The organism is Candidatus Methylomirabilota bacterium (assembly GCA_036005065.1).
Lineage (GTDB): Bacteria > Methylomirabilota > Methylomirabilia > Rokubacteriales > DASRDR01 > DASYQW01.
Window position 1 is genome coordinate 1 of sequence record DASYQW010000130.1, and the last position, 47,242, is coordinate 47,242.

Annotated in this window: 42 protein-coding genes; 2 read left to right on the forward strand and 40 right to left on the reverse strand. The window is 72.0% G+C overall.

What is annotated here, in order from left to right; genetic code table 11:
- The 22 genes from VGW35_09230 to murJ form a co-directional block, all read right to left on the reverse strand.
- Positions 1-729, reverse strand: a 729-nt coding sequence (locus VGW35_09230; protein ID HEV8307836.1) for a polysaccharide biosynthesis/export family protein, incomplete at its 3' end; no start/stop codon positions are given.
- Positions 730-964: 235 nt separating this feature from the next.
- The gene (locus tag VGW35_09235) at positions 965-3,706 is read right to left on the reverse strand and encodes a UPF0182 family protein (GenBank protein HEV8307837.1); all 2,742 of its coding nucleotides are present in this window, start codon (positions 3,704-3,706) and stop codon (positions 965-967) included.
- On the reverse strand, positions 3,703-4,494 hold the full coding sequence (locus VGW35_09240; GenBank protein HEV8307838.1) for a glycosyltransferase family 2 protein: 792 nt from the start codon (positions 4,492-4,494) through the stop codon (positions 3,703-3,705). The genes VGW35_09235 and VGW35_09240 overlap by 4 nt, the downstream gene beginning before the upstream one ends.
- 101 nt (positions 4,495-4,595) lie before the next feature.
- Positions 4,596-6,104 (reverse strand): glycosyltransferase family 39 protein, encoded by a 1,509-nt coding sequence (locus VGW35_09245; GenBank protein HEV8307839.1) that lies wholly within the window; start codon positions 6,102-6,104, stop codon positions 4,596-4,598.
- 35 nt (positions 6,105-6,139) lie between these two features.
- Entirely contained in the window at positions 6,140-7,183 is a 1,044-nt protein-coding gene (locus VGW35_09250; GenBank protein HEV8307840.1) for a PHP domain-containing protein, read from the reverse strand.
- A 185-nt stretch (positions 7,184-7,368) separates the two neighbouring features.
- Positions 7,369-8,634, reverse strand: coding sequence for an adenosylhomocysteinase (gene ahcY / locus VGW35_09255; protein HEV8307841.1), 1,266 nt, complete (start codon positions 8,632-8,634; stop codon positions 7,369-7,371).
- A 64-nt stretch (positions 8,635-8,698) separates the two neighbouring features.
- A complete protein-coding gene (gene metK / locus VGW35_09260; GenBank protein HEV8307842.1) occupies positions 8,699-9,850 on the reverse strand; it encodes a methionine adenosyltransferase in 1,152 nt (383 codons plus the stop codon).
- Between the two features lie 167 nt (positions 9,851-10,017).
- Positions 10,018-11,073: a bifunctional phosphoglucose/phosphomannose isomerase gene (locus tag VGW35_09265; GenBank protein HEV8307843.1), complete on the reverse strand. Its 1,056-nt coding sequence runs from the start codon at positions 11,071-11,073 to the stop codon at positions 10,018-10,020.
- Positions 11,074-11,082: 9 nt separating this feature from the next.
- The gene (rapZ, locus tag VGW35_09270) at positions 11,083-11,985 is read right to left on the reverse strand and encodes an RNase adapter RapZ (GenBank protein HEV8307844.1); all 903 of its coding nucleotides are present in this window, start codon (positions 11,983-11,985) and stop codon (positions 11,083-11,085) included.
- Positions 11,986-11,998: 13 nt separating this feature from the next.
- Entirely contained in the window at positions 11,999-12,556 is a 558-nt protein-coding gene (gene raiA / locus VGW35_09275) for a ribosome-associated translation inhibitor RaiA (protein ID HEV8307845.1), read from the reverse strand.
- 14 nt (positions 12,557-12,570) lie between these two features.
- Positions 12,571-14,007 (reverse strand): RNA polymerase factor sigma-54, encoded by a 1,437-nt coding sequence (gene rpoN / locus VGW35_09280; protein ID HEV8307846.1) that lies wholly within the window; start codon positions 14,005-14,007, stop codon positions 12,571-12,573.
- Between the two features lie 51 nt (positions 14,008-14,058).
- On the reverse strand, positions 14,059-14,778 hold the full coding sequence (lptB, locus tag VGW35_09285) for an LPS export ABC transporter ATP-binding protein (GenBank protein ID HEV8307847.1): 720 nt from the start codon (positions 14,776-14,778) through the stop codon (positions 14,059-14,061).
- Positions 14,779-14,784: 6 nt separating this feature from the next.
- On the reverse strand, positions 14,785-15,450 hold the full coding sequence (gene lptA / locus VGW35_09290) for a lipopolysaccharide transport periplasmic protein LptA (protein HEV8307848.1): 666 nt from the start codon (positions 15,448-15,450) through the stop codon (positions 14,785-14,787).
- Positions 15,447-16,031: an LPS export ABC transporter periplasmic protein LptC gene (gene lptC, locus VGW35_09295; GenBank protein ID HEV8307849.1), complete on the reverse strand. Its 585-nt coding sequence runs from the start codon at positions 16,029-16,031 to the stop codon at positions 15,447-15,449. Before lptC ends, lptA begins: the two co-directional genes overlap by 4 nt.
- 85 nt (positions 16,032-16,116) lie before the next feature.
- Positions 16,117-16,644 carry an HAD hydrolase family protein gene (locus VGW35_09300; GenBank protein HEV8307850.1) on the reverse strand — a complete coding sequence of 176 codons (528 nt, stop codon included), beginning with the start codon at positions 16,642-16,644 and terminating at the stop codon, positions 16,117-16,119.
- Complete coding sequence (locus VGW35_09305) at positions 16,644-17,552, reverse strand: KpsF/GutQ family sugar-phosphate isomerase (protein ID HEV8307851.1); 909 nt, start codon at positions 17,550-17,552, stop codon at positions 16,644-16,646. Before VGW35_09305 ends, VGW35_09300 begins: the two co-directional genes overlap by 1 nt.
- A gap of 56 nt (positions 17,553-17,608) precedes the next feature.
- A complete protein-coding gene (kdsA, locus tag VGW35_09310; protein HEV8307852.1) occupies positions 17,609-18,469 on the reverse strand; it encodes a 3-deoxy-8-phosphooctulonate synthase in 861 nt (286 codons plus the stop codon).
- Between the two features lie 2 nt (positions 18,470-18,471).
- On the reverse strand, positions 18,472-20,079 hold the full coding sequence (locus VGW35_09315) for a CTP synthase (GenBank protein HEV8307853.1): 1,608 nt from the start codon (positions 20,077-20,079) through the stop codon (positions 18,472-18,474).
- Positions 20,080-20,081: 2 nt separating this feature from the next.
- Complete coding sequence (locus tag VGW35_09320; GenBank protein ID HEV8307854.1) at positions 20,082-21,803, reverse strand: hypothetical protein; 1,722 nt, start codon at positions 21,801-21,803, stop codon at positions 20,082-20,084.
- A 76-nt stretch (positions 21,804-21,879) separates the two neighbouring features.
- Complete coding sequence (locus VGW35_09325; GenBank protein ID HEV8307855.1) at positions 21,880-22,752, reverse strand: tyrosine recombinase; 873 nt, start codon at positions 22,750-22,752, stop codon at positions 21,880-21,882.
- Between the two features lie 13 nt (positions 22,753-22,765).
- Positions 22,766-23,215: a D-aminoacyl-tRNA deacylase gene (gene dtd, locus VGW35_09330; protein ID HEV8307856.1), complete on the reverse strand. Its 450-nt coding sequence runs from the start codon at positions 23,213-23,215 to the stop codon at positions 22,766-22,768.
- 38 nt (positions 23,216-23,253) lie between these two features.
- Positions 23,254-24,876, reverse strand: coding sequence for a murein biosynthesis integral membrane protein MurJ (murJ, locus tag VGW35_09335; protein HEV8307857.1), 1,623 nt, complete (start codon positions 24,874-24,876; stop codon positions 23,254-23,256).
- A gap of 63 nt (positions 24,877-24,939) precedes the next feature.
- Here murJ and rpsT point away from each other — a divergent pair, with 63 nt between their 5' ends.
- Positions 24,940-25,209 (forward strand): 30S ribosomal protein S20, encoded by a 270-nt coding sequence (rpsT, locus tag VGW35_09340; GenBank protein ID HEV8307858.1) that lies wholly within the window; start codon positions 24,940-24,942, stop codon positions 25,207-25,209.
- Between the two features lie 51 nt (positions 25,210-25,260).
- Here rpsT and holA read toward each other — a convergent pair whose 3' ends face one another.
- The 16 genes from holA to VGW35_09420 all read right to left on the reverse strand — a co-directional run bounded on the left by holA (position 25,261) and on the right by VGW35_09420 (position 44,682).
- Positions 25,261-26,280, reverse strand: a complete 1,020-nt coding sequence (gene holA, locus VGW35_09345; GenBank protein ID HEV8307859.1) for a DNA polymerase III subunit delta — start codon at positions 26,278-26,280, stop codon at positions 25,261-25,263.
- Between the two features lies 1 nt (position 26,281).
- Entirely contained in the window at positions 26,282-26,809 is a 528-nt protein-coding gene (gene lptE / locus VGW35_09350) for an LPS assembly lipoprotein LptE (protein ID HEV8307860.1), read from the reverse strand.
- On the reverse strand, positions 26,809-29,307 hold the full coding sequence (gene leuS, locus VGW35_09355; GenBank protein HEV8307861.1) for a leucine--tRNA ligase: 2,499 nt from the start codon (positions 29,305-29,307) through the stop codon (positions 26,809-26,811). The genes lptE and leuS overlap by 1 nt, the downstream gene beginning before the upstream one ends.
- Positions 29,308-29,507: 200 nt before the next feature.
- Positions 29,508-29,966, reverse strand: coding sequence for a hypothetical protein (locus VGW35_09360; GenBank protein HEV8307862.1), 459 nt, complete (start codon positions 29,964-29,966; stop codon positions 29,508-29,510).
- Positions 29,967-30,068: 102 nt separating this feature from the next.
- Positions 30,069-32,000, reverse strand: a complete 1,932-nt coding sequence (gene uvrC, locus VGW35_09365; GenBank protein HEV8307863.1) for an excinuclease ABC subunit UvrC — start codon at positions 31,998-32,000, stop codon at positions 30,069-30,071.
- Between the two features lie 75 nt (positions 32,001-32,075).
- Entirely contained in the window at positions 32,076-34,070 is a 1,995-nt protein-coding gene (gene uvrB, locus VGW35_09370; protein HEV8307864.1) for an excinuclease ABC subunit UvrB, read from the reverse strand.
- 33 nt (positions 34,071-34,103) lie between these two features.
- The gene (locus tag VGW35_09375) at positions 34,104-34,646 is read right to left on the reverse strand and encodes an HNH endonuclease (protein ID HEV8307865.1); all 543 of its coding nucleotides are present in this window, start codon (positions 34,644-34,646) and stop codon (positions 34,104-34,106) included.
- A 156-nt stretch (positions 34,647-34,802) separates the two neighbouring features.
- Complete coding sequence (locus VGW35_09380; GenBank protein HEV8307866.1) at positions 34,803-35,237, reverse strand: DUF126 domain-containing protein; 435 nt, start codon at positions 35,235-35,237, stop codon at positions 34,803-34,805.
- Positions 35,225-36,484: an aconitase X catalytic domain-containing protein gene (locus VGW35_09385; GenBank protein ID HEV8307867.1), complete on the reverse strand. Its 1,260-nt coding sequence runs from the start codon at positions 36,482-36,484 to the stop codon at positions 35,225-35,227. Before VGW35_09385 ends, VGW35_09380 begins: the two co-directional genes overlap by 13 nt.
- Positions 36,485-36,497: 13 nt before the next feature.
- The gene (locus tag VGW35_09390) at positions 36,498-37,424 is read right to left on the reverse strand and encodes a proline dehydrogenase family protein (GenBank protein HEV8307868.1); all 927 of its coding nucleotides are present in this window, start codon (positions 37,422-37,424) and stop codon (positions 36,498-36,500) included.
- Positions 37,425-37,958: 534 nt separating this feature from the next.
- Positions 37,959-38,252, reverse strand: a complete 294-nt coding sequence (locus VGW35_09395) for a hypothetical protein (protein ID HEV8307869.1) — start codon at positions 38,250-38,252, stop codon at positions 37,959-37,961.
- Between the two features lie 73 nt (positions 38,253-38,325).
- Complete coding sequence (locus tag VGW35_09400; GenBank protein HEV8307870.1) at positions 38,326-39,276, reverse strand: Ppx/GppA phosphatase family protein; 951 nt, start codon at positions 39,274-39,276, stop codon at positions 38,326-38,328.
- Complete coding sequence (locus VGW35_09405; GenBank protein HEV8307871.1) at positions 39,277-41,427, reverse strand: ATP-binding protein; 2,151 nt, start codon at positions 41,425-41,427, stop codon at positions 39,277-39,279.
- Positions 41,424-42,452 (reverse strand): pyridoxal-phosphate dependent enzyme, encoded by a 1,029-nt coding sequence (locus tag VGW35_09410; GenBank protein HEV8307872.1) that lies wholly within the window; start codon positions 42,450-42,452, stop codon positions 41,424-41,426. Before VGW35_09410 ends, VGW35_09405 begins: the two co-directional genes overlap by 4 nt.
- Before the next feature lie 121 nt (positions 42,453-42,573).
- On the reverse strand, positions 42,574-43,005 hold the full coding sequence (locus VGW35_09415) for a cytochrome c (protein HEV8307873.1): 432 nt from the start codon (positions 43,003-43,005) through the stop codon (positions 42,574-42,576).
- Positions 43,006-43,128: 123 nt separating this feature from the next.
- Positions 43,129-44,682 carry an MFS transporter gene (locus VGW35_09420; GenBank protein ID HEV8307874.1) on the reverse strand — a complete coding sequence of 518 codons (1,554 nt, stop codon included), beginning with the start codon at positions 44,680-44,682 and terminating at the stop codon, positions 43,129-43,131.
- 147 nt (positions 44,683-44,829) lie between these two features.
- On the opposite strand from VGW35_09420, the gene VGW35_09425 reads away from it, so the two are divergent.
- A complete protein-coding gene (locus VGW35_09425) occupies positions 44,830-45,105 on the forward strand; it encodes a hypothetical protein (GenBank protein ID HEV8307875.1) in 276 nt (91 codons plus the stop codon).
- A 156-nt stretch (positions 45,106-45,261) separates the two neighbouring features.
- Here the strand turns inward: VGW35_09425 and VGW35_09430 are convergent, their stop codons facing one another.
- Together VGW35_09430 and VGW35_09435 are read right to left on the reverse strand one after the other, a co-directional pair.
- A complete protein-coding gene (locus VGW35_09430) occupies positions 45,262-45,582 on the reverse strand; it encodes a hypothetical protein (protein HEV8307876.1) in 321 nt (106 codons plus the stop codon).
- Positions 45,583-45,859: 277 nt separating this feature from the next.
- Positions 45,860-47,242: hypothetical protein (locus VGW35_09435; protein ID HEV8307877.1), on the reverse strand; the 1,383-nt coding region annotated here is incomplete at its 5' end.

The following is a 47,242-nucleotide window of genomic DNA, read 5'->3' on the forward strand; positions in this document are numbered from 1 at the left end:
GGCGTTGGCCTCCGGCACGTACACCGCGTCCCCCGCCTCCACCACCACGTTCTGCCGCGGGTCTCCCGTCCGCATCAGCGTGTCCAGGTCCACCGCCACCGGCTGCGGCTCCCCCGCCCGCGGCCGGGCCCGCACCACGTACGCCACCCGGTCCGCGTTCTCCCGAACGCCCTTGGCCTCCGACAGGGCCCCCAGCAGCGTCGTGTAGTTCGTCTTCAGCGCGAAGGATCCCGGTTGCTGCACCGCCCCCATCACCGCGAACTGCCGGCCCCGGTATTCTGTCACCGCCACGTTCACCTTGGGCTGCAGCAGGTATCCCCCCCGCAGCCCGGTCTCCAGCGCCTGCTCCACCTCCTTCACCGACCGCCCCCCGACCGCCACCTCTCCCAGGAAGGGAAAGGTGATCGTCCCCCCCTCGCTCACCCGCAGCGTGCGCGTCAGGTCCTCCTGGGCGTGCACCTGAATCGTGATCTGGTCGCCGGGTGCCAGCTTGTAGTCGTCGGCCGCTTCCGCCGCTGGCGCGGAGAGCGAGACCGCCGGCGGCGCCGGCGCGCCGGGGCCCCGGCCAGATCCCGCCCGCGACGGGCCCGGGCCCGGCCCGGGACTCCCCGCCGCCGGTGTCGCCGGCCCCGCGGGGCTCACGGCCGGGCTCGGCGTCGTGGCGCAGGCGACCGCCGCCATCAGCAGGCCGAGGAGCAGGACGGGACGCGTCCATCGGATGGATCGCATGGGACACCCCCTTGCCTGGGTCGAGCAAGACGGGTGCCATGCCAGGACGCCGGTGACGCCGCTCCCACCGGGCGGCCGCCCCGACGGAATGCACATTTTGCCGCTCGGAGCGCAGAAGGCGGCGGGCCGGCGATGCGGGCGGGTGGACCCGAGCCGCGAGCCGAGCAGCCCTAGGCCGGGATTATTCGCGAGGCATGCCTCTCGAAGCGGCGCGGGTGACGACGGGCTGCGGCGGTCATCGGCCCGGCTGGCCCGGCTGGCTCCGGTCGCGCAGCGTCCGGAGTGCCTCTTCGAGCCGCTTCTGGGCCTCCCCATAGGCGGTCCAGTCGCCGCGCCGGAGCGACTCCTGGGCGCGCGTCCACGCCTCCCAGGCCCGCCCGACGACGGCGTCGAGCCCGGCGGCGCCGGGCGGTGTCGGCGGCGCGTCGGGGGCTCGCGCGATCACCGCCGCGGGCCGGCGCCCGAAGATCGCCTGGAGCGAGGCGTCCAGCGAGTCCTCCATGGCGATCTGGTTCCCGTAGGCGACGAACACCCGCTTGAGCTCGGGGATGGAGCCTTTCTCGGCCCCCAGGTACATGGGCTCGACGTAGATGAGCGACTCCTCGATGGGAATGGCCAGGAGACTGCCGCGGATCACGGCCGAGCCCCGCTGGTTCCACAACGTGAGCTGCTGCGAGATCACGGGGTCCTGGTCGATCCGGGCGGCGATCTGCCGCGGCCCGTAGACGAGCCGCTGCTTGGGAAAGAGGAAGGCCGTCAGGCGCCCGTAGTGCTCGCCGTCCGCCCGCGCGCCCAGCCAGGCGATCATGTTGTCCCGGCGGAGCGGGGTGAAGAGCGTCAGGAGGACGAACTCCTCGCGGGCCTCGCCCGGCAGCCGCATGATCGTGTAGTAGGGCTCCATGTCGCGCTCGCGCCCGCTCTCCTGGCGGCGCGGGATCGACCACAGGTCTTCCTTGTTGTAAAAGACCCGCGGGTCCTGCATGTGGTAGGTCGCGTACATGCGGGCCTGAATGGTGAACAGGCCGGCCGGGTAGCGGACGTGGGCGCGGAGGTCGGCCGGCATCTCGCCGAGCGGTCGGAACAGACCGGGAAACGCCCGGGCATAGGCGCGGACCAGCGGGTCGCGCTCGTCCGCGAGGTAGAAGGTCACCGTTCCGTGGTAGGCGTCCACCACGGCCTTCACCGAGTTCCGCACGTAGTTGCCGAAGCCGGTCACCCGCTCCGAATAGGGGAAGCGGTCGGTGGCCGTGTAGGCGTCGACGATCCAGACGAGGGTCCCGTCGTCACGGATCACCAGGTAGGGGTCGGCGTCGAAGCGCAGGAACGGCGCGATGCGCCGGACGCGCTCGCCGACCTGCCGGTAGTACATCGCCCGGCTCTCGGGGGTGATCTCGTCGCTCAGCAGGATCCGGTACGACGCGAACCGCAGCGACAGCAGGAGCCGCCGCCAGAAGCTTCCCACCGGCACGCCCCCCCGGCCCTGGTAGGTGGTGTACACGTTCTCGTCGCCCGCCGGGTAGTCGATCTCCTGCGACCGCGTGCGCACGAAGACGTAGTCGTTGGCGATCTCGCCGTAATAGATCTCCGGGCGGGTGACGCGCAGCGAGACGGAGGACGCGGGCGGGATGTCCCGGATGAACAGCTCGGGGAGTCCTTCCGAAGTCACGCGGTTGACCGGCCCCACCACGGCCCCGTAGCCGTGCGTGTACTGGAGGTGCTCGTTGATCCACTGGCGATCCGTGTCGCGCCCCTGGGGGTCCCGGGGCAGGTTCTGGTAGGAGAGCTCCCGCGCGGAGAGCATGACTTGCCGGTACTCGCGGTCGATCAGGTAGCGGTCGTTGTCCACGTCGACGAAGCGGTAGTAGGTCCGGATCTCCTGGAGCTGGGCGAAGGTCGCCAGGGCCGGCCCGTGGTCCCACAGGCGGATGTTCCGCAAGGTCGGCGCGTTCCGGGCCAGGTCGGCCGGCTCGAGCGATTCCCGGACCGGGAACTCGCGCTCCTCGATCCGGTCCAGCCCGAAGGCCTGTCGGGTGAGCCGGATGTGGTGGGCGATGAACGGGCTCTCGGCCACCAGCGCGTTCGGCGCGACCCGCAGGCGCTGCACCAGCGCCGGATAGGCCCAGACCCCGACCAGCCAGCCGAGCGCCAGCACCACCAGCCCCGCGAATACGGGACGCGCCCCTCGGCGCAGGATCTGGACCAGCGCCGCGATCCCGCACAGCGCGGCCAGCGCCGCCAGGACCGACAGCGCGGGCAGGGTCGCGTGGACGTCGGTGTACGTCGCTCCGAAGACCGCCCCGCGGTGGGAATAGAGGAGCTCGAACCGGTCGAGGTAGAAGTCGACGGCCTTGGCGAAGAGCAGGAGCGCGGCCAGCGCCAGGAGGTGCACGCGCGCGCGAGCCGTGATCACCGGGCCGCGGGCGGTCAGAACGAGGACGCGGCCCAGGAAGTAGAGCAATGCGGTGGTCAAGAGCGTGACGCCGCCGAGCAGGAACACCCAGTCGAGCCCGTAGCGCCACAGAGGCAGGCGAAAGACGTAAAAGCCGATGTCCCGGTTGAAGATGGGGTCCGCGATGCCGAAGGGCTGGGCGTTGCGGAAGGCCAGGAGCGTCTGCCACTCGCTGCTCGCCGACAGGCCGAAGATCACGGCGAGCGCGACGGTGACGGGCACCAGCGCTCGCCGGAGCAGCGGCTCCAGGATGACGCGGCTCGGCAGCCCGAGCGGCTCCTCGAGCTCCCAGAAGACGTCGGGGGGACGCGCGTAGGCGGCCGCGCGCAGATTCGCTCCCAGGAAGGCGAAGCTCACGAGGCCCACCACCAGGAAGAGCGCCCCCCGGAGGCCCACCACCCCGAGGAACACGCCCTCGTAGCCCACCTCCTGGAACCAGAGCCAGTCCGTGTAGAACGGTACGGCCTCGAGGAGCAGGAAGAGGGCGACCAGCGCGATCACGAGGAGCGTGCCGCGCGAGGTCCTCACGGTCGCTCTCCAGGCGCCGGGATCGCTCGAGCCCGGGACGCGAGCGGGACCTCGGCGCCGGCCGGACGGCTCCCCGGCCCGGCTGGTGATCCCCCCCGCTCCTCGGCGATCTCGTAGGAGAGGCGCCGCCGCACCATCCACCGCACGGCCCACAGGTCGGCGAGCCCGGCCCACAGACGGGTCCAGTTCCCGTACTTGGACCGGCCGGCGCGCCGCGGCCGGTGGCGCACCGGTACCTCGGCCACCCGGAACCCCTCCGCCTGGAGAAGTGCCGGCAGGAAACGATGCATGCCGCGGTAGAGCGGAAGCCGGGTGACCGCCGTCCGTCGGAAGACCTTCAGCATGCAGCCGGTATCGTGGATGCCGTCGTGGGTCACGCGTCGGCGCACGGCGTTCGCCACCCGGGATGCCAGGCGCTTCGTCCACGGGTCTCGCCGCTCCACGCGCCAGCCACAGACGGCGTCGTACGGACCCAGGGCGGCCAGGAGTGTCGGGATGTCGCGGGGGTCGTTCTGGAGGTCGGCGTCCAGGGTCGCCACGAGGTCGCCGCGCGCCGCCCGGAAGCCGGCGGCGAGCGCAGCCGTCTGGCCCGCGTTTCGGCGGAAGCGGAGGACCCGCACCCGGGGATCGGCCGTGGCCAGGGCGGCCAGGGCCGCGAAGGTCCCGTCGGTGGAGCCGTCGTCGACGAAGATGATCTCGAAGGACCGGCCCAACGGCTCCAGGACCTCCACGACCTCGCGGTAGCAGGCCTCGACGTTCGGCTCCTCGTCGTACGCCGGGATGATCACCGACAGCCCGGGCTCGCCCTCGGCCGCACGCGCCGGCAGTCGCCCGACCGCCCCGGGGGCGAGAGGTGCCGGCCGCGCGCGTCCGTCAGGTGGCTCGCCCACTAATAGGAGAGGGCGCCGGGCGGCGGAGCCAGGCCACGGAACCCGTAGCCCCGGTAGATGGCCACGGTGCGGACCAGGAGACCCCGCCGGCGCACGTCCACCCTGAACGGGCCCTCGATCCGGTCGAACGCACCGACGATACGCGTGTCGAGGCTACCCACATTCTCCTGCACGTAGATCGCGTCCCATTGCCGATGCCGCTCGGGCCCCTCCCAGAAGTCGTACTGGTTCAGCCGCCGGCCCAGGTTCACATTATACGCGGGCGGATGCCCCTCCACGTAGAACGCGAGTTCGCTGGTGACCTGATAGCGCTCGGCCAGGAGGAACGTCCGCTCGGGAGCCGGCATCGCGCGACGGTGGGCCCCGACGAGGGCGCCCAGCTCACGCCAGCCCCGGAGCCGCAGCGTCGGATCCAGACGCCCTGGCACGCCCAGGAGCTCGGTGACGTGTCCGAGCGCGCTCACCCCGAGGGCGAGCCCGGCCGCGGCCAGGAGGAACGCGGTCTGAGCGCGGCGTCCCGCCGGCCCGAGCCGCCGCCGGCGCTCGAGCAGCGCCCCGGCCGCCACCAGGGCGAGCGACGGGTAAGCCGGCGCCGGCCAGTTGGCCTGGATCTTCCCCTGGAGCGAGAGCAGGAGGTAGAAGGCGATGACGGGGACGCCGAAGGCGGTGAGGAAACGGTAGGGCTCGCGCCGCCGGACCAGGCCCTCCCGGATTCCGTACCAGGCCGCCCAGGCGAGGAGGCCGGCGATCAGCGGCGTCAGGATCCCGAGCTGGACCCCCACGAACTCGACCAGCTCCACCACGGTCAAGCCGGCGCCCCGGCCCTGACTCGCCACGTGGCGCGCGGAGACCCAGCCATGCTGCGCGTTCCACACCACGGGGGGCAGGCTGAGGACGAGCGCGACAGCGGCCCCGAGATAGGGCCCGGGCCGGCCCAGCCAGGCCCGCGCCTCGGGAGCCCGCCAGAGGTAGAGGACGAGCCCGGGCAGGATGAAGAGCATCGAGTACTTGGCGAGGATGCCCAGGCCCACCGCGGCCCCGGCCAGGATCCAGTCGGCGCCGCCTCGGGCCAGTGCCCGGTAGAGGAAGAGGAGGGCCAGCGTCCAGCAGACGAGGAACGGCGGGTCGATGGTCATCAGCAGGCTGCCCGCCCAGAACAGGGGCGTGAGCTGGAGGCCCACGACCGCCAGCAGGCCGGCTCGCGGGTCCGGGAACGTCTCTCGGCCGAGACGGTAGACCACCAGGCCGCCGGCGACGCTCAGCAGGACGGCTCCCAGCCGGATGCTCAGCTCGGAGGTGCCGAAGGTCGCCGTGAGCGCGTAGATCACGTAGGCGACCAGCGGTCCCTTCGAGTAGTAGGACAGGTCAGGCCGGCGCGACCACTCCCAGTAGTGCGCCTCGTCGGGCGAGAGATCCAGCCCGGCCACCACCAGGTAAATGACTCGCAGCGCGGTGAGCAGCGCCAGGACGACCAGGAGCCAGCGCGCCACGGTCCGGTCGTCCGGCACGATGCTCGCCGGCGGGCCGGCGGGCGCGCCTCCCGTCACTGGCGAACGGAGATCGCGTTGGAGAAGATCCACGGCATCCGCCGGGCCATCCCGATCGGGAACAGGTTCACGTGGAGATCGACCTCCACGCGATAGACGCCCGGGCCCGTCACGGGGATCCGGACCGACGCCCCGCCGGGGCCCTCGTGAGTCACCTCGCCGTCCCGCACGAGCCGCACCACGCTCTCGCCGACGGGCGGCACCCGGACCTCGAAGACCAGACCCTCCGCGAAGCGCATGGTCTCGCCCATGAGGGCCACCCCGCCGGAATGGCGCGCCACGAACCGGAATCCCTCGGCCGGGGCGAAGCCGTCGAACGCGTTGTAGAAGTGACCCGCCCGCATGGCACGGTACACCCGCAAGCGATCCGCCTCATCTCGCTCGAGCGGGTCCCGGGTGACGAAGTGGAGCCGGCCGAGCCGGAAAGCCGTCTCGTGCGACGGGAAGCGGACCCCCGTCTCCTCGGTCAGCGCGATTCCGCCGTGGGCGTCGAGCCCGAGGACGCCGATCGTCGGGCGCTCGCGCGCCATGCGGTCCCACAGCCCGATCCCCGGCCGAGGCCAGTGGATCACGGATAGCGTCGCCATGACCGGGTTGGCCGGATACGCCAGGAGTCCCACGGCCTGTCGGTAAAGGGGCGCGGCCACGACCTGGTCGAAGACGTCCATCACCTCGATCCCGTCCACCGACGGGATCGCATCCCGCCATCCGAGCCGGGGATGATCGGGGTGCGCCAGGAGGACGATCGCCTCGACGCTCCGGTAGTGCGCGAGGAGGGCGTTGACGGACACCTCCCGGGCCTTGACCGCCAGGTCGGCGGGTGGATCGAGGACCAACAGATACCCCGAGCCCGTCGTGACCTCGGCCCCGACCAGAACCAGCGTCGGCCCGTACCAGCGCTCCTTGCCCTCGGCGAGCGGCGCCAGCGTGTTGTGGTCGGTGAGGAGCACGACCCGCACACCCACCCGCGCCGCCGCCGCCGCGATCTCCTCGACGCTGCCCTGCCCATCGTGGGAATACGCCGAGTGAACGTGCAGCACGGCGGAGTATTCGGCCAGGTCCGACGGGGGAGGCCACCCGGGCGGGCTCGGCAGCGGCCCGAGCCGGGCCGCGCCCGCGTACCCGGCCAGGAGCAGCCCGACCAGGACCCCGCCGATGAGGAGCCGGCGGCGCCCCCGCCCCGCTTTCCCAGGCGCATCAGGGCGGGACGCCTGAGGGACGCGGCTCAGGTCCCGTGCGTCCAGGACGACAGATACGACTGTTGCGCCGCGGTCAGCCGGTCGATCTCGACGCCCATTGACGCGAGCTTCAGGCGGGCGATGGCACGATCGATGTCCTGCGGCACGCGGTAGACCCGGCGTTCCAGGCGCCCCCGCTCGCGCACCAGGTGCTCGACCGACAGGGCCTGGTTCGCGAAGGACATGTCCATGACGGCCGCGGGGTGCCCTTCGGCGGCGGCCAGGTTGATGAGCCGGCCCTCGGCGAGCACGTACAGCCGGCGGCCGTCCTTCTGCGTGAACTCCTCGACGAGCGGGCGCACGGTCCGGCGCGACTGGCTGTGCTGCTCCAGCGCCTCCAGGTCGATCTCCACGTTGAAGTGCCCGGAGTTCGCCAGGATCGCCCCGTCCTTCATCCGCTCGAAGTGCTCGGCGCGGATGACGCCGGTGTTCCCGCTCACGGTGACGAAGACGTCGGCCTGGGCAGCCGCCTCCGTCATCGGCAGGACCTCGAACCCTTCCATGACGGCTTCGAGCGCCCGCAGCGGATCGACCTCGGTGACGAGGACTCGCGCCCCCATGCCGTGGGCGCGCGCGGCCAGCCCGCGGCCGCACATCCCGTACCCCGCCACCGCCACCACCCGACCGGCCAGCAGGATGTTGGTCGCCCGCAGGATGCCGTCCAGCGTCGACTGCCCCGTCCCGTAGCGGTTGTCGAAGAGGTGCTTGGTGTCGGCGTCGTTCACCGCGATGATGGGGAAGGCCAGCACGCCTTCGCGCTCCATGGCCCGCAGTCGGATGACGCCGGTGGTCGTCTCCTCGGTGCCGCCCACGATTTCGGCGATCAGATCCTTGCGATCCCCGTGGAGCGTGGAGATGAGGTCGGCGCCGTCGTCCATGGTCACCTGCGGTCGGGTGGCCAGCACCGCCTGGATGTGGCGGTAGTACCGCTCGCTGTCCTCCCCCTTCTGGGCGAAGACCGGTACCCCGTGCTCCTTCACCAGGGCGGCCGCCACGTCATCCTGGGTCGACAGGGGGTTGGACGCGCACAGGGCCACCGAGGCCCCACCCGCCTCGAGCGTCAGGGCCAGGACCGCCGTCTCCGTCGTCACGTGGAGGCAGGCACCGATCCGGATGCCCCGGAGGGGCTGCTCGCGCCCGAACCGCTCCCGGACCTGGCGGAGCACGGGCATCGCCATCTCGGCCCACTCGATCCGATGCTGGCCGGCCGCGGCCAGGCCCAGGTCCTTCGCGTCATGCTGGGTCGTCGTCACGGTCTTGTCCCTTCTCGGTACGGGCTACGCGTGGTGGACGGGGAAGGACGGATGCCGACCCGTGCTAGAGCCCGGCATCCTCGCGCAGGTCTTTGACGCGGTCCGTCCGCTCCCAGGTGAACTCGGGCTCGCTCCGGCCGAAGTGTCCGAAGGCCGCGGTCTGGCGGAAGATCGGGCGGCGCAGATCCAGGTACTTGATGATGCCGGCCGGCGTGAAGTCGAAGTGACGGCGGATCATCTGCTCGAGCTTGGTGGTCGGGACCTTCCCGGTGCCGAAGGTGTCGACCATGATCGACACCGGGTCGGCGACGCCGATGGCGTAGGCCACCTGCACCATGCAGCGCTCGGCCAGCCCCGCGGCCACGATGTTCTTCGCGACGTGGCGGGCCATGTAGGACGCCGACCGGTCCACCTTGGTCGGATCCTTCCCCGAGAAGGCGCCGCCGCCATGCGGGCACGACCCGCCGTAGGTGTCCACGATGATCTTGCGTCCGGTGAGACCGGTGTCACCCTGGGGACCGCCGACGACGAACCGACCGGTCGGGTTGATGTGGTAGGTGATCCGCTTCTCGTCGAACATCGCGGGGGGGAGGGCGGGCTTGACCACGTGCTCGACGACGTCGGCCCGCAGCTGCTCCAGGGTCACCTCCGGGCTGTGCTGGGCGGAGATGACGACGGTCTCGACCCGGAGGGGCTTGCCGTCGACGTACCGGACGCTGACCTGCGACTTGCCGTCCGGCCGGAGGTACGGGAGCACCCCCTCGCGGCGGACCTGGGACAGCCGCCGGACGAGGGCGTGGGCGAGGGAGATCGGGGCCGGCATCAGCTCGGGCGTCTCCGTGCAGGCGTACCCGAACATGAGGCCCTGGTCTCCCGCGCCGAGCCGGTCCACGCCCAGGGCGATGTCGGGGGATTGCTCGTCGATGGACACGATGACCCCGCAGGTCTCGTAGTCGAATCCGAACTTGGCCCGGGTATACCCGACGCCCTTGATCGTCTCCCGCGCGATGCGGGCGATGTCCACGTAGCACGAGGTGGTGATCTCGCCCGCGACGACGACGAAGCCGGTGGTCAGGAGACACTCGCAGGCCACCCGTCCGGTCGGGTCCTGCTCCATGATCGCGTCCAGGACGGCGTCCGAGATCTGATCCGCGATCTTGTCGGGGTGTCCCTCGGTCACCGACTCCGAGGTGAACAGGTACTCGTCGTGCGCCATGGGGAGCCTCCTCGCTCACCTGATTCCCGGGCCCGCGCGCCGGAACAACCCGCGTAGTGTAGCACGAGCGGACGCGGACGCTCAAGAGAAGCGGGCGAGGCTGCCGAGGCAACCGCCGACGCGGAGCCACGGCCGCCGGCGCTACATCACTGGTTCAGGCCGCGCGTTCAGACGGCGGGCTCGGCCATCCGGCGCTTGAAGGTCTCGATCGCCTCCATCGCCCACGGGTCCACGCCCCGCAGGACGGCGAGGTAGTAGCTCACCCAGTCGCCCCACAGCACGAGCGAGAGCAAGCGCGCGAGCGGCCCTTCGCCCCGCGCCCAGACCTCGTGGGTCGGCGCCCGGGATTCGAGCAGCGCCCGGGTCAGCGCGGCGCGGCGCGCGACTCGTGGATGCTCCGCGCGGTCGCGCAGGAACACGACGGCCCACTCGCCCCCTGTCCCCCCGGCCCAGGCCTCGATCGCATTGTGGTTCATCTCCGGCAGCACCCCGGACCCGGCGAGCACCTTGGCATTCTCCTCGAGCTGCGTCCGCCACCGGTAGGCCACGGCTCCCGCCGGATCGGCGCCGTAGATCACGGGGATCCGCCCGGCCAGGCTGGCGGCCAGCGCCTTGGCGGGGTTCTCCGCGGCGGGCACCTCGGGCGCCAGCTCCCCTCCGAGGGCCTTCAGGACACGGATCGCCTCCTCGCGCTCGCCCTCGCCCCCGAGCGAGGCCCCGAGCGTCTCGAGCAGCGCCAGGACCGGCATCAGGAGATAGGCGAGCGCCGCCCGCGGGGGAAAGCCCTCGGGAAGCCGCACCCAGGGGAGCTGCTCCCGCCGGGCCCGCTCGCCCAGCTCGCCGCCGGAGCTCACCACGAGTGCCCGCGCGCCCCGCTGTCGGGCCGCGTCGAACGCGGCGAGCGTCTCCTCGGTCTGGCCGGAATAGCTCGACGCCACCGCGAGCGTGTCGGACCCGACCCATGCGGGAACGCCGTATCCCCGCACCACCTGCACGGGGAACGGCGCCCGCTCGTGGCAGAGGCCCTGGAGGAAATCCCCGGCCACCGCCGAGCCCCCCATGCCGAGCATGAGGACGGCCCGCGGCCGGCCGCCGTCGAGGCGGATCCCGTCGGCCAGCCGGATCGCCTCGGCGACCTGGCCCGGGAAGCCGCGCAGCAGCTCGCGGAAGCCGCGGCCATCGACGGCGGCGTGCCGCTCCGGGTCGTCCAGCCGCGCCTTCACCGCGCTCCCCTACGCGTCGCGGTCCACATCGCGATGGGTCACCGTGAGCGGCAGCCCCTGGGCCTCGACGAATTCCCGCAGCTCTTCGATTAGCGCGACCGAGCGGTGGCGGCCTCCGGTACAGCCCACGGCGACGGTCAGGTGCGCCTTGCCCTCGCGCTGGTAGCGCGGCAGCAGATAGGCGAGGAGGTCGCGCACGCGCCCGACGAACTCGCGACCTTCGGGGTGATCGAAGATGAATCTCCGGACCTCGGGGGACCGGCCGTCCTGAGCCTTGAGCCCCTCGACGAAGAAGGGGTTCGGGAGGAAGCGGCAGTCGAAGACGAGGTCGGCGTCGTAGGGAATGCCGAACTTGTAGCCGAAGGAGACCAGGTTGACGTTGAGGCCGGTCCGGGGCGTCTGCTCGCCGTACAGCTCGACGAGCATCTGCTTGAGCTGGTGGACGGTGATGTGCGAGCTGTCGATCACGCGGTCGGCCAGCTCTCGGAGCTCGGCCAGGAGCTGGCGCTCGGCTCGGATTCCCTCGAGGAGGGTGCTCCCGAGCGGGTGCCGCCGCCGCGTCTCGTGGTAGCGCCGTACCAGGGTCTCCTCGGAGGCCTCGAGAAAGACGATCTCGGTCGCGTAGCCGCGGGCCCGGAGCTCGGCCAGGACCTCGGGGATCGGCGTGAGATACTCTCCCGCGCGCACGTCGACGCCGAGCGCGATGCGCCGGATGCGCCGGGTCGAATGGGCGCACAGCTCGGCGAAGGTGGGGATGAGCGTCGCCGGGAGGTTGTCGACGCAGTAGTACCCCATGTCCTCGAAGCAGCGGATGGCGTAGCTCTTCCCCGCTCCCGACAGGCCGGTGATGATGATGAACCGGAGCTGTTCGGCGTCCTCCCCCGGCGGCTGGCGGCCGTCGTGTACGGTCACTGCCGCCCGGGGCTCACGCGCCGGTGGGTTGGACGAGCTCCAGCTGTCCATCCGACCGCCGGTGCAGCACGTTGACGACACGGCTCCGCGCGTTCAGGAACACGAGCAGGCCGTCGCGCCGGAGGCGCATCTGCTCGATGGCCTCGTCCACGGACATCGGCTTGGCGTCGAGTCGCCGAATCACGACCTCGGCGTCTCCGGTCGCGTCGCCCGAGGCCGGCGGGGGCTCGGCGGCCAGCTCGCCGGCCACGCCGGCGGCCGGCGGCCGGCGCGAGAGACGCGGCTTGCGCGCCCGGATGCGATCCTTGCGCCGCCGCACCTGCTGGGCCAGGTTGTCCACGGCCAGGTCCAGCGCCGCCTGAAAGTCGCCCGCCGACCCCTCCGCGTGCAGGGTCGCCCCCTTGGTCTGCAGCGTCACCTCGGCCAGGTGCCGATAGCGCTCGAGCCCGAGCACCACCCGCGCCTCGGTGATCTTCGGGAGCAGGCGATCCATCTTGGCGACCTTCAGCTCGACGCGGCGCCGGAGCGGGGCACCGACGCCGACACCACGGCCGCTGATGTGGATCTTCATGCCCGGAGCCCCGGTCAGGCCCGTTTGCGGGTCGCGAGTCGGCGCTGGTGGGACGGAAGGATCCCGAGCTCTTCCCGGTACTTGGCGACGGTACGCCGGGCGATCGAGAGCCCGCTCTGCTTGAGGGCGCGGGTGATCTCCTGGTCCGACAGCGGCTTCTGGGCGTTTTCCTGGGCGACCAGGTCCCGGATCATCTTCTTCACGCTGATCGAGGAGACCATGTCGCCCCGGCCGGTCGCGATGCCGCTGTGGAAGAAGAACTTGAGCTCGAAGAGTCCTTGAGGAGTCTGGACGTACTTGTTGGTGGTGACCCGGCTGACGGTCGACTCGTGCATGCCGATGTCCTCGGCCACGTCGCGCAGGGACAGCGGCCGCAGCACCGGCAGGCCGTGGGCCAGGAACTCCTTCTGGAACTTGACGATCGACTCGGTCACCCGGTAGAGGGTCCGCTGCCGCTGGTGCACGCTCTTGATCAGCCAGATCGCCGAGCGGAGACGATCCTCGACGTAGCGCCGCGCCTCGTCTCCCTGTCCCCGGCCCAGCATGCTCCGGTAGTAGGGATTGATGCGGAGGCGCGGGATGCCGTCGTCGTTCAGGACGATGGCGTAGCCGTCCTCGGTCTTGTGGACGTGGACGTCCGGCACCACGTACCGGGTGTCAGCCGGCGCGAAGCGCCGCCCGGGCTTGGGCTCGAGGCCGGCGATCTCCTCGACGGCCTCCTGGACTCGATCCGGGTCCCGCCGGAGCGCCCGCGCGATCTCGGCGTACTTGCACCGCTGGAAGGCCTCGAAGTGCTCTTCCAGGATCTCGATGGCGAGCGGATCCGGCTCGGCCTGCTGGCGCAGCTGGATCAAGAGACACTCGCGGAGGTCGCGGGCGGCCACCCCGGGGGGGTCGAAGCTCTGGACCAGGATGAGGGCCTTCTCGAAGACGGCCCCCGGCAGGCTCGTCTTCTCGGCCATCTCCTCGAGTGTCGCCCGCAGGTAGCCGTCCTCGTCGAGGTTCCCGATGATCTCCTCGGCAGCCGCCTGCACGTCCAGCTCGACCACCGACAGCCGGAGCTGCTCGTAGAGGTGATCCGCCAGGGACGTGGTCGTCCCGACGAAATTCTCGAACCGGGTCTCTTCGTGCTGCTCTTGCTGGACGAGGCTTCGCTCGTCCGGCGGACCGAACATGATCTCCGTGAGGTCGAAGGGCAGGTCCGGCGCCTCGGCGGCCTCGGTGACCGCGGGAGCGTCGGGCGGGGTCGCCTCGGCCGCCGGGCCCTCGGCCGGCGGCTCGGGCGGCGGCGCCTCCTCCGGTGACTCCTCGAGCATGGGATTCTCCGTCAGCTCTTTCTGGAGCAGCTCCTGGAGCTCCAGGGTCGAGAGCTGGAGGAGCTGAATGGCCTGCTGGAGCATCGGCGTCATGACGAGCCGCTGGGTCTGACGAAGCGTGAGACGAGCTTCCATCGCCACGGTTGCTTCTCCTACCAGGACCCCGCGGGGCCCAACGGGCGCCGGTCAGAGTGAAAACTTCTCACCCAGGTAGATCTCGCGCGCGCGCTCGTTGGTCGCGAGCTCCTTCGACGTTCCCGACACCAGGATCTGTCCGTCGTAGAGGATGTACGACCGGTCGGTGATCTCCAGCGTCTCCCGGACGTTGTGGTCCGTCATCAGCACCCCGATGCCCTTCTGCTTGAGCCGAGACACGATGTCCTGAATGTCCGCGATGGCGATCGGGTCGATGCCCGTGAACGGTTCGTCGAGCAGGAGGTAACTCGGCGAGCTGATCAGCGCCCGGGTGATCTCCAGCCGCCGGCGCTCGCCGCCCGACAGGGTGTAGGCGCGCTGCTTGGCCAGTGTTTCCAGGCCCAGCTCCCGCAGGAGGGCCAACAGCCGCTCCTCGCGCTCGCGCGGCGTCAGGTCGAGCGTCTCCAGGATCGCCAAGAGGTTCTCCTCGACCGTCAGCTTCCGAAATACCGACGCCTCCTGCGGCAGGTAGCCGATCCCCCGCCGGGCTCGGCGGTACATCGGAAGATCGGTGATGTCCGTCCCATCGAGCACGATCCGGCCCTTGTCCGGCGGCAGAATCCCCACCACCATGTAGAAGGTGGTCGTCTTCCCCGCGCCGTTCGGACCGAGCAGGCCGACGACCTCGCCCCGGTTGATCACCAGGCTCACGTTGTCGACGACCTTCCGCTCCCAAAAGCTCTTCTGCAGCCCCCGCGCCTGAAGCCCCATTCCCACCTATCCGCACGACGCGGTCCGCTTCTCCTCCTTCTTGGCCGTCGGCTTCGCCGCGTCCGGCCGGCCCTCCTCCCGCTTCGGGTAGAAGACCGACTTGACGCGCTCGCGGGAACCGCCCTTCACCGTGCTGCGGTCCTCGGCGAGCAGGATCTCGATTTCCTCGCCGGTCACCACGTTCTCGTCCTGCCACACCTTGGCGTCTCCGAGGAGCAGGAGTCGCTGCTCGTCGTCGTAGTATTCGGCCCGCCGGGCCGTCCCGGTCCGGCAATCCTCGGTGACGATCTTCACGTTTCCGGTCGAGATGATGCGCAGCACGCGCTCGCCCTTGTCGTCGAGATAGACTTCCATGCGGTCGGCCGTCTGGACCGAGTTGTCCTGCTTGGCCACCACGTTGCCCGTGAAGATCACCAGCCCGTCCTTCCGGGACGCCTCCATCCGATCGGCGTCGATGACGATCGGAGCGGTCGAGCGCTGCCCCGGCTTCCGTTCGGCCGCCTTCGCCCGTTCTTCCGGCTTGGCCTTCTCCTCCGGCTTGGTCGCCGGGGCCTTCGGCGTCGTCGCCCCCGGCCTGGGAGCCGGCGCCCGGGGCTGGGCGCCCGCCGGCTCCGAGCCGGCCAGGCAGAGGATCGCCGCGACCGCCGCCAGCAGGAGCCTGGTTGGGCTCATAGACCGCTCCTTGGAAACAGGGCGAGGTTCGCATTGGCGCGGTTCTGGATCACGACGCGGACGTTCTTCTCGAGCACGGCTTCTTGCTCCCGCATCCGGAGGTCGAGCCCGCGGCCCGTGATGGTGGTCCCGGCCCGCTTGATCTCCACCGCCTCATCCGTATAGAGGTGCCGCTCGTCGTTCCGCCAGGAGATCCCCTGGGTCGTCATCCGCAGCCCGTCGTTGGACGCCACCACCACGTTCCCCGACAGCGACACGTCCCGCTTGGCGTTGTCGAGGACCCCTTCGTCGGCCGTCAGCGTCCACTCCCCGTCCTTGGAGAAGAGCCGCACCACCACCTTGTGCATCACGGTCCGCTGGTCCTTGTCGAACACCTCGGCGCGGTCGGCGTCGAGGGTGAAGCGCAGATTCCCTTCGAGAGTTTCGTTGACGTGCACTTCCTGGATGCGATAGTCCGCCTGCTGCGCGGGTGGCGCGGGGGCCGGCGCGCGGCGGGCGCGGGCCTTCCACGCGACCATTCCCCCCAGCCCGGCCAGGAGGGCCACGAAGCACACGAGGAAGACGGTCGAGAGTCGCCGCATGAGTGCCGATGAGACCCGTAACTACCGGGCCTGATTCGACCCTAGCATAAACCGTGCCTGGTGTAAACGGGCGCCGGCGGGCGCCTCACGACGCCCACATGCCGCGGGCCCGGAGCAATGACTCCAGGACCTCCCGGACGGCACCGCGGCCCCCGCCGGCCCGGCTCACCCAGTCGGCGACGCGGCGAACGTCCGCCACCGCGTCGGCCGGCGCCAGGGCGAGCCCCGCGCGGCGCAGGAGGGGAAGATCGGCGAGGTCGTCGCCCATGCACGCGACCTCGGCGTCCGTGCAGCCGTGGCGGCGTCGGACTCCCTCGTAGACGGCGAGCTTGTCGCCCACGCCCTGGTGGACCTCGCGGATCCCGAGCTCGGCGCAGCGCCGCGCGACCGCCTCGGAGTTTCGGGAGGAGATGACGGCAACCGGGAACTCGGCGGCCGCCGCCCGGGCGAGGGCGAGCCCGTCGTGCACGTCGAAGGATTTCCACTCGGCCCCGTCCGGGCCGTAGTAGACGCGCCCGTCGGTCAGGACGCCGTCCACGTCCAGGATCAGAAGCCGAATCCGTCGGAGCCGGGCCCGCGGCGGTGGCGCGCCCGGGCGCCGGGCGGGCGCCATCACGCGATGCTGGCGCGGAGCAGGTCGTGCAGGTGGAGGATGCCGTCGGGCCGTCCCGCGTCGTCCACGACGAGAAGCTGGGTGATGGCATGGCGCTCCATGAGCGCGAGCGCCGCTGCCGCCAGCTCGGTCCGTCCCACCGTCTTCGGCGCGCGCGTCATGAGCCCGGCCGCCCGCCCCGGCAGGGCTCCCGCCTCGCGCTGGACCGCGCGCCGCAGGTCGCCGTCGGTGATGATCCCGACCAGGACGCCCTCGCCGTCCACGACGGCCGTGCAGCCGAACCGCCCGGCGGTCATCTCGCCGACGACCTCGGCCAGCGAGGCGTCCGTCCGCACTCGCGGCACCGCCGCCCCGCGGTGCATCAGCTCCTCGACGCGGACGAGCCGACGGCCCAGCGCGCCCCCCGGATGGAGCCGCGCGAAGTCCTCCGGGCGGACATCGCGCACCGTGAGGAGCGCCACCGCCAGGGCGTCGCCGAGGGCGAGGGCCGCCGTCGTCGACGCCGTGGGCGTGAGATTCAGCGGGCAGGCCTCCTCGCGCACCGAGACGTCCAGGACGACGTCGCCGTGCTGCGCCAGTCGCGAGCGGGGGCTCCCGGTCAGGACCACCAGCGGGACCCCCAGGCGCTTGATCGATGGCAGCAGCGCCACCAGCTCGTCGGTCTCGCCGCTGTTGGAGAGGGCGACGACCACGTCCCCTCGCACCAGCATCCCCAGATCCCCGTGAACCGCCTCGACGGGGTGGAGGAAGAGCGCCGGGGTCCCGGTCGCCGCCAGCGTCGCGGCCAGCTTCTTCGCCACGAGGCCGGACTTCCCGATCCCGGTCACCACGACCCGGCCCCGACAGGCCTGCAGGAGCTCGACGGCACGGCCGAATCGCTCGTCCAGACGCTCGGCCAGCGCCCGCACGGCGTCCGCCTCGATCTCCAGGACCCGGCGCCCAGCCTTCAGGATGTCGTCGGGGGTCAGGGCCGGACCTCCCGCGCGCCCGACGCCGCCAGGACGCTGGTGATCGCCCGGACGTCCTCGAGGAGCCCGGGGAGCCAGTCGAGCGGCAACATCGTCGGCCCGTCCGACGGGGCCCGGTCCGGCTCTTCGTGGACCTCCATGAAGAGGGCATCCACGCCGAAGGCGACCGCCGCCCGGGCGAGCCCCGCCACGTACCGGCGCTCGCCGCCCGAGCGGGAGCCCTCGCCCCCGGGAAGCTGAACCGAGTGCGTCGCGTCGAAGATCACCGGGACGCCGAGCTCCCGCATGATGGCCAGGCTGCGGAAGTCCACCACCAGGTTGTTGTAACCGAAGGTCACGCCGCGCTCGGTCAGGGTCACCCCATGCGCGCCGGCCGTCTGGAGCTTCTCCACCACGTTCCGCATGTCCCACGGGGCCATGAACTGCCCCTTCTTCACGTTCACGGGCCGGCCGCTCCGGCCGCAGGCCACGAGGAGATCCGTCTGGCGGCAGAGGAACGCGGGGACCTGGAGGCAGTCGAGAACCTCGGCGGCCGGCGAGACCTCGCTCGGGAGGTGGACGTCGGAGAGGACGGGACACCCGAAGCGCTCCCGCACCCGCCCGAGGATCCGCAAGCCTTCCACCAGGCCGGGCCCGCGGTAGGAGCGGAGCGAGGACCGGTTGGCCTTGTCGTACGACGACTTGTAGACGAACGGAACCTTGGCCTCGCGCGTGAGCCCGCAGAGCGCCTCGGCCATCCGGAGGGCGTGAGCCTCGTCCTCGATCGCGCAGGGGCCGGCGATCAGCGCCAGCGGGGCGCCCCCGCCGATCCGGACCGGCCCGATGTGGACTGCCGGGGGTCGATGCTCGGGGCCCACGCCTATCTCTTCACGGCCCCGCGCGCGCAGGCGGCGCCGATGAACCCGGCGAAGAGCGGATGGGGCGCCCAGGGGCGCGAGCGGAACTCGGGATGGAACTGGCTCGCGATGAACCAGGGGTGGTCCGGCAGCTCCACGATCTCCACCAGCTGCTTCTCCGGCCAGATGCCCGACACCCGGAAGCCGTTCTTCTCGAGGATCCGCCGGTATTCGTTGGACACCTCATACCGGTGGCGGTGGCGCTCCTCGATGTGGAGCGTCCCGTACATCCGCGCGGCCAGCGAGTCCTCGGCGATCGTGATGGGATAGAGCCCGAGCCGCATCGTGCCGCCCTTGGCCTCGACGCCGCGCTGCTCCGGGAGGAGATCGATCACCGGGTGAGAGGTGGCCCGGTCGAACTCCGAGGAGTTGGCGTCCGCGAGCCCCGCCACGCGCCGGGCGAACTCGACCACCGCGCATTGCAGGCCGAGGCAGATCCCGAGGAACGGCACCCCGCCTTCCCGGGCGTACCGGATGGCCTCGATCTTCCCCTCGATCCCGCGGTCGCCGAAGCCGCCCGGCACCAGCACGCCGTCCACGCTGGCCAGATGGGCCGGCGCCCCATCCTGGGTGAGCTGCTCGGCGTCGACCCAGCGCACGTCGACCCGCGCCTCGTTCGCGATGCCGCCGTGGGTCAGGGCCTCGGCCAGGCTCTTGTAGGAGTCCTTCAGGTCGATGTACTTCCCCACCACCGCGACCCGCGCCGTCCGTGACGGATTCTTGATCTTGCAGACGATCGTCTCCCACGCCGCCAGGTCGCTGGGGCGTGGAGGCAGCCCCAGCGCCTTCACCACGATCTCGTCGAGGCCCTCCTGGTGGAAGACCAGCGGCACCTCGTAGATCGTCTCGACGTCCTTGGCGGTGATGACCGCCTCCTCCTCGACGTCGCAGAAGAGCGCGATCTTGGACTTGATCCCGGCAGGGAGGAAGCGGTCGGTCCGGCACAGCACGATGTCCGGCTGGATCCCGATCGCGCGCAGCTCCTTCACGGAGTGCTGGGTCGCCTTCGTCTTCAGCTCGGAGGCCGCCTGGATGAACGGGACCAGCGTCAGGTGGATGTAGATCACGTTCTCCTTGCCGACGTCCTTCTTGAACTGGCGGACCGCCTCCAGGAACGGCAGCCCTTCGATGTCACCAACCGTCCCGCCGACCTCCACGATGACCACGTCGACGCCGTGGCTCACGCGCCGGATCGACGCCTTGATCTCGTCGGTGATGTGGGGGATCACCTGCACCGTCCGGCCGAGGTAGTCCCCCTGGCGCTCGCGGCTGATCACCGTGTGGTAGATCTTCCCGGTGGTCACGTTGTGGTCGCGCGTCATGCGGGCGCGCGTGAACCGCTCGTAATGCCCCAGATCGAGGTCCGTCTCGCCGCCGTCGTCGGTGACGAAGACCTCCCCGTGCTGGTACGGGCTCATCGTGCCCGCGTCCACGTTGATGTACGGGTCCATCTTCAGGAGCGTCACCCGGAACCCACGCGCCTCCAGGAGACACCCGATCGAGGCGGCCGCCAGTCCCTTGCCCAGAGACGACACCACGCCTCCCGTGACAAAGACATACTTCATCGCCACGCTCAGCCTCCTCTCCGATTGGGATTCGTTCCGTTCCCGGACCCCACCTCGGGACCGGCGGGATCCAGCGCCGCGGCCTGCCGGACCCAGGCCCGGGCCTCGGCCCGGCTGCGGAGGCGCCCGGCCACCTGCGCGGCCACCAGCCCCTCGAGCAGGTGTCCGAACTGCGGCCCGGGGCGGAGCCCCATCGCCTGGAGGTCTCCGCCCGTGAGCAGCGGCCGGACCGCGCGCCAGCGGGTGAGGTGCTCGACCACGTAGCGGCGGACGCGTGTCCCGCGCGCTTCCACGTGGACCCAGGCCGCCACCGCCTCGGGAACGCCCCGCAGCCGGGTGAACGCCTCGGCGGCGCTCCGCGCGTCCTCCAGGCGCTCGATCAGCGCGCCCGCGCCCGCCCCCGCCTGCTCGACGGCCGCCCGGAGGGGTACCGGCAGCGCGAGCCGATCGAGCCAGGCCCGCCGCGCCTCGGGCCCGAGGTGGCCGCCGAGCGCGAGGAGATAGAGGGCTCGCACCGTATCCGGCGCGAGGGGCAGGCGCGCGGCGCTCGCCGCCACCCGCGCGAGGCGCCGGGCGGCGACCGCGGAGAACCGGTACCCGGGCTCGAGGAGCCGGAAGGCTCCCAGCCGGCCCAGGCGGGCCAGGATCTCGGCGGGCGCCCGCTCGCCGAGGATCAGGTCGAGCTCGGCCCGGAGGCGGTCCCCCGACAGCGCGGCGTACACCGGCAGCGCCGCCGCGGCCGCGGCGAGCCGGCGCGTCGGGCGATCCAGCCGGAACCCGAGCCGGACCGCGAACCGCACGGCCCGGAAAATCCGCGTGGGGTCCTCGATGAACGACAGCGGGTGCAGCACGCGGATCCGGCCGGCCCGCAAGTCGACGAGGCCGCCGACCGGATCGAGCACCCGGCCGGCGCTGGCGCTCGAGACGACGATCGCCAGCGCGTTCACCGAAAAATCGCGGCGCGCCAGGTCATCGGCGAGGGTCGCCGGCTCGACCTCGGGCAGGATGCCCGGGCGCGGGTAGCGCTCGCGCCGGGTCGTCGCGAGGTCGACCCGCGACCCGTCGGACAGCACCACGGTCGCCGTGAGGAAGGCGGCGTGCTGCACGACGCGCCCACCGAGCGCCTCGGCCAGCCGCCGGGCCAGGAGGCGCGCGTCCCCCTCCACGGCCAGATCGATGTCGCGCGGGCCCGCGCGTGCGGGCCCATCACCCCCGAGGAGGTCGCGGGCAAAGCCGCCGACCGCCGCCACCGGCCAGCCGAGCTCGTCGCCGAGCGCTCCCGCCGTCCGCAGGGTGCGACCGGTGCGCGCATCGAGCCGGGCGAGCGCCGCCGGGACGGCCTGCGGCAAGCCCGCCCGCGACCCCGGCTCGCGGAGCACGGCGCCGAGGGGGCGACCCGCGTCGATGACCACGACGAAGGGGGTGGCCGCATCGAGGCGTCGGCGCACTGGGATCTCGGCAGCGCCGCGGCTCACGGCCGGGGCCTCCCAGAGGACGGCGTCGAGCCCGGTCCGGTCGAGCCCCAGGGCGACCGCGCGCTCCAGCGTCGCGGGCGTCGCCCCTCCGAAGCCGCGGCCGACGCGCGCGACCACGAGCCGGGCGCGACGCCGCCGGGCCAGTCGGCTCGCCTCCCCGATCGGGAGCGCCCGCGGGACGACGACCATCGCCCGCGTCATGAGCCCCTCGGCGCGCGGGTCGACCTGGGGGTAGGTGGTGCGCCGGATCACCATGGCGCTCAGTTCAGCACCCCGCTGCGTCCCGTCGTCCCCACGCGGCCACCTCCCGCAGCGATTCCGCCACGGGATCTCACTCCGCGCGCGGGTGGAAGCGGCGGTACATCTGGCGCACCGCGTCCGTGGGCAGATGGGTGTAGATCTCGGTCGTCCCGATGTCGGCGTGGCCGAGCAGCGCCTGCACCGACCGGAGGTCGGCGCCGCCCAGGAGCAGATGGCTCGCGAAGGAGTGCCGCAGCGCATGGGGGAACGCCTGCGGCAGCCCGACCCGGCTGGCGTGGCGCCGCACGATGACCCACAGCCCCTGGCGCGAGAGCGGGCGCCCCCGGTGGTTCAGGAAGAGCGCGCCCGGGTTCCCCCCGCGGACGAGACGGGGCCGCCCGCGCTCGAGGTAGCCCTGAATGGCCCGGCGGGCCGCGCCCCCCACCGGCACGAGCCGCTGGCGGGATCCCTTCCCGTGGCAGACCACGAACTGCCCGTGGAGGTCGAGGTCGCTCGGCTTCAGGCCGACGACCTCGGAGGCCCGCAGCCCGCAGCCGTAGAGCAGCTCGAGGAGGGCTCGATCGCGCAGTCCCGCGGGAGTCTCGTCCCCGGCCGCCTCGACGAGCACTCGGGCGTCGTCCCGCGAGAGCGCGCGCGGGAGCCGCCGTGGAGGCCGCGGAGCCTCGAGGAGCCCCGCCGGATCCTCGGCGATGTGTCCCGCCACGCGGGCGAAGCGGTAGAAACCGCGGATCGCCGCCACCTGGCGGGCGACGCTCCGCGGACCGAGTCCGGCGGCGTGAAGGGCGCCGAGATGGGCTTCGACGTCGGCGGAACGGGCGGTCTGGAGGGAGCGGCGGCGAGAGGCGAGGAAGGCGGCGAGCCGGCGCAGGTCTCGCCGGTACGCGCTCACGGTGAGGGGCGACGCCCCCTCCTCCACGCGGAGGCCTTGGAGGTACTCGTCCACCAGGTCCATCCAGTCATGCCCGCTCGCGAGAGTCCAGCAGGATGCTGACCGGGCCGGCGTTGGCGAGACGGACGAGCATGCGCGCGCCGAACCGGCCCTCCACGACCGGCACGCCGCCGGCCCGCACCCGCTCCGCGACGTCGCGCACGAGCGGCGCCGCCAGGTCGGGAGGCGCCGCACCCAGAAAGTCGGGCCGCCGCCCTCGCCGCGTATCGGCGAGCAGGGTGAACTCGGAGACCAGCAGACAGGCGCCGCCGCTCGTCAGGAGCGAGTCGCCCATTTTGCCCCGGCCGTCGTCGAAGATACGCAGGTGGAGAATCTTGTCGGCGAGGTACCGGCTGTCCTGGGGACCGTCTCCGGCCGCGACCCCCAGCAGGGTGACCAGGCCCCGGTCGATTCTGCCGATCACCTGATCATCGGCCTCGACCGAGGCTTCGATCACGCGCTGGAGCAGGGCCCGCATTCGTTGCCTTACGGCGCAGTATAGCAATCGCCCCGCACTCAAGGCAAGCGACTCCTCCCCAGGCGCCGCGCCACTGCGCGCCGGGCGAAATCCACCTCCTCCGAGCCGAGGCCGACGTGGGCGGCGCCGTAGACCACGATGCCCCCGGCGATCATGCCGGCCAGCCATACCGCCTCCTGGACCCGGTTCGGCGGCGGAGGCCAGACCGCCGACGCCAGCACCAGGGCCGAGGCCAGCGCGCCCGACGCCGCGGCGATCCGCAGCCAGCCCGCGCGGGCTCCCGGAACCGGCCCGGCGCCGAGGCGCCGGCGCAAGAGCCAGGCCAGGGCCAGCGCGTTGGCCATCGCCGAGCAGGAGGTGGCCAGGGCCAGGCCGCCGTGGCGCAGCGGGAACGCGAGCCCGATGGCCAGGAGGCTGTTCATCACCATGGCCCCGATGGCGACCTTGACCGGCGTCCGCGTGTCGCCGAGGGCGTAGAAGGCCTGGGCGCCGATCTTGGCGCTGGCGAAGCCGACGAGGCCCACGGTGTAGAAGCCGAGCGCCCAGGCGGTCCCCGCCGTTTCCTCGGGGCCGAAGTAGCCGCGCTGGTAGAGGACCCGCACCAGCGGCACCCGGAGGACGAACAGCCCGACGGCGGCCGGCAGCGTGATGAACGCCGCCAGGCGCAAGGCAAACGACAGCGTGCTCCGCAGCGCCTCCCGATTCCCGGTGGCGGCTTGCTCCGACAGGGTGGGCAGCACGGCCGTGGCGATGGCGATCCCGAAGACCCCCAGCGGAAACTCGACGAGGCGGTCGGCGTAGTAGAGATACGAGACGCTCCCGCCGACCAGGAACGAGGCGATGATCGTATCGACCAGGATGTTGAGCTGGGACGCCGACTGCCCCACCGCGACCGGCGCCATCAGCCGCACGATCCGGGCGACGGCGGGGTGGCGGACGTCCGCGGTCGGCGTCACCAGGAGTCCGCGCCGCGCGAGGGCCGGGAGCTGGATGAGGAGCTGCCCGGCGCCGCCCACCAGCACCCCGATGGCCAGCCCGAACACGGGCTCCCGGAGGTGGGGCGCCACGCCGAACACGGCGCCGATGATCGAGAGGTTCAGCATGACCGGCGCCAGGGCGGGCAGCAGGAAGTGCCGGTGAACCTGGAGCATGCCCATGGCCAGGGCGCCGAGGCCCACGAAGAAGAGATACGGGAACATGACGCGCGTGAGCCGCACGGTGAGCGCTCCCACCGCCGGGTCGGCGAAGAACCCCGGGGCCATGACCCGGACGAGGAGCGGGGCCCCGAGCACGCCCAGCAGGGTGAGCGTGGCCAGCACGACCACCATGCCCCCGGCGACCGCGCGATACATCCGCTCGAGCTCGCCGCGGGGCCGCGTCGTCAGGTACTCCGTGAAGACCGGGATGAACGCGGAGGACAGGGCCCCCTCGCCCACGAGCCGCCGGAGGAGGTTCGGGAGCCGGAAGGCCACGAAGAAGGCGTCGGTGGCCGGGCCGGCGCCGAAGGCCTGGGCGACGACCAGGTCGCGCAGGAAGCCGAGCACCCGGCTCACCAGCGTCGCGCCGCCGACCACGGCGGCCGCGCGGACGACTCCGCGCTCCGCCCCTCGCTGCCCGTCGGCGGGAATCGCCTCGGTCAGGCCGTCCTCGTGCCTTGACATGCGCGGCGCGGCCCTGTACAGTCCGAATTCGCGTGACGTCCAGCGTCACGACGAGGTGAGGCGATGGCCAATACCCGATCAGCCGAGAAGCGCATGCGACAGGGCGAGAAGCGGCGCGTTCGCAACGCCGCGGTCCGCTCCGGCGTGCGCAGCGCCGTCAAGAGCGTCCGCACCTCGCTGGCCGGCGCCTCCGTCGACGAGGCCCGGGCCGGCCTCGCCCGGACGATCCGGCTCCTCGACAAGGCGGTGACGAAAGGCATCCTCCACCCGAACGCGGCCGCCCGCAAGAAGTCGCGCCTCGCCCGCCAGCTGAACGCGCTCGCCGGCCGCTGACGCGCCGGGCCGATCCTCGTCGTCCCGGGTCGGCCTCGGCGCCAGGCCGTCTCACGCGGCGAGGTCGGCCACCAAGGTCGTCAGCAGCGCCCGCGCCTCCCCCCCGCCCGACTTGAGCCGCCGCTCGGCGTCGAAGCAACGCTCCACCGCCCCCACCAGCACGTCGCCGCGGACGCCGGCCGCCCGCGCCATGAGCCGCTCCACCGCCCACTCGGGCCGGCGCCGCGGCAGGAGACGCGCGACCTGGCGGGCATCTTTCCGTTCGGCGAGCCCGGCTTTCACGCGCCAGAGGTCGCGCACGTAGCCGACGATCTGCCCGAGGAGCGCCGTGGGCTCCTCGCCCGCCAGGAGAAGCTGGTCCAGGACCCGCAGCGCAGCCGCGCGCTCGCCCCCCTCGAGCGCCTGGGTCAGCTCCCAGTACTGCCGCACGCGGCTCTCGCCGGCCAGCGCCCGCACGACCTCCTCCGTCACTCGGGCGTCCCGCCCCGTGAAGACCGCGGCCTTCTCGATCTCCCCGGCGAGCCGGCTCAGGTCCTCGCCCACCAGGGCGATGAGCGCCTCGCCCGCCGGCGGCGTGAGCTCGAGCCCGGCGGCCCGCGCCCGCTCGCGGAGCCAGCCGACGACCGCCCGCCCGGCCGGCGGGCGGACCTCGATCTGCTCGCTCTCGGGAAGGAGCCGCAGGACGGGACTCCGGCGGTCGACACCGGGAGCCAGGCACGCGACCGCCGTACCCTCGGTCGGCCAGCCGCCCGCGGCGGCCCGCGCCCCGCCGATCGCCACCCGCAGCCGCTCGACGGCCTTGGCCCCGAGATCGGCGAGCCCGCGGATCAGGACGAGCCGGCGCGCGCCGAACAGCGGCAGGGCCAGCCCCGCCGCGACGACGGCATCCGGCGTGGCCGTGTCGGCGTAGAGGACCTCGCGGTTCCAGGAGGCGGAGGCGGGATCGGTCAGCACGGCCGCCGCCAGGCGGTCCACGATCTCGTCGATCAGGAGCGGCTCGGGCCCGTGGAGGAGCAGGAGGCGGGGGATCCGGCCGGCGGCGAGGTCGCGGAGGAGGGGGCCCGCCTCCAGCTTAAAACCCTTCGAAGGCCAGGCTCACGATGGCCCGCGACACGTCGACCGCCGCGCGCTTGACGGCATCCTGCTCCCGCACGAGGTTCACGGTGACCTGGCCCGAGACCGGAAAGTCCGCGCGCTCCTCGATCCGGTCCTGCCTCCAGATCACCTCGTTCTTCTGGCGGTCGCGGAGAGTCAGGGCGAGCGCGATCTGCAGCCGGTACCGGGTCACGTTGGCCGAGCTGTCGAAGGAGAGCGAGGTGAGCGAATACCCGATGATGCTCCCCTCCAGCACCGCGTCGGCACTCGCCGCGTTGGCGGCGATCTTGAGCCGGCCGGCGGTCACCACCGCCTGGGTGAGGGCCTGAGTGATGAAGTCCTCGATGCCCGGCTCCCGCGTCTTGTTCTCCAGGACCGGGATGTGCACCGTCTGGATGCTGGAGGGCAGGTTGCCGCCCGAGCGGAGCGAGTACCCGCACCCCCCGGCCCCGAGCAGGGCCAGCACGACGGCGACCGCGCCCGAGAGCCGGCAGGCGCGACGCATCAGGCGGCGCTCCGCGTCACGATGTTCACCAGCCGCCCGGGCACCACCACGACGCGCTCCACCGCCCGCGTCTCGAGCCAGGCCCGGATCTTCGCGTCGGCGAGGACCTGGGCCTTCAACGTCTCCTCCGCCATCCCCGGCGGCACCGCCAGTCGCGTCCGGACTCGGCCATCGACCTGGACGACGATCAGGACCGCGTCCTTATCGAGCGCGGCGCGATCGGCCGTGGGCCAGGCCTCCCGGAAGACGCTCCCCCGATGGCCGAGCTGGGCCCACAGCTCCTCGATGACGTGGGGCGCGAAGGGGGCCAGGAGCCGCAGCATCGTCTCCGCGCCCTCGCGCAGGAGGGCCCGGCGCTCGGCCTGGCTCATCCCGTCGAGCGACTCGGCGGCGAACGCGTGGATCGCGTTGACCAGCTCGTGGACGGCGCTGATCGCGGTGTTGAAGTGGAACCGGTCCTCGATGTCGTCGGTCACCCGCTGGATGGTCTCGTGGATCGTCCGCCGGAAGGCCCGGCCGGCCGGCGAGAGTTCCGCGGGCCGCTCGGCCGGCGAGGCGAGGGCCTCGCGGTGAGTCTCCACGAACCGCCACAGCCGGTTGAGAAACCGGAACGCCCCCTCCACGCCCTGCTCACTCCAGTCGAGATCCTTCTCGGGCGGGGCCGCGAAGAGCGAGAAGAGCCGCGCGGTGTCCGCCCCGTAGGTGGCGATGAGCTCGTCGGGGTCGACGACGTTGCCCTTCGACTTCGACATCTTGGCCCCGTCCTTGATCACCATGCCCTGGGTGAGGAGGTTCTCGAACGGCTCGTCGACCTTGAAGAGGCCGAGATCGCGCAGGACCTTCGTGTAGAAACGGGCGTAGAGGAGGTGCAGGATCGCGTGCTCGATCCCGCCGATGTACTGATCGACCGGCATCCAGTAATGGGCCGCCGCCGGGTCGACCATCCCGCTCGCGTACTGCGGCGAGCAGTAGCGGAGGAAATACCACGACGACTCGACGAACGTGTCCATCGTGTCCGTCTCGCGCCGGCCCGGACCGCCGCACCGGGGGCAGGGCGCGTTGACGAACGACGGCACGTCGGCCAGGGGCGAGCCGCCCTTCCCGGTGATCTGGACGTTCCGGGGCAGCACCACCGGGAGGCGCTCGGGCTTCTCGGGCACGGCGCCACAGGCGGGGCAGTACACGATGGGGATCGGCGCCCCCCAGTAGCGCTGGCGGCTGATGCCCCAGTCGCGGAGCCGGTAGTTGACCCGGGCCTCCCCGATCCCCTTGGCCGTGAGCCAGTCGATCGCCTTGCGCTTCGCCTCGGCTACGGTCAGGCCGTCGAGGAATCCCGAGTTGATCTTGACGCCGTCCCCCGTGTAGGCCTCGCCGGTCCAGTCGGCCGGGCGCGCCGTGGTCTCGATGATCGGGAGCCCGTACGCCTCGGCGAAGTCCCAGTCGCGCTGATCTTCGCCCGGCACCGCCATGATGGCCCCGGTTCCGTAGCCCATGAGGACATAGTCGGCCAGGAAGAGCGGAATCTCCTGCCCGCTGAACGGGTTCACCGCCCGCGCCCGGAGCTGGAGGCCTCGCTTCGGGCGGTCGGTGGCGAGCCGCTCGATCTCGCTCTCCCGCAGGACCTCGCCCCGGAACGCCGCGACCGCGGTCCGCTCGTCGGGCTCGGTCACCAGCGCATCCACCAGCGGGTGCTCCGGCGCCAGCACCGCGTAGGTCATCCCGAACGAGGTGTCGGGCCGAGTCGTGAAGACGCGGATCGCGAGGTCGGGGCGGCCCACGACGGCGAGGTCGAACTCGGCGCCCTCGCTCTTCCCGATCCAGTTCCGCTGCATGGTGAGGACCCGCTCGGGCCAGCCCGGCAGCCGGTCGCACCACTCGAGGAGCTCCTCGGCATAGGCCGTGATGCGGAAGTACCAGCCCTCGACCTGCTGGGGGATCACCTCGGACTCGCAGCGCCAGCACCGCCCCGCCTCCACCTGCTCGTTGGCCAGGACCGTCTGGCAGGAGGGGCACCAGTTCACCAAGCCGCGCTTCTGGTAGGCGAGGCCGCGCTCGAACATCCGGATGAAGATGAGCTGCTCCCAGCGGTAGTACTCGGGATCGCAGGTGGCGACCTCGCGGTCCCAGTCGTAGCCGATCCCGAGCTTTTTCATCTGGGCCTTCATCGTGGCGATGTTCTCGTAGGTCCAGACGGCCGGGTGCACGCCGTGCTCGATGGCGGCGTTTTCGGCCGGGAGCCCGAAGGCGTCCCACCCCATGGGATGGAGCACGTTGTAGCCGCGCATCCGCTTGTAGCGGTTGACGACGTCGCCGATGGCGTAGTTACGGACGTGGCCCATGTGGATGCGGCCGGAAGGGTACGGGAACATCTCCAGGCAGTAGTACTTGGGCCGTCCCGGCTCCGCCCGGACCCGGAAGAGGCCGGTGTCTTCCCAGTGTCGCTGCCACTTGGCCTCGATGGCCTGGAAGGGGTAGTGGTCTTTTCGCTCCGCGGCCAAGACTTCGCCTCGCCTCCTCCGTCGGGATTACCGACGATTTTTAGCAGAGATCGGCCGCGAACGCAAGGTTGGCGACGGGAAAAGTCGGCTGCGGGAATGTCGTCCACGCGCTCCGGGCGGGAGCGCTCCGAGCGGGCTTCGCCCCCGCCACGTCCGGGAGGGGAGGATCGGGAGGGGGGCGAAGCCCCCCCTCCGAGGATCTACAACCGCTGGATGGCGAGGATGTAGTGAGCAGTCGGTAAGACCGGGGCGCCCGTCCTCGTCGAGACCGTGCACTGGTGGAGGTGACTCGGCGTCGACGCCCCCGGCGCCACATCACAGCTCCCGCCGGCCGGGGCCACGCAGCTCGAGAAGATGGTCCCGTCGACCCCGATCATCCGGAGGTTGAGCCGCTGACCGGTCAGGTTGCTGAGGATCCGGCACCGATACGGCACCGGCGCCGGTGCCGCCGCTGCCAGCCACTCGTAGACGTCAATCTCCATGGCCGTCGCCTGGTTCCGCGGGCTGGCATGCACGATGATCATCCCGCCCGGGGCCAACGCCTCCGATCCCGTCAGCCGCTTGAACTGCCCCGCCCGGCTGTCGCCGACCAGCCCCAGCCCGGCGGTCAGGGCCACCAACGCGACAAGCGCGCCCAGCATCACACTGCGTCGGCTCATCTCGGCCTCCCTGGTTCGAGACCTCCCGACCGGCTGTCGACCACTTCGGACCCTCCCGCCCTCCTTTCGGGGCCGTACCCGACCTCGCCCGGGGCCTGGGTACTATGCCGGCGCCGCGCTGTCAAGGCCTTTCGCGGGATCTTCCGCCGGAGGCCGCGAACCCATCGGCGTCGACGCCGGTTCCGGGCCGACCGGCGCCTCCTCGACCTGGACGGGCGTGGTCGCGAGCTTCGGGTGGAAGAACTCGTGGATGCGCTGGGCGAGCTTCGGCGTGACCTTCGGGACCGAGGCGAGCTCGGCGACGGAGGCCTCCCGCACCTTCCGGGCCGAGCCGAGGTGGCGGAGCAGGTTCGTGCGGAGCGTCGGGCCCACGCCGGGGATCTGGTCGAGGACGGACGTGAGCGTCCGCTTCTGACGGAGCTTCTGGTGATAGGTGATCGCGAAGCGGTGCGCCTCGTCCCGGACCTTCTGCAGGGTGTGGAGCGCCGGGGAGGCCGGATCCAGGACGAGGGGGTGGAGGCTCTCGGGATGGTAGACCTCCTCCTCGCGCTTGGCCAGCGCCACCAGCGGCAGGAAGTCCAGACCGAGCTCCTCCAGGACCCGGATGCCCACGTTGAGCTGGCCACGCCCCCCGTCCAGCAGGACGAGGTCCGGCAGCACGGTGGTCTCCTCCAGCGCCCGAGCGTACCGGCGGCGAAGGACCTCGGCCATCATCGCGTAGTCGTCGGCGCCGGGGACCGTCTTGATCCGAAAGCGCTTGTAGTCGTCCTTCTTCATGGCGCCGGCTTCCCATACGACCATCGACCCCACCGCCTCGGTGCCCTGGATGTTCGAGATGTCGAACCCCTCGATCCGGTGGGGCAGGCCCGGCAGGCTCAGGGCGCGCTGCAGATCCTCCATCACGACCTGCCGGCGGCTGTCGCGCGAGAGGAGATGGGTCTGGAGGGCAAGCGCCGCGTTCTCCTCGGCCATCGCCACCAGTTCGCGCTTCCGCCCCCGCTGCGGCACCAGGAGCTCCACCCGACCACCCCGGCGCTGCGTGAGCCACGCCTCGACCAGCTCCGCCTCCGGAACCGCGGTCGAGAGCAGGAGCTCGCGCGGCGGGGCCACGTTCTTCGCGTAGAACTGCCGCACGAAGGCCGACAGCACCTCGCCGTCGTCCGCCCCCAGCAGACGGTCGAAGAAGAAGGACTCCCGCCCCAGCAGGCGGCCCTTCCGGATGAAGAAGACCTGGACACACGCCTCCGAGCCCTGGCGGGCCAGGCCCAGGAGGTCCTGATCCTCCTGCTCCGTGGAGATGATCTTCTGCGACTCTCGCACCTTGTGCAGGGCCTGGATCTGATCCCGCAGGATGGCCGCCCGCTCGTACTTCTCCTCGGCGGCGGCCGCCTCCATCTCACGCGTGAGCCGGAGCGCCAGGTCGTCCTCGCGCCCTTCCAGGAAGGCCTGCACGTCCTCGACGGTGCGGGTATAGCCGTCCCGGGTCTCCCACCCGGTGCAGGGCGCGTTGCAGCGGTGGATGTAGTACTGGAGGCACGGCCGCTCGGCCGTCCCGTCGATCTTGATCGAGCACGTGCGCAGCGGAAAGAGCTGGCGCACCAGCCGCAGCGTCTCGCGGAGCGCCGTGGCCGGGTAGAACGGGCCGTAATAGGTGGCCCCGTCCTTGGCGATGCGCCGGGCCACCATGAGGCGCGGGAAGTCCTCGCTGCTCGTCAGCTTGAGGAACGGGTAGTGCTTGTCGTCCCGGAGGATGATGTTGTACCGGGGCCGGTGCCGCTTGACCAGGTTCGACTCGAGGATGAGCGCCTCGAGCTCGTTGGCCGTGACGATGTACTCGAGGTCGGCGATCTGCTCGACGAGGGCGTCGGTCTTGGCGTCCCGGGTCCGGGAGGCCTGGAAGTACGAGCGCACCCGCGCCCGCAAGGACGCGGCCTTCCCGATGTAGACCACCTGGGCCTTGCCATCCTTGTAGAGGTAGACCCCCGGCCGGTCGGGCAGGCGCTCGAGCTTCTCGTCGAGGTGTTCGGGGAGCACAGGGTATTCTAGACTCGGCCGCGGGCCAGCGCGAGGCGGGAGTCGATCAGGGCTGTGCCGCTCGAGGCTTACGGCCTACTGCCGAAGAGAGAGGTCGAGCTTCCGGAGCCCCTTGATGCGGTCCCGCAGCTCGGCCGCCCGCTCGAAGTCGAGCCGCTTGGCGGCCTCCTTCATCTCCGTCTCCAGGGCCTTGATCCGCCGCTCCAGGGCCTCGGCCGACTCGAAGCGCTCCTCGGCCTCGCCGACCTCGACCGTGTAGTAGTCGCGCTCTTCCACCGAGCGGAGGACCTCCCGGATCGAGCGCCGGATCGACTCGGGAGTGATGCCGTGCTCCCGGTTGTAGGTCTCCTGGAGGGCGCGCCGCCGCTCGGTCTCCGAGAGCGCGAAGCGCATGGAGTCGGTGAGCTTGCCGGCGTACATGATCACCTCGCCGCGGACGTTCCGGGCGGCCCGCCCGGCGGTCTGGATCAGCGAGGTTCCCGAGCGGAGGTAGCCCTCCTTGTCGGCGTCGAGGATGGCCACCAGCGACACTTCGGGGAGATCGAGCCCCTCCCGCAGGAGGTTGATCCCGACGAGGGCGTCGAACTTCCCGAGCCGGAGGTCCCGGATCACCTCGACCCGCTCGAGCGTGTCGATATCCGAGTGGAGGTAGCGGACCCGGAGTCCCATCTGGAGGTAGTACTCGCTGAGGTCCTCGGCCATGCGCTTGGTGAGCGTGGTGACCAGGACCCGCTCGTCGCGCTCGGCGCGGGCGCGGATCTCGTGGAGGAGGTCGTCCACCTGCTCGCCGGCCGGCCGGACCGTGATGGCCGGGTCCATGAGGCCGGTCGGCCGGATGATCTGCTCGACCACCGCGCCGTCGGCCCGGGCCACCTCGTACTCGGCGGGGGTGGCCGAGACGAACAGCACCTGGCCCACGACCCGGGTGAACTCCTCGAAGGTCAGCGGGCGGTTGTCGAACGCCGACGGGAGGCGGAAGCCGTACTCGACCAGCGCCTCCTTCCGGGACCGGTCGCCGTGGTACATCCCGCGGAGCTGGGGCACCGTCACGTGGCTCTCGTCGATCACCACCAGGGTGTCCTTCGGGAAATAGTCCATCAGCGTGGCCGGGGTCTCCCCCGCCTTCCGGCCGGCCAGGTGGCGCGAGTAGTTCTCGATCCCGTGGCAGTAGCCGATCTCGCGGAGCATCTCGAGGTCGAAGAGCGTCCGCTGCTCGAGCCGTTGGGCCTCGAGCAGCTTCCCGGCCCGCCGCAGGAAGGCCAGCCGCTCGTCCAGCTCGACCTTGATCGATGAGAGCGCCTGCTCGAGCTGCTCGGCCGGCGTCACGTAGTGGCTGGCCGGGTAGATGGCGGCCTGCCCGATCCGACCGAGGACCTGCCCCTTCAGGGGATCGATCTGGTAGACGGCGTCCACCGTGTCGCCGAACAGCTCGACGCGGAGGGCCACGGTCTCGTCGGAGGCCGGGAAAACCTCGATCACGTCGCCACGCACGCGGAAGGTACCGCGGTGGAAATCGTAGTCGTTCCGCTCGTAGTGGAGCGCCACCAGCTGGCGGAGGATGTCGTCCCGCTCCCGCTCCTCTCCCGCGGCCAGGCTCAGGTGCATCGCGTGGTAGGTCTCGGGGGAGCCGAGGCCGTAGATGCAGGAGACCGAGGCCACGATGACCACGTCGCGACGCTCGAAGAGCGCCTTGGTGGCCGAATGCCGCATCCGGTCGATCTCGTCGTTGATCAGGGCGTCCTTCTCGATGTAGGTGTCGCTCTGCGGGATGTAGGCCTCGGGCTGGTAGTAGTCGTAGTAGGAGACGAAGTACTCCACGGCATTCTCCGGGAAGAACGCCTTGAACTCGCTATAGAGCTGGGCGGCCAGCGTCTTGTTGGGCGAGATCACCAGCGTGGGGCGCTGGACGGCCTCGATCACCGAGGCCACCGTGAAGGTCTTGCCGGAGCCGGTCACTCCCACCAGGACGACGTCGTGGCGCCCGGCGGTGATCCAGCGGGTCAGCTCCCGGATGGCGCGCGGCTGGTCGCCCTGGGGGGCGTAGTCGGAGACGAGGCGGAACGACGGCACGCGGGCCCTACCGCGGAGGCTCGGGTGCCCGGCTCAGACGCCGGACGGGATGACGGCCGGGACGGCCGTCAGGTACTTCCGCCAGGCGTCGAAGAACAGCGACGCGTGGGGGTGCCGCAGGAGGTGAATCGAGAACAGGAACTGAGGGTGCGTCGGCTGATGCACGAGCGACATCCCCGCCTCGCCGAGCGTCCGGTTGCCCTTGTGGAGGTTGCAGCGCAGGCAGGCCGCTACCACGTTGGTCCAGGTCGTCTCCCCGCCCTTCGAGCGCGGGGTGACGTGGTCGACGGTCAATCGATCCCCCCGCCGCCCGCAGTACTGGCACATGTAGTGATCGCGCCGCAGGATGTTCTTCTTGTTGAAGGCGACCCGCTCCACGAAGGGCTTCCGGATGTAGATGACCAGGCGGATGACCGACGGGAGCGGGAAGGCCCGGGACGGTGAACGCACGACCCGGGGAGAAGGCTCGACGGTTTCGGCCTTGCCAGCGAGAAGGAGGGTGATCGCCCGGCGGGCATTCGTGAAGTGGAGGGGCTCGAAGCTACCATTGAGCACCAGTACGGCAACCTCGTCCATACGGCTCCAAATCATACGAAACGGCCCGCGGAGTGTCAACTCTCGGACAGGCCCCAGGAGCGGCGAACGCGAGCCTGGACACGCGCGAGCCCGAGTCAGGAAGCGAGGAAATTCGTGCCGGTCGGCGTGCCGGCGCGCCGCAGGCGACGAAAAACGTCACGGGCCCCTCCGCTCCACCTCGCCGCGCACGGCGTCCACGACGAGCCAGTCACCCGGGCGGATCCGGCCGAAGGCGCCGGCATCGAGCGTGACCATGGGGATCGTCCGCCCGTAGAGCGCCTCCCCCACCAGCGGGCCCACCGCCAGGACCGGCTCCACCGAGCGGCTGACGATCGCGGCCGGCGCCTGATGCGTCCGGATCAGCTCGAGCAGGATGTTCGAGGTCGTGCAGGAGCCGCGCCCCTGGGGAAACACGAGGACACGGCCCTCGAGCCGCTCACCGTGGAGGGGGTGGCGCGGATTCACGACGCGACCCGTCGCCGGGTCCACGTCGCCCCAGAACGAGAGCGGCTCGGCCGAGACCAGCGCCAGGCCCTCACCGCGCCCCGCGATGATCGGCTGCGCGGCCAGCCGCTCGCTCAGCGCTCCCACAGGGCCTCCTCGGCCTCGAGGGCCCCGTCGCCGAGCGCATACATCACGCAGTCCTCCAGCGAGGCGACCGTCGCCTCCAGCCCGCTGGCCAGCGCGTAGTGGGCCTGCTTCGCCGAGTTGGTCAGCATGTGGGTGAAGCCCCAGCCGTCGATGCGCGTCGTCATCGCGCAGGTGTCGGTGAGGAGCCGGACGCCCGCCGACTCCAGCGCGGCCAGGCGGCCCGACTCACCCAGGTGATGGGCGACGGCCCGGCTGGTCGACACCCAGAACTCGAGGCCCGAGCGGACGCGGCGCCCGGCCACGCGCTCCGCCACCTCGACCGCCTCGGCCAGCGAGAGGTGCGGGCAGCCGAGCTTCACGAAGTCCACGCCGTCGACGGGCGCCGGCGACAGTCGCGCGCGCGCGGCCCGGAGGTCGGCCCGCGTGACGACCAGGGTCTCCTCGGGCGCCCGCCCCTGGAACGCCGCCTCGCGGGTGGGGGCTTCCGGCGTGACGCCGACCACGTGGGCGAGGGCGAGCGCGCCCGAGCTCGCGCCCGCCGCGCAGAAGGCCTTGAGGTCGGTGGCGCGCACGCTCGGCGGCACGCCGTCGAGGACCGGGATGCGGTCACCGGTGAGCGCGCCGATGTGGTAGCCGAGAATCGGATACAGGCTCGGGTGGGCCCGCAGCGTCTCGGGAAGCTGGCGGAGATCCACCAGCACCTGGCCGCGGCGCGGCGCGTCCAGGTGGAGGCCGAAGGCGGGCGCCCGGCCGCTGATGGCGCAGGCCACGTCGAGGAAATCGGCGTAGCGGTTCGTGCGGGCCCCGATCACGGTGTTGACGTAAGCGACCGCGTTCGACTCGCCCCAGGCCACTTGCTGGCCGAAGCGCGGGACGAGGCCCTGCTCGTAGGGGGCGCAGGTCCACGTCGGCAAGCAGCCCAGGCCCTGGTAGGCGGCCTCGAGCCGGCGGCTCTTCTCGGCCCAGTCCGGCGGCACGCGAAAGGCCTCCCAGCGCCGGATGTCGCGGGCGGTCACGTTCAGCGTCGTCGGCACGCGCACCCGCGCGCCCAGCGCCGCGAAGCGCTCGGCAAACTCGAGCCCGGCATCGTTCGTGTAGAGGCAGGCGTCGATGTGGGCCTGGGTGATCGGCAGCAGGCGCTCGGCGCCGAACAGCTCGCCCATCCGCACCACCAGCCCGAGCGCGAGCCGCGTGGCCTCCCCGCCCCGTCCGTCGAGCCAGGCCTGCTCTTCTCGCGTCAGCTCCACGCTCACTCCCGGATCAGCTCCGCACCAGGTTCTTCAGCAGGAAGCCGAGGTTCGCCGGCCGCTCGGCCAGGCGGCGGACGAAGTAGCCGTACCAGTCCTCGCCGAACGGCACCAGGACGCGCAGCCGGGCCCCGGCCGCCGTGATCGTCGCGTGCAGGTCCGGTCGGATGCCGTAGAGCATCTGGAATTCGAAGCGGTCGAGCCCGACCCTCAGATCCCGCGCCTTGTCGAGGAGCACGCGAATGAGCCGCTCGTCGTGGGTCGCGAAGCCCGGGTAGACCCGCGCACGCTGAGCATCCGGGGAGAGGAGGAGCCCGGCCAGCCGCGCGTAGTTCCGGTCGACGTCGGGCTTCCGGGGAAAGGCGAGATTCGGCGGCTCGCGGTACGCGCCCTTACACAGCCGGACCACCAGCGGGTTCGGCCCCGGGATCAGCGCCTTGAGGTCGGCCTCGGTCCGGTAGAGGTAGGCCTGGACCACGCATGCCACGTTGGCCCAGCGGGCGCGCAGGATCCGGTACATGGCGAGCGTGCGGTCGGTGTACGCGCTGCCCTCCATGTCGAGCCAGACGCGGGTCGGGCCGGCCCGCTCGAGCACGCGTTCCGCGTTCTCGCGGGCGACCTCCTGGCCGAGGTCGAGCCCGAGGTGGGTGAGCTTCAGCGACGGCGTCGTGCGGAGCCCGCGGCGGTGAATCTCCTCGAGCAGAAAGCCATAGGTGTCGGCCGCCTCGCGCGCGGCCTTGGGAGTGGTGACGTTCTCGCCGAGGTAGGTGACCGCCGAGTGGAAGCCGGCGGCGTCGAGCCGGGCCAGGACCGCGAGGGCATCCTCAGGCCGCTCCCCTGCCACGAAGCGCCGCACCAGCCGCTTGGAGACCGGGAGTCGGTCCATCGCGCGGCCGATGGCAGGCTGCGTCGAGAGCTGGAGGAGCAGGCTTCGGAGCACGCGTGTTCCCCGGGGGCGTGTCACGACACCCCGGGCTCGCCGCCAGTCTAGCAAGCGGCCTCGGCCCCCGCAACGTCGCTCACCCGAGCCGGAGGATCGTCACGCCGAACGGCGCGGCTCGGCCGTTCAAAGGCGGGATGGAGCGAGCTAGCCCTTCCTCGCTCGCGGCCGCTTCTTGCTCACGCGGCCCTTCTTGGACGGGCCCCGGCGCAGGCGGGCCACGTCCCTCGTGAGCTGGTCGAGGAATCGCTCCAGCTTGGCGAGCTGGGTGAGAATCCGGCTCCCGTTTTGGCGTCGTCCAGTCATATGCCCTGACCGATTGCAACGAGGCTGCCGATGTCCGCGGGAGGCAGGAGTGGTGTCTCCCCGACGTCAGAACTCCGCGAGCCGTCGGCGGCGAGCACAGGGACCCCCGCGGATGCCCTTACGGGCGACGCCTGACGTCCGGGCGCGCTACGGGTCAGGACCCGATCATGTCGGATCGGGCGTCGGCGGATGAGACACGTGACAGGCGCGGTAAGACCGCGATACGGGTCAGCGGCCGCGGCGGCGGGGCCGGCGGAGAGGGGCGAGCCCGGGCCCGGTCAGCACCTGGCGGGAGGCCGCCTGTTGCTGCCGGAGCTCCTGGCGGAGCTTCTGGAGGACCCGGCGGGTCTCCGTGATCACCGCCTCCGCGCGCTGCAGCACTTCCTGGAGGGGAACCGGAAGCGGCTCCCGCGCCTCACGAGCCAGCTCCTCGAGTCGGGCCAGGCGGGCGCGGAGGGTCCGGCCGCCGCGCAGCTTCCGTCGCGTCGATCGCTGGGGCGACTCCTGATGCGCCTTTGCCATGGGCGGCTTGTGCCCTCCGCTCCTGGACAAGACTGATGCCACGGAGCAATCCCCGTACCGGGCGTGCTCCGCGTCAGCGCGGCCCCCGGTCGACTTCGGGCGAGAGCCCCCCCGCGCCCACGAGGATGCCTTCGCGAAGCCCGGCGTCGGAGACGATCAGCTCGGCCAGCCCGAGACCTTCGAGCACCCCGAGGACGACGGCGATTCCGGGGATGATGAGGTCCGCGCGGCCGGGCTCGAGACACGGCAGGCGCGCGCGCTCGGCGACGTGGAGGGCGCCGAGGCGCTCCCGGAGCGCCCGGACGGCGGTGACGGTCAGGCGGTGGCCCTGGACGCGGGCCGGATCGTACGCTGCCAGCCCCAGGTCGAGCGCCGCGAGCGTGGTGATCGTTCCCGCCGTCCCGACGAGCGCGCGCGGTCCCAGCGGGCGGATCTCGGGCCAGGCCGCAGCAGCCAGGCACGCCTCGACGTGCGCCACGCAGGCCGAGTACTCGGCCCAGTCGACCGGGTCGGCATGGAGGAAGCGCTCCACCAGCGGCACGACACCGAGCCGCAGGCTGACGGCGCTGACGTACCGGGTCCCGCTGGCCACGATGAGCTCGGTGCTCCCGCCGCCGATGTCGAGAACACAGTAGGATCCCGCTGCCGGCGCGACCCCCGAGGCCACGCCGAGCAGCGTGAGCCGCGCTTCCTCGTCCCCACTCACGACCCGCACCTCGAGGCCGGGCACGCCGGCCAGCCGCCCGACGAACTCGTCGCGGTTGTCGGCCTCACGAACCGCCGCCGTCGCGACGGCCAGCACGCGCCGGGCGCCCAGCGCCCGGGCGCGCGTCGCGTACTCCCGGACCGCGGCGAGCGCCCGCTCCATGGCCGCCGGGGCCAGGACGCCGTGCTGCGCGAGCCCCTCGCCGAGTCGGACCACGACCTGCTCCCCGTGTACGGGCCGGAGCCCTCCTTCCGAATCGACATCGGCGACCAGAAGCCGGACGGTGTTGCTCCCGAGGTCGATGGCCGCCAGCCGCACTCAGGATCCACGGGCCCGGCGCTGGGTCAGGGCGGCATCGAGCGCCCCCAGGACCTCGGCTTCGCCGGCGGGCTTCTCGATGATGCGGTCGATCCCGCTCGCCTGGACCACCGCCGGATCGAGCCGTCCCGGCCATCCGGTGATGAGGATCACCGGCGTGCCCGGACGGATCCGCTTCACCGTGCGCGCGACCTCGAAGCCGGACACCGGCGCTACCGTCAAGTCCGTGAGGACCGCATCGACCCGCTGCCGCTGGACGATCCCGAGCGCTTCCCGACCGTCGGCCGCCGGCAGCGGCATGTACCCGTGGCGCTCCAGTAACGCGACGAGAGCCGCGCGGACCGACGCCTCGTCCTCCACGACGAGCACACGGGCCACATCGGGCGCCGCCCCGGCCGGGAGCGAGTGAGCCGTGGGGAGACCCAGCCGCACCGTCGTCCCGTGCCCCGGCACGCTGCCGAGCTCGAGCGCGCCGTGATGCCGCGCCACGATGGCCTGGGTCAGCGACAACCCGAGCCCCAGACGCCCCGGCCCCTTGGTCGTGAAGAAGGGCTCGAGCGCGCGCGCCCGTACCTCATCATCCATCCCCGCGCCCGCATCCTCGACGACCACCGCCACGCGCCCGCCACCGTCCCAGCGGGCCCGGACCGTGACGGCGCCGCCGGCCGGCTGCGCCTCGGCCGCGTTCTCGAGCAGGTGCTCGAGGGCCTCGCGGAGGTCGTCGGCGTCGCCGCGCACCGGCGGCAGGGGCTCGAGCTCCAGCGTGACGGTCGGCCGGGGCGCCCCGCGGGCTGCCCATCGGCGCCCGGCAGTGTCGATCGCCGCGCGGAGGACCCCCGCGAGATCGAGCGGGGCGAGGGGGCGGTCCCGGCGGCCCGGCGCAAACCCGAGGAGGCCGCGGACAGCCTCGGCGGCGCGCCAGGCGACCTCTTCCGCGACCGCGAGGTCGCCCTCGACGGCGGCGTCACGGACCCGCTCCCGAATCAGGGTGAGCCGCGCCAGCAGGATCGCCAGGAGGCTCGCGAAGTCCCGCACGGGCGGCAGAGGGGCCGCCGCGGGCCGGCGCTCCTGCGCACGCAGCTCGCTGAGCGCCGCCAGGGTCTCGGCATGAAGGCGTGCGTTCCGGAGCGCGGCGGACGCGGGCGCGCGGAGATCCGCGAGGGCCTGCAGGCTGACCGCCCCCGACCCGCCGGCGACCAGCACGGCTACCATCCGGTCGCCGGCGACGAGCGGCACCACGACCCGCGGCGGGGCGCCGAGGAACGCGGCGAGCGCCGCATCGCCGCCGGCCGGCGAGGCGAGCCAGGGCTCTCCGGTCTGGACCGCCACGGCCACGCCGCCCGCGCTCGGATCGGGAGGAACGGCACCCTCCGGGAGGCCGACGCCGGCGGCGAGGGTCAGCCCTCCCTCGTCGGGAAGCAACACCGCCACGCGCGCCGCACCGAGCCGGACCGCCGCCTCCTGGGCCACGGCGGCCGCTACCCGCCCGAGGTCGAGATCCTGGCCGAGCAGCGTCGTCGCCCACCCGGAAGCCGCCGCGCCGGGGGCGCCGACGCCGAGCACGAGCGCCGCGCGATCGGCGACGAGCACCAGCGTCTCGAGCGCCTGGCCGGCGAACGCCGCCGGGCGCCGCCGTCCGGCCAGCAGCACGCCGAGCACCCCGCCGTCGGCGGCGCGCACCGGCAGCGCCAGCGCGCTGCCGAGGCCGTGCTCCCGCAGTAGCCGGTCGCTCGCGTGGTGCGCGAGCCCACCCTGGATCGCATCGCGCTCGACGAACGCGCGGCCGACGATGCCCTCGTCGAGACGCACGCGCAGCTCCCCGGCCGCGAACCCACGTCGCGCCACGGCCTCGAGGCCGTCACCGCGTCCCGGCGTGAAGAGCGCGGCGCAGTCGGCGCCGGCTTCGTGGATCACCCGGTCCAGGGCCAGGAACAATGCCTCGGCGCGTCCGAGCGAAGGCTGGACCGCGAGGAGGCTCTTGATCCGGCCGAGCGTCCGGCGCTCGCTCTCGCCCAGAGGCTCGCCGGCCCCCGAGGCCGGCGCCGGCGCGGGCTGGAGCCGCGCGACCGACGCCGCGAGCTCGTCCAGCCGTCGCGTGATGTGAACGAGGGCGTCGCGGAGGTCACCGAGCGAGGCCTCCCCGGAGCTCATGGTCCGGAGGGCGCCTTGAGGCCGTGGCCGGTCAGCGGCACCACGATGACCGGCGCGGCGCCGAGCTCCCCGCGCGCGAGCATCCGCCACGCCGCCGCCGGGGCCACCGCGGCGGTCGGCTCGACGAAGAGTCCCTCCGCCCCGAGCCGCGCTCGGGCCGCCCGGACCTCGGCGTCGTCGACGATCGCCCAGCCGCCTCCCGACTCGAGGACGGCGGCCTCGATCTCGGCCGCCCGGACCGGCGTCCGGATGCGAATCCCCTCGGCCACGGTGTCACCGCTCCCGACCGACCGGCCCAGGGGCGGCCCCGCCAGCGGCGCGCACCCCGCGCTCTGAACGCCGAGCAGGCGCGGCAGCCGCGGGATCGCGCGCGCGCCGAGGAGCTCCCGGAACCCGAGGGCCAGACCGAGCAAGAGCGTGCCGTGGCCGACCGGCGAGACGACCCAGTCGGGCACCGTTCCGTCGAGCTGCTCCCACAGCTCGAAGGCGACGGTCTTGGTGCCGTGAAAGAAGGTCGGGCTCCAGCAGTGGCTCGCGTAGACGCCCGGTGCCTCCTGGGCCGCGCGGGCGACCTCCTCCCGGGTCCCGGGCACGCGGACCACACGGGCGCCATAGGCCTCGATCTGGGCGAGCTTGCCTGGCCCGGTGGCCTGTGGCACGTAGATGGTCGCGCGGATTCCCGCCCGCGCGCTGTAGGCGGCGATGGCAGCGCCCGCGTTCCCGGACGAGTCCTCGACGATCTGATCGGCGCCGGCCGCGCGCAGCTCCGTCAGCAGGACGGCCGCGCCGCGGTCCTTGAACGAGCCGGTAGGGTTCGCGGTCTCCACCTTGAAGAGGAGGCGACCGTCGCGCGAGGGGACGAGCGGTGTCATCCCTTCCCCGAGCGTCACCGCCGCCGCGGCCACCGGGAGGGCCTCGTGGTACCGCCAGAGGGATCGGGGCCGCGCGGGAAGCTTCTCCCGCGGCAGGACGGCGTGGACGGGCTGGAGCGCCCATGGCGCCCCGCACCGGCATCGCCAGTCCACCGGGGCGCCCGATCCGGCCTGGCCACAGGCGGCGCATCGGATCGGGCCGGTCATGGCCGCGGAAAGACGCGCCCCTCCCGGAGGGGCCGGGAGGGGCGGGGCACGGCGAGGGTCGGGACGGTTACTTCTTGCCGAGCGTCTTGATGTAGTTGACGAGATCCCAGCGGTCCTTCTCGGGAAGGCTCGCCCAGGGCGGCATCGGCGGATTGCCGTCCGTGATCCGCACGAAGAGCGCGCCCTCCGGCTCCGCCTGCACGGCCTTGGAGGTCCAGTCTGCGGGCTTCGTCGGGAGCGCGGCCGCGGCCGGGCCGTCCCCCTTGCCCAACGGGCCGTGACACGGCGCACAGTTCTGCTCGGCGAGCTTCTTGCCGTTGGCGGCCGATTCCGCCCGCTTGTTGGCCGGCACCGGATTCTTGGCCTTGGCCGCCCGATCCTTTTGCTCCTTCGTCAGCTCCCACTTCTTGGCCTGGGCCCAGACCGAGTCGCCCGCCGTCGTGGCCAGCGTGAGCGTGACCGCCACGGCGAGGGCGACCAGGGTGGCGAATCGGATCATCGGGACCTCCTTCTGCGTGTCGGCGCGCGGGTCGCTCGGGGTCGTGAGCGAATTCACAAGGTCCTGGGTCTCTATGTATCATCGAACCCGGCGAGCGGTCAAGCGCACGAACCGCGCGCGCGCTCACCGCACGGCTCCACGCTCGTCCGACGCCGCTCGCACCGCCTGCGGCGCGAGCGCCACCAGGAGACCGGCCAGGAGCCCATACCCGCCGGCCAGGAGTCCCGGCCAGGGCGACGCGATGCTTCCCGGCCAGAAGACGCCGCCCGACTCGAGCGGTGAATGGATGACCCCGGCGAGACTCGCCACGCTCGCCACCGCGAAGACCGCCGCCGCCGCCGTGAGCCGGCGGTCCACGATGAGGGCGCCGCCCCAGCCCCAGAGCAGCGCCGACAGGATGAAGCCGTTCCCGAGCACCCGGATCGTCTCGAACGCGTGCGCCGCGTCGCCTCGCAGATCCTGGGGTCCGCGCCCGAGCTGGGTCAGGAGGCCGCCCATCTGGATGAGGAGCAATGCCGCGACCACCGGCACGAACGCGAGAGCCACCGCGGGAGCGTGGCGCGACGGCGTCGCCAGGAAGGCCTGCGCGGTGATCTCGAGCCCGATGAAGATCAGGATCGGGGCCACCGCCGCCTCCGGGATGATCCCGACCAGGAGCGAGATCACGCCCGCCATCGCTCCCAGCCCGATCACGAGCCCGGTGGCGAGGGTGTAGCCCGCCCGCGCCCCCATCGCCTTGTACGCCGGATGCCCGATGTAAGGCGTGTTCTGCACGACGCCGCCGCAGACCCCGGCCACGATCGTGGCGATCGCTTCGGTGAGCAGAATGTCCCGCGTCCGGTAGTGGTCGCCGGCCGCGATGGCGCTCTCGGTGTTGTCGATGCCTCCGATGATCGTCGCCAGCGCGAAGGGCAGCGCCACCGGCAACGCCGACCACGTCTCCGCGGAGGCATCCAGCCACGCGAGGGTCGGCCAGGGCACCGCCAGCCGCCAGTCGGCTGGGAGGGCCACGGCCGGCGGCACGCCCCCCACCCCGAGCCCGCGCTCGGCAGCGTAGACGACGCAGCCGACGACCACGGCCGCCAGCGCGCCGGGAATCCGCCCGGGCAGGCCGACCCGCCCGATCAGCGTCACGAGGATCAGCCCCAGGGCCGCGAGCCCCACCAGCGGGTCGGCGAAGACTTTCAGGGTCGGCAGGAAGGCGATGAGCAGGATGGCCACTCCCGCGATCGAGCCGAGCAACGCGGCCCGCGGGACGGTGCGCCGCACCCACTCGCCGGCGAAGGCGAGGGCCAGCTTGATGAATCCCATGGCGACCGTCGTCCCCATCCCGACCTTCCACGCGAGGACGGGGTCCTTCGTGAGCAGCATCGCGGGTCCGATGACCCCGAAGGTGATCCCGAACAGTGACGGGGTATCGATCCCGAACGGCATCGCGGTGACGTCGGCCCGCCCCGTCTCGCTGGCCAGGCGGGCGGCGAGCCACGTGTAGACGAGATCGCCCACGAGGACGCCGATGGCCGTGCCCGGCACCATGCGATAGAGGACCAGGTCGGGCGGAAATCCGAAGACGCCGACGAGAAGTCCCGTCAGGACCACGAGCTGGGTCATGTTGTCGATGACGAGGCCGAAGAAGGCGTTCACATCGCCCGGCGCGTACCACTGGTACCGCTTCACCCTCGGCGGCCTCCCGGGCTAAGGCGAAGAACTCGCCCTCTCGGATTGTCTTCAGGCAGAGAGAGTTACGGCCAGAAGCCTCCAACGAAGCTTGAACTCGAACGGAAAATTTGGTCGGCGGGTGCCCCGCCGCATACAATGGATTCGATGGACCGCACGACCGAGGGGGCATCCACCTTGATCATCCTCGCCCGCGATCAGGCCACCTTCTACGAATTCCTCAAGGCGCGTCAAGAAGGCAAGGGACCCACGGTGGTGATCCTGGACCGCCGGACCGGGGAGCGGCGCGTCGACGGCCAACCTCCGGACGACGACCGCCGGCAGTCGAACCGCCGCGCCCCCACCCCCGAAGCGGCCCTCGCACTGATGTCGGTCCTGGGCTTCATGATCCTGCACCGCGAAGGCGACCAGTGGGTCCCATGACTTCATCGGAGGGGGCCTCTACGGCCCCCTCCGAGACCTCCCCATGAGGGTCGCGGCGGCAAAGCCGCCGCTCGGAGCGGACCACCACTACACGGCAATCGTGCATCGCGCCGCGTGTGGTCACTCCCTCAGGCCCGTGGAGCCCGGCGCCAGCCCTCAGGCCGGCCGGCTCGCTCGCTCCTCCGCCATCAGGCGCCGCGTCTCGGCTCGAAGGCGCTCGGCGAGCGCCTCGCACCAGGCAAATCGCGTCCGGCCCTCGGCCACCTCGGCATAGCCGAACTCGAGGGGCGGCGCGCCGGCCGGCGGGTACGTGACCTCGCCGAGGATGAGCCGCAGTCCGTACGAGCGGCCTTGCCGCGCCTCGTCCATCTCCACCGCCGCCTCGAGCCCTGCATGCTCGCGCTTCCCGTGGGAGATGGCGAAGTTCCTCAGCCAGCGCCCGGCCTCGTCGTAGTCCGCCGGAATCCGCGGGTTCATGGGACGACCCGGGCGGATTCTACCCGACCCGTCATCCCGACGCTACCCGGTCGCGGCGGGCCCAGAACCGAGCAGCCCCAGGTCATTTCGGGGGGGTCTCGGAAGACCCCCCCGATGCCCCCCCTCGATTGCGGCGGCACAGCCGCCGCTCGGAGCGCTGCTCGACGCATCGCCCGCTCGGGGCGAGCTGCCTGGGTACTCCGATATACCCCTAGGACGCAATAGGAGGCGCGCCGACGATCGAGGATGGCGGGATGCGACGGTTATCGGCCCGCCGTCAGCACTCGTTGAAGCCGCAGCCGTAGCACTTCTTGCAGCCCTCCTCGTAGACGAACGTCGCCTGGCCGCACTCGGGGCACATATCCCCGGCCGTCAGCTTGGCGGCCGGCCCGGCGGCCGCCGGGGCCTCCTCGACCTTCGCCTGGCCCCCGTGCTCGGCCAGGACACGGGCGATGCCGTCCGGCAGGGACAGCACGCGCCCGGGACCGAAGCCGAGCGGCCGGCCACCGCCGATGCCCGAGAGCTGCCCGATGACCTCCTCGAGACGCCGCTTCGGCGACAGGGGCGAGGGCATGCGGAGCGTCAGCGAGATGAGCCGCCCCATCGCCTCCGCCACGGCCATCGTGTCGGACCCGGCCTTCCCCACCGACACGAAGACCTCGAAGGGCTCGCCGTCGCCGTTCTCGTTCACGACGACGAACGCGGTCCCCAGCGGCGTCTCCACCCGGTAGGTGCGCCCCTGGAGGCTTCGGGGCCGCGGCTTCACCGCCGCCGGCGGCGCCGGCGCCACGGCGGCGGCCGGCCCGGCCTCGCGCTTCTCCGCCATCTTCGTCCCGAGGTGGAGGACCCCCTCCTTGCAGCCGTCTCGGAACACGGTGATGCCGAGACACCCGAGCTGCCAGGCCAGCAGGTAGGCTCGGGCGACGTCGTCGATGGTCGCCGAGTTCGGAAGGTTGATCGTCTTCGACACCCCGTTGTCGGTGTAGTGCTGGAACGCGGCCTGATGCCGGACGTGCCACTCGAAGGGCACTTCGTGGGCGGTGACGAAGACCCGCTGGACGTCTTCCGGCACGGCCGCCAGGTCGTGGACGACGCCCCGCCGCGCGATCTCCTCCATCAGCGCCTCCGAGTGGAAGCCGCGCTCGCGGGTCACCTGCTCGAAGACGTGATTGATGAAGGGCAGGACCCGGTCGCCCACCTTGTGGGTGAAGGCGATGGCGAAAGCCGGCTCGACACCGGACGAGCAGCCGGCGATCATCGAGATCGTGCCGGTCGGCGCGATCGTCGTGACGGTCGAGTTGCGGAGCGCTCGCTGGCTCTGGTAGATCGACCGTGACCAGTTGGGGAACGGCCCGCGCTCCTCGGCGAGCTTGGCCGACTGGTCGTGGGCTTTCTCCTCGATGAACGCCATCAGGCGCCCGCCCAGGTCGAGGGCGGCCTGGCTGTCGTACGGGACCCCCATCCGGAACAGGAGGTCCGCCCAGCCCATGACGCCGAGGCCGATCCGCCGGTTGGCCTTGACCGTCTCGTCGATCTCGGGGAGTGGGTACGGGTTCACCTCGATCACGTCGTCGAGGAAGCGGACCGACAGGCGCACGACGCGCTCGAGCTCCGGCCAGTCCACCGCCCATTCGCCGTCCGGCTGGCGCGCGGCGAACTT

Bases quoted from the DNA above. Each gene is read 5' to 3' on its own strand.
- metK (HEV8307842.1), bottom strand. From the start codon at position 9,850: ATGGCGCACGACGAGTACCTGTTCACCTCGGAGTCGGTGACCGAGGGA.
- raiA (HEV8307845.1), bottom strand. From the start codon at position 12,556: ATGAAGATCCACATCAGCGGCCGTGGTGTCGGCGTCGGTGCCCCGCTC.
- rpoN (HEV8307846.1), bottom strand. From the start codon at position 14,007: ATGGAAGCTCGTCTCACGCTTCGTCAGACCCAGCGGCTCGTCATGACG.
- lptB (HEV8307847.1), bottom strand. From the start codon at position 14,778: ATGGGGCTTCAGGCGCGGGGGCTGCAGAAGAGCTTTTGGGAGCGGAAG.
- lptA (HEV8307848.1), bottom strand. From the start codon at position 15,450: ATGAGCCCAACCAGGCTCCTGCTGGCGGCGGTCGCGGCGATCCTCTGC.
- lptC (HEV8307849.1), bottom strand. From the start codon at position 16,031: ATGCGGCGACTCTCGACCGTCTTCCTCGTGTGCTTCGTGGCCCTCCTG.
- VGW35_09300 (HEV8307850.1), bottom strand. From the start codon at position 16,644: ATGGCGCCCGCCCGGCGCCCGGGCGCGCCACCGCCGCGGGCCCGGCTC.
- VGW35_09320 (HEV8307854.1), bottom strand. From the start codon at position 21,803: ATGGTGATCCGGCGCACCACCTACCCCCAGGTCGACCCGCGCGCCGAG.
- dtd (HEV8307856.1), bottom strand. From the start codon at position 23,215: ATGCGGGCCCTGCTCCAGCGCGTGATCGAAGCCTCGGTCGAGGCCGAT.
- murJ (HEV8307857.1), bottom strand. From the start codon at position 24,876: ATGTCAAGGCACGAGGACGGCCTGACCGAGGCGATTCCCGCCGACGGG.
- rpsT (HEV8307858.1), top strand. From the start codon at position 24,940: ATGGCCAATACCCGATCAGCCGAGAAGCGCATGCGACAGGGCGAGAAG.
- lptE (HEV8307860.1), bottom strand. From the start codon at position 26,809: ATGCGTCGCGCCTGCCGGCTCTCGGGCGCGGTCGCCGTCGTGCTGGCC.
- VGW35_09360 (HEV8307862.1), bottom strand. From the start codon at position 29,966: ATGAGCCGACGCAGTGTGATGCTGGGCGCGCTTGTCGCGTTGGTGGCC.
- VGW35_09375 (HEV8307865.1), bottom strand. From the start codon at position 34,646: ATGGACGAGGTTGCCGTACTGGTGCTCAATGGTAGCTTCGAGCCCCTC.
- VGW35_09395 (HEV8307869.1), bottom strand. From the start codon at position 38,252: ATGGCAAAGGCGCATCAGGAGTCGCCCCAGCGATCGACGCGACGGAAG.
- VGW35_09405 (HEV8307871.1), bottom strand. From the start codon at position 41,427: ATGAGCTCCGGGGAGGCCTCGCTCGGTGACCTCCGCGACGCCCTCGTT.
- VGW35_09415 (HEV8307873.1), bottom strand. From the start codon at position 43,005: ATGATCCGATTCGCCACCCTGGTCGCCCTCGCCGTGGCGGTCACGCTC.
- VGW35_09425 (HEV8307875.1), top strand. From the start codon at position 44,830: ATGGACCGCACGACCGAGGGGGCATCCACCTTGATCATCCTCGCCCGC.
- VGW35_09430 (HEV8307876.1), bottom strand. From the start codon at position 45,582: ATGAACCCGCGGATTCCGGCGGACTACGACGAGGCCGGGCGCTGGCTG.